Source organism: Nocardiopsis trehalosi NBRC 14201, from assembly GCF_001552555.1.
Lineage (GTDB): Bacteria > Actinomycetota > Actinomycetes > Streptosporangiales > Streptosporangiaceae > Nocardiopsis_B > Nocardiopsis_B trehalosi.
In genome coordinates this window covers 1-56,858 of record NZ_BCRK01000015.1, presented here as the reverse complement: position 1 = coordinate 56,858, position 56,858 = coordinate 1, and the positions used below count along the sequence as shown (strand labels likewise).

Genomic DNA, 56,858 nt, shown 5'->3' with positions numbered 1-56,858 from the left:
CCGCGCCACCGCCCGTCCCGCCGCGGCCTTGCCGAGGATTCACGTGAAACCGCCGGTCAGAGCGGCGCGGCCGGCCCGCCGGGGGTGCGGCGGGCCGGCCGGCTCACACCCGCGGCCCGGTCCGGAGGGCGGCCAGGACCTCGTCGGCGCACGCCATCCCCTGGGCGATGGCGACGTCCTGGTTGATGTAGTCGTAGTTGGCCAGGCGCCCGCAGAAGAACACCCGCATGCGCGTCGCCTCGCGGATCTCCCGCTGGAGGCGCGCGTTGCCGCGCTCGTTGCGCTCGTCGGGGGTGAGCACCGGGTAGTGCCGCGCGTCGGCGCCCGGGTACTCCTCGGCGACCACCGTCCCCGCGATCCGCTGGCCGGTGGCGTGCTTGGTCTCGACCGTGCGCGTGTAGGGCACCCGCAAGGAGGGCTGGTTGACGATGTAGCCCGCGGTCGCCGTCTCCTCCGGCCCGTCGACCGGCACGTAGCGGCTCACCGTGCGGATACCGCGCCACTCCAGCTCACCCGGGCGCCGCAGGAACGCGTCCAGGGGCGCCGTGATCACCACCGCGTCGTGGACCTCCTCCAGGTCCGGGAACCGGTCGGCGGTCACCTCCTCGCCGAAGGTGCCGGGGACGGGGCGCAGCACGCTCTCGATGACGCCCTGCGCCCCCTCGGCCGGGAAGAACTCCCAGGTGTCCCGGAACAGCCGCCGGACGCCGTCGGTGCGCAGACCGAGCCGGCCGGGGGCGAACCGCGCGGACAGCTCCTCGGGGCGGCGCCCCCACTGCTTGACGGTGTACCCCTCGATGAACAGCCGGTAGAGGGTGGGGCCCATGACCCCGACGCAGTAGGAGGCGAAGTCGCGCGTGGAGGGGTGCTCGGGCAGCGCGGCCAGCTCCCGCTCGATCGCGGGCCACAGCGGGAGCCCCCGGAGCTCGTCCACCTGCGGGGGCCACGACAGCGTGCGCCCGTGCTCGTCGTCGTCGTCCAGGAAGACGTGCGTCAGCCCGCAGTGCGCGTAGGGCCGCCCCATGCCGTGGCGGACGGCGAAGTCGCGCACCCGCTGGTCGGAGGTGTGGAAGATGTGCGGTCCCTCGGGCTCGTACACCACGCCGTTGAGGACCTCGCTGCGCGAGTGCCCGCCGGCGACGCGCGCGGCCTCGTACACGTGCACGCCGCAGCCCGCGTCGTGCAGGAGCCGGGCTGCGGTGGCGCCGGCCCAGCCGGCGCCGATCACCGCGACGCTCGGCGGGCCCGTCGGTGCTCCGGTCATGTCTCCTCCTGTCGGTGTCACGACGCGGCGGTGCTGTAGCGGCGCTCGCCGCGGGACGGGGCGAGCCCGGCGGTCAGGCCGCGGGAGAGGAAGGCCGCCAGCCGCGCGGTCGCCGCCGCGCGGTCCGCGCCGGCGCGCTTGTCCAGGACGGCGGCGGCCCACGCGTGCAGGGACCGCTCGACCAGGGGGCGCCGCGCCGCGTCCGCCGCGTCCCCCTCGGTGCCGGTCTCGACCCGGTGCACGGTGCCGAGCAGCGCGGCGGTGCACCACAGCGGGAAGACGATGTCCTCGACCGGACCGGCCGCCGCCCCCAGCCCGTCGAGGGCGTCGACGAATTCCGCCATGAGGGCGGGCAGCGGCACACCGGACTCCTGGAGGAGTTCGACCGCCGCACGGGAGGGGGGCTCCCCGTTGCGGGCGACCGTCGGCAGCAGGCCCACCGCGTGCCGGTGCGGCGGGTACATCAGGTAGGGCACGATCGAGGGCCGGGTGGGCTCCGCCGTCCAGTCGACGGGTCCGCCGTCGCCGGGGAAGCAGAACGACGGCCGGCCGTCGGCGAGGACGTTGCCCTCCAGCGTCGGCAGCGGGCGGTGGTCGACCAGGTTGGGGACGGTGACGAGGGCGGGCAGCCGGGTGCCGTCGAGGAACCGCTTCAGCAGCTCGTCGTGGTGGTCGGCCAGGACCGCCCGGTCGGCGATGTAGGCGGCGAAGGCGCGCGCCGCGCGCACCGGCAGGACCACCCCCACGGTCGGCACGTAGGGCCCCACGGGCACCGTCCACGGGCTGCCCCGCAGCAGGGCCAGCCGGCCGGCGAAGCCCGTCCGCGACGTCGCGGCGGCGTGCAGGCTGACGACCGCGTCGGGGCGGGCGCGCACCGCCGCCAGGACCTGGTCGCGGAAGTCCGCGCACAGGGCGACGTCGTCCTCCAGGACGAGGTGGTGGGTGGCGTCCGCGCCGGCCGCCTCCCAGACCAGGCGGGCCGAGCGGACCGAGCTGGGCGGCCCTTCGGGGTCGGGGTCGACGACGACGCGCAGGCCGAGTTCGGGGTGGGAGTCGCGCAGCGCCCGCGCGTGCTCCAGGCGCTTCGGGTGGGTCATGACGGCGGTGCTGATCCGGGTTCCGCCGTGCTCGATCATGGGCCTCACTCCTCGGTTCGTGCGCGGTCCGGCGGCCCGGAGGGGCCGCCGGCGTCCGACGCGGGGCTCCACGCCCGCCACAGGCGCGCGTAGGTGCCGCCGCGGGCCAGCAGTTCGCGGTGGGTGCCCAGTTCGGTGATGGCGCCGCCGTCGACCACCGCGATCCGGTCGGCGTCGTGCGCGGTGTGCAGCCGGTGGGCGATCGCGACGATGGTGCGGCCCTTCGCCACCGCGGTGAGCGACCTCTCCAGCGACCGGGCCACCCCCAGGTCGATCAGGGAGGTCGCCTCGTCCAGCACGAGGACGCGGGGGGCGGCGAGCAGCAGCCGCGCCATGGCGGTCTGCTGGGCCTGGGCCGGGGTGAGCGGGTGGCCGGAGGCGCCCACGGCCGTGTCGATCCCCTCGGGCAGGGCGTCGACCCACCGGTCCGCCGCCACGGCGCGCAGGGCCGCCCGCACCTCGGCGTCGGTGGCGTCGGGGCGCGGGAGCACGAGGTTGTCGCGGAGCGTCCCGGTGAAGACGTGGTGCTCTTGGGGGACGAGGGCGACGGCGCGCCGCAGGCGGTCGGGGGCGATGCGGTCGAGCGGCACCCCGCCGAGGGCGACGGTGCCGGCGGTGGGGGCGTTCACCCCGGCGACGACGCGCCCGAGCGTGGACTTCCCGGCCCCGCTCGGGCCGATCACCGCGATGCGCTCGCCGGGGGCGATGTCGAGGTCGATGCCGTCGAGCACGTCCCGGTCGGGGGTGTAGCCGAACCGCACGCCGCGCAGGCGGACGCTGGCGGTGTCCGGTGCCGCCGCCCGCCCCGTCGCGGGCCGCGGCCGCGGCACCCCCCGCAGCCGGGCCAGCGCGGCGTAGCCGACGAGCACGTCGTTGAGGTAGTGGGCGAGGCGGTTGACGGGTTCGGCGAGCTGCTGGGCGTAGAGGGCCGCCGCGGTGACCTCGGCCACCGACGCCCAGCCCCGCGAGTAGAGCAGGCCGCCGACGAGGAGCACCGCGGGCAGCGGCAGGAAGTAGCCCATGCCGACGCTCGGCAGCCAGACCGACCGCAGGTTCAGGGTGGCGATGCTCGCCCCGACCACGTCGGCGATGTCGGCGTCGGTGCGGGCGACCCGGTACCGGCCGCGGCGCAGCGCGTCGACCGTGCGGGCGCCGTCGGCGGTCTCGGCGATCCCGTCGTTGAGGCGCGAATGGGCCGCGCCCTCCTCCAGGTAGCGCCGCGGGGCGCGCCGCAGGTACCACCGGCTCGCGGCGAACAGGACCGGGACGGACACCAGGCACGGCGCGAACAGCAGCGGGTTCACCAGCAGCAGCGCGACCAGGGTGAGCGCCATGCTCAAGGTCGCGGTGACCATCTCCGGAAGCGCGAAGCGGATGTTGCGCGACAGGGCGTCGACGTCGCGCGACGTGCGGGTCAGCAGGTCGCCGGTGCCGGCCCGCTCGGCGTCCGCGAGGGGCAGGGCGAGGACGTCGCGGACGAAGTCCTCGCGGAGCCGGGCGAGGACCCGCTCGCCGAGGACGCGCGACGTCAGCCGGCCCCGCTGCACGCACCCGGCCTCGGCGAGGACGAGCACCGCGCACAGCACGGCGACGGCCTCCGCCGACACCCCCGGGGCGCCGCCGCCCTCGGCCGCCGCCTCGACCAGCCGGCCGAGCAGCGGGGGGACCGCGAGCGCCGCGGCGCACGCGGCGGTGTACCAGGCCAGGGCGCGCAGCAGCGGCCCGGGGTGGCGGGTGTAGACGTCGCGCAGGTAGCGGCCGACCTCGCGCGGGGGCGCCACGGGCAGCAGTCCGCCGGACATGGGCGGCTCCTAAGGGTTGGCCGGGGCGGCGGACGGGCGGGCGGGCGCCCGGCCGGGCGGCGCGGCCGCGCGGTCGCCCGCGAACCGCCGGTAGTCGAGGCAGGTGGCGGAGAGGCCGCGGTGGGTCCCGGTCGCGGCCACGGTGCCGTCGCGCAGCAGCGCGACGGTGTCGGCGGCGGCGAGCAGCAGGGGGCTGCTGTCGATGAGGACGGTGGTGCGTCCGCGCCGGTGGCGCACCAGGCGGGGGGCCAGCCGCGCCTGGGTGTGGACGTCCACGGCCGACGCGCACTCGACGAGGACCAGGACCGGCGGGTCGGCGAGCAGCGCCCGCGCCAGGACCAGGCGCTGCCGCTGGCCCCCGGACAGCTCCCAGCCGCGCGGGGCGACCGGGCTGTCCAACCCCTCGGGGAGGCGCTCCAGGACGTCCTCGGCGCAGGCGGCGTGCAGGGCCGCGAGCAGCGCCCGGTCACCGTGCCGGCCCTCGGGGTCGAGTTCGTCGCGCAGCCGCCCGCCGAACCACCAGGCGTCGCCGTCGGCCACGAGCACGTGGTCGCGCAGCTCGTCCAGTGCGATGTCGGCGGCGGGCACCCCGCGGACGCGGACGTCGCCGCCGGTGTGCCGGCCGATCCGGTCGGCCAGCCGGGCGGCTTCGGCGGTCGACGCGCACGCCACGGCGGTGCAGGCGCCGGGGGCGACGGCCAGGCCGGAGGCGGCGTCGTGGATCTCGACCGGCCCGGGGTCGGCCGGGATCGGGGCCGGCGGGCCGACCGGGTCGAGGCCGTGCCGGACGCCGAGGACGTCGACCACGCGCCGCGCCGCGACCATCCCCTTGGTGATCTTGTCGGCGGCCTCGGTGCCGGTGCGCAGGGGCAGGACGAGGAACGCCGCGAAGCCGTACAGGGTGACGAGGTCGCCGGGGGTGATCACACCCGCGAGGGCCAGCCGGGCGCCGGCCCAGATGCAGGCGACCACGAAGGCGCCGGGCAGCAGCACCTGGGCGGCGTCGAGGAGCGACTCCACACGCGCCACCCGGACGCCGGCGCGGCGGGCCCGCTGGGAGTGGGCGCGGTAGCGCTCGGCGAACCCGCGTTCGCCGCCGACCCCCCGGAGCACCCGCAACCCGTGGACGAGGTCGGCGGCGTGGACGCCCAGCCCGCCGATGAGCCGCCGGTGGCCGTCCTGGCGGCGGTGCAGCGGGCGCAGCAGCGGCCCCACGGCGAGCATCAGGACCGGCGCGCCCACCAGCGCCATGGCCCCCAGCGGGACCGATGTGGCGAACAGCAGGCCGACGACGGCGGTGAACGACACCACCGCCCCCGCGGCCCGGCCGACGATCTCGGTGACCCCGCCCACGGCGGCGATGTCGACCGCCCCCACGCCCACCACACCGCCGGCCTCGACCCTGCGGTTCACCGCAGCGCCGTGGCCGACGATGTGCCGGGTCACCACCTGGAGGGTGCGGTAGGAGGCGATGTTCGCGTTGGCCATGGAGAACCGGTGCCGGACCACCCCGGAGGCGTTCTGCACCACCCCCAGCCCGAGCAGCGCCGCGCAGCCCGTGAGGACCGCGTGCGGGTCGAACCCGGCGGGTCCGCCGCCGAACCCGGCGTCGATCGTCGCGCCCACCGCGTAGGGCACCAGCGCCTGGCTGAGCATCCACACGATGCCGAACGCCACGGCGCCCGCCAGGGTGGGCAGCTGCCCGCGCAGGATCCACCGCAGGAACGCTCCCGCCGATCGGATGTCGGGCGTGCCGGGGTCGGCCAGGGGCAGTCGGCGCATGGGGCTCCTCGTTGCCGGGTCACAGGGCCGCCGGGCGGCCGAGGGCGGTGTAGGCCCAGCCGGCGCGCCGCCACTCCTCGGGGTCGAGGGCGCCGCGGCCGTCCACGACGGAGCGGCGCGCGACCACGCCGCCCAGTTCCCGGGGGTCGATGTCGCGGAACTCCGGCCAGTCGGTGAGGACCGCGACGGCGTGGGCGCCCGCGCACGCCTGCCGGTGATCGGCAGCGTAGTGCAGGTCGGGGTGGCCGCGCCGGGCATTCGCCATGGCCTTGGGGTCGTAGACGGCGACCTCGGCGCCGTCCCGGCGCAGCGCGTCGGCGACGTGCAGCGCCGGCGAGTCCCGCACGTCGTCGGACTCGGCCTTGAAGGCGGCGCCGAGCACGGCGACCCGCCGCCCGGCGATCCCGTCGGGGACCTGGCGGCGCACCAGGTCGACGGCGCGCTCGCGGCGGCGCAGGTTGACGGCGTCGACCTCGGCGAGGAACGCCAGCGCGTGGCCGACCCCCAGTTCGCGCGCCCGCGCCTGGAGCGCGCGCAGGTCCTTGGGCAGGCACCCGCCGCCGAAGCCCACCCCGGGGCGCAGGGAGCGGGCGCCGATGCGCGGGTCGTGGGCGAGCGCGTCGGCGAGTCCGCCGACGTCGGCCCCCGCGGCCTCGCAGACCTCGGCGAGCGCGTTGATGAAGGAGATCTTGGTGGCGAGGAAGGCGTTCGCGGCGGACTTGGCGAGTTCGGCGGTGGCGGGGTCGGTGACGACGAAGGGGACGCCCGCGTCGGCCAGCCGCGCGTAGACGTCGCGGAGGACCTTCTCGTCGGACGCCGAGGTGACGCCGAGGACGATGCGGTCCGGCCGCAGGGTGTCGGCGACGGCGTGCCCCTCGCGCAGGAACTCCGGGTTCCAGGCCGTCCGGACGCCGGCGCCGGCCGGGGCGGTCCGCCGCAGCCGTTCGGCGATCCGGGCGGTGGTGCCCACGGGGACCGTGGACTTGCCCACGACCAGGGACTCGGTGGTCAGGCGCGGGCCCAGTTCCTCGACGACCGCGTCGACGCTGCGCAGGTCGGCGGCCCCGTCACCGCGCTGCGGGGTGCCCACGCAGATGAAGTGGACGTCGGCTTCGGCGGCGGCACGGGCGTAGGAGGTGGTGAAGCGGAGCCGCCCGTTCGCCAGGTGGCGGGTGACCAGTTCCTGCAGCCCCCGCTCGTAGAACGGCACGCGGCCGTCGGCGAGCGCGGCGACGCGCCGCGCGTCGATGTCGACCGCCGTGACGTCGTGCCCCAGTTCCGCGAGGCAGGCGGCGTGGGTGACACCGAGGTATCCGCATCCGAGGACGGAGATCGCGTGCAACTCGTGGCTCCTAACGCGAGGGGGCTCAGGGCTCGGCCCGGCTGAGGGAGGGGCGTTCGGCGGTCGCGGCGATGGTGCGGAGCAGGCCCTCGCGCAGGGGCACGCGCGGGCTCCAGCCGAGCAGCCGCCGCGCCCGGCCGATGTCGGGTCGGCGCTGGCGCGGGTCGTCCGGCGGGGCCGGGCGGAAGTCGAGCACCGACCGGCTGCCCGTGAGGTCGCGGATGAGCAGGGCGAGGTCGCGGACGGTGACCTCCTCCTGGGAGCCGATGTTGACGGGACCGGGGTGGTCGCTGCCGGCGAGCGCGAGGAGGCCGGCCACGGTGTCGTCGACGTAGCAGAGCGAGCGCGTCTGGTCGCCGCTCCCGTAGACCGTCAGCGGCAGGTCGGCGACGGCCTGGCGGATGAAGTTGGGGACCGCCCGGCCGTCGTCGGCGCGCAGCCGGGGGCCGTAGGTGTTGAAGATGCGGACGATGCCGGTGCTCAGCCCGTGGACCCGCCCGTAGGTGGTGGTCAGCGCCTCGGCGTATCGCTTGGCCTCGTCGTACATCGCGCGGGGGCCGACCGGGTTGACGTTGCCCCAGTAGTCCTCGCGCTGCGGGTGCTCCAGGGGGTCGCCGTAGACCTCCGAGGTGGAGGCGAGCACGAACCGGGCGCCGTCGCGCCGGGCGACGCGCAGCGCGGCGGCGGTGCCCGGCCCGCCGGCGGCGAGGGTCTCCAGCGGCAGCCGCGCGTAGTCGCTGGGTGAGGCCGGCGACGCCAGGTGCAGGACGAGGTCCACCCGCCCCGCGACCTCCGCTCCCTCGCTGACGTCCGCGGTGACCAGCGAGAACAGGGGGTGCCCCATGAGGTGGGCGACGTTGGCCGGGTCCCCCGTGCAGTGGTTGTCGAGGCACACCACCGCGGTCCCGGCGGCGACGAGGGCGTCGCACACGTGGCTGCCGAGGAAGCCGCTGCCCCCGGTGACCAGGGCCCGTTGGAATCGGCGGCCCGACCCGGGCCGCTCCTCGTTCGAGGTCACGTCTGGATGTCCCTTCCCGGCCGGTGGCGACCGGCCGCGGTGTGTCCGGTCAGCGCCCCACCAGGGCGCTGGTGTCGGACAGTTCGCTGAAGCGTCCGGGGCCGTCGACCATCCGGCGGCCGAAGGCGTGGTTGAGGGCCGTGCGGCGCGCCGCCGCCGCGCCGTTGTCGCGGCGGAGCAGGCGCGCCGCGGCGGCGAGCCGCGGGTTGTCCGCGAAGGCGACGCCGATGCGCCCGTCCAGGCAGAGCAGGTCGAGTTCGGCGGTGAGGAAGGCGGCGAGGGCGTCTTCCAGGGTCGACACCAGGGGTTCGTCGTGGAGGTTGAAGCTGGTGTTGATGAGGACGGGGACGCCGGTGCGGCGTTCGTACTCCTCCAGCAGGCGGTGCAGGAACGGGTCGTCGTCGGCGGTGACGACCTGGGGGCGCGCGGTGCCGTCGACGTGGACCACCGCCGGGGCCAGGCGGGCGGTCTCCGGGCGGACCGGCAGGCACATGGTCATGAAGGGGAGGCAGTCGGTGACGTCGGAGGCGATGCCGTCGAGGTCGAACACCTCCGCGACGCGTTCGGCGCGCAGGATCGGGGCGAAGGGCATGAACTCGGTGCGCCGCAGCCGGGCGTTGAGGCGGGCGTTGACCCGGGGGTCGCGGGCGGCGCTGAGGACCGAGCGGCGGCCCAGGGCGCGCGGCCCGAACTCCTGGCGGCCGCGGACCAGGGCGACCGTCAGGTCGTCGGCGAGCGCGTCGGCCAGCTCCTCCTCCGGGCGGGTGAGGGTGCGGTGGCGGACCCCCAGTGCGGCCAGGAGGGGTTCGGCCGCGCCCGGCTCCGCCGGGAGGGGCCCCAGCGCCATGGCCGATGACCGGGCGGGCGGCCGGGCCGGCGCGCCGGGGCGGCGGGCCCCCGCCTGGTGGCCGGCCGCCGCGGCGGCGCCGATGCACAGGCCGTCGTCGCCCATGGGCGGGGCGACGAAGACCTTCCGGAAGCCCACCCGCGCCAGCGCCAGGTTGGCGCGCACGTTGGCGAACACCCCGCCGGCGAGGACCAGGGGCAGGTCGCGGCCGCAGGTGTCGGCCAGCCACTCCGCGACGACGGTGAGCCGCTCCTCCAGCAGGTCCTGGGCGGCGCGCGCGAGGTCGGCGTCGCTGTAGGGGAACCGCTCCCGGTACCGCTGGACGAGGTGCCGGTTGGGCTCGTAGAACGGCGGGGTGTCGCCGTCGAGGAAGCCCACCCAGTCGTAGAGCAGGTGGTCGGCGTCGCGGATGCTCCGGTGGACCTCCCACAGCGCGCGCCGGCGGTCGGCCCCGGGGCGGCCGTGCGCGGCCAGCCCGGTGACCTTGCCCTCGTGCTTGCAGGGGGTGAAGCCGAGCAGCGCGGTGGCGTCGGTGTACAGCGAGGCCAGGGCGTGGTACTCGTTCATGGCCGCGCCGGCCAGGCGGGTGGCGGTGCCCGCCCGCAGGTGGAAGGCGCCCGCGGTCAGGGCGCAGTTGTAGGCCCCGTAGTCGAAGGTCAGGGCGAGCGCCTCCGGGTAGCCGGAGAGTACGAACCCGGTGTAGGCGTGCATCTCGTGGTGGTCGAAGAACAGCAGCGGACGGCCGAGGGCCTCCAGCCGCTCGCGCCACTCCGGCGGGAACGGCAGGACGGGGCGGTCGGGCACGGGGTGCATCAGCGGCCGGAACACGGGGTCGGTCTCGGCCGGTCCGGGGCTCGATTCGAGGTAGGGGACGCCGATGGCGGCGACCTCGCCGAGTTCGACCGTCGCCAGCGCCCGGTGCGGGAAGCGGCCGTCCTGCTTGACGCGGGAGAACCGCTCCTCGCCGACCGCGTAGACCGGGCGCCCGTAGGCGTCGGCCAGGCACACCGTGCTGTCGTGCATGCCGCTGTAGTTGATGCCGAGGAAGGCGCCGGCGCCGGCGCTCCACCGCCCGCTCACGCCGCCTCCCCGGTCCCGGCGGCGGCCGCGCGCGGCACGAACGTGCGGTCGTCCATGAACCCGAAGCGGGAGAACAGGTAGTGCGGCCGGCCGACCTGCCAGGCGCCGACGAACTCCCCGGCGTCGAACGCCCAGTCGAGGACGGTACTGGCCACCAGGCCGGGTACGGCGGTGGCGCCGTCCCCGGGGACGCGCCGGCGGTGGGCGTGCTGGGCCAGCAGCGCGGCCGCCGCGGCGGGCACCGCCCACAGGGACCTGCCGCGGGTCGCCGGCGCGGCCGCGGCGGCGACCGCCCCGACGGCGGCCAGCGCGCTGACCGGGTTCAGCCGCGGTTCGCGCCGTTCGGGGTGGCGGACGTTGAGCCAGTGCGCGGCCCGCCCGTAGGTGAACAGCCGCCGGGCGATGGACAGCAGGCTGTCGCCGGTCTGCCGCGAGTGGTACACCACGGCCCCCGGGGCGCACGCGGTGGCGTGGCCCGCCTTGGTCATGCGGACGCCCAGGTCGACGTCCTCGCCGCCGACGATGGTGAGGGTGTCCTCGGCGAACCCGCCGACGGCCTCGAACGCCTCGGCGCGCACCGTCAGGTTCGCGGTGGCCGCCCAGGTGATGCGGTCGTAGGCGCGCGGCCAGGCGAACGGCTGGTGCATCTCCTGGGTGCGGCGGAACAGGCGCAGGGTGGCCGTCTCGGTGCCGATCATGTCCACCGGTCCGGCGACGGCGCCCACGTCGCGCGGGGCCTCGCGCAGGGCCTTGGCGGCGTGCTGGAGGAAGTCCGGGTCGGCCTCGCAGTCGGAGTCGACGAAGGCGATCAGGTCGAAGCGCGCGGCGCGGGCCCCGAGGTTGCGCTTGGCCCCCACCCGCCGCGGTCCCCGCAGGTAGGCGGCGTCGTGCCGGCGGCAGGCGGCGCGGTGGCGGTCGGCGTCGGCCGGGTCGGAGTCGTCGACCACGATGACCTCGGTCGGTTCGGGGCAGCGGGCGCGGGCCTCCGCGAGCCCGGTGAGCAGCGCGGCGAGCAGCCGGACCCGGCCGCGGACCGGGATGACGACGGACACGCCTGCACGGCGGTGGGCGGCCATGCTGTACCTCCAGATCACCGGGTGACGATGGGCAGGACGCGGCGGCTCGCGGGGGTCTCGGCCTGGTCGGCGCCGAGGAAGGACGAGCCGCACGCCGGGGCGTCCTGCCCGGTCCACAGGCGGGCGCGGGTCTCGGTGTTCACCAGGTGGTCGCCGTAGCTGGGGTGGACGAGGTGCTCGAAGTCGACGTAGCGCCGCTTGTAGCACCAGCGGCAGGGGCTGAACTCGTCGCGCAGGTCCTGCTCCGCGTGCTGGCGGCGCAGCCGCTGGAACCGCTCCGAGTTCCAGATGTCCATGAACGGCTCCTCGGTGAGGGAGCCGAAGGTGTACTTGGCCAGGCCGATGAGGTGGTCGCAGAAGCCGACGCGCCCCTCGTGGCTGATGTAGGCGTACGCCCACGGGTGCATGCACATCTTCTTGATGTCGTCGTCCAGGTTGAGCGACTCGTCGAGGGAGGAGGCGAGCTGGACGCGGACGCCCAGCTCGCGCCCGCGGTCGGTGGCCGCGTCCAGCGAGCGCGCCACGGTGGCCACGTCGTGGCCCAGGTGCCAGGGGTGGTCGGTGCCGATCTGGATGGGGGCGAGCGACACCTGGGCGATGCCCAGGTCGTCGGCGAGCGTGACGATGTCCGCCAGCTCGTGCAGGTTGGGGCGGCTCACCACGACGTACAGCGAGAGCAGGTCGCGGGGCGCGCCGTGGGCGTCGCGGTGGTGGACGAGCGTCGACGCGGTCTCGCGCAGGCGGGCCAGGGTGCCGCCCGCGCGCAGCGTCGCGAACAGGTCGTGGGACGCGGCGTCGCAGGACAGGACGACGACGGCGTGCTCGGCCATCATCCGGTCCCACAGCTCGGGCTTGTTCACCTGGCCGTTCGTCACCAGGCGGAGGCGGGCCCCGGAGTCCATGACCCGGTGCGCCGCCCGGGGGAAGTTCTTCAGGATGGTGCTCTCGCCGTAGCCGCGCAGGTCCACCAGCAGGGCGGAGTCGAACAGTTCGTCGGCGACGGTGCGGAACACCTCGTCGCTCATGTTCCACTCGGGCAGGAAGGGCCCGGCGCTGCGGCAGCTGGGGCACTTGAGGTTGCAGTTGCGGGTGAGTTCGACGAACAGGGCGAGCGGGCGGGAGGCCAGTTCGGTCCGGCGCTCCTGGAACTCGGCGATGTTGAGTTCCTGGTTGGCGCGCCGCGTCGCGGTCATCACGGGTCCGGTCATGTCGGTGACTCCTGCATCACATCGGCGACCGCGCGCTGGAACCGCCGGAGGACACCGGGGGCGTCGGTCGCGGGTTTCTCCTGCTCCAGGACGACCCAGCCGCCGGGCCCGGCCGCGGCGGCGGCGCGCAGGCACGCGCGCATGGGCACGGTGCCGCGGCCGAACTCCGTGCCGCCGGAGGCGTCACCGTCCTTGAGGTGGTAGTAGCCGCTGCGCGCGGCGTTGCGGGAGATGGCCTCGGCGGGGTCGAGCCCCGCCCGGGTGGCCCAGTAGGCGTCGACGATGAGCCTCAGGTCGGGCAGGTCACCGGTGAGGACGTCGGTCCCCCGGCGGCCGTCGTCCGCCACGACCGACATCTCGGCGTCGTGCGGGTGGAACATCAGGTCGGCCCCCGCGCGCCGCACGTCCTCGCGGACGGCGCCGAGGTCGTCGGCGAGGCGGTGGTAGCCGTCGGCGGACTGCTCCATGCCGAAGGCGGACAGGGCCAGGGCCGGGCAGTCGAGCCCGCCCAGCACGTCCGTCCACCGGCGCCGGTCCCCGGGGTCGGCCACGTCGGCGAGGAACAGGTGCAGGACGGGGACCCGCAGGCGGCTCCGGCGCAGCAGGGCGGCGGCGCCGGGGGCGCCCGCGACGTCCCCCATGGGTTCGACGCCGTCGAACCCGGCGTCGGCCGCGAGCCCGAGGACGCCGTCGAGGTCGGTGGTGGGCCGTCGCCCGAAGACCCCGTGGCCGTTGAACCCGAGTTGGACGGCGGTGCGCATGTGCGGCCTCCTGGTTCGCGGTGGTCCCGGCGGCTCACGCCGGTCCGGACGCGCCGCGGCTTTCGAACGAGGTGAGGAGTTCGGTGTTGCGGGCGGTGGTGGTGAGCAGGTGGGCCTCGGCGGCGGCGAAGTCCGACGACGCGCCCTTGCCGCGCCACCGGCCGAACTCCGCCACCATGGCGGCGTAGGCGTCGGCCCCGGCGAAGGGGCGGGTCTCCGGGGGTGCGCCCTGGCGCAGGACGCGCAGCTCCGTGGGGTGCGTGCCGGGGTTGAAGGCGTGGTCGAGGACCGCGGTGCCGCCGGGTGTCCGCAGTTCCAGCGGGGTGTCGACCCAGGCGTGCCGGAAGTCGCAGTCGAACGCGAGCACCCGGCCGTCCGGGAAGACCAGCCCGCCGGCCGAGACGAGGTCGATGTCGGCGTCCGTTCCGGCGCGGCCGTCGCGCACCTGGGCCAGCCAGCCCCGCTCCGCCGCGCCGAAGAGCGCCGAGGCGGCGTTGACGGCGTAGGTGCCGAGGTCGCGCAGCGCTCCCCCGCCGGACGACCGGCTGCGGCGGTGGTCGTCGGCGGGGGCGTCCAGGGTGTAGCCGATGTGCGCCCGCAGCAGCGCCGGCGTGCCGGGGGGTGCGTGCTGGTCCCGCCAGGCGCGCAGTGACGCCCACTGCTCGCGGAAGCGGTACATCGTCGCCTCCACGAGCAGCAGGTCGCGCCGGCGCGCCTCCGCCACCAGTTCGTCCGCCTCGGCGGCGGTGCCGACCGCCGGCTTCTCGACGAGGACCGACTTGCCGCTCCGCAGGGCCCGCAGCGCCCAGCGGTGGTGCAGGTGCGGCGGGAGCGGGAGGTAGACGGCGTCGATCCCGGGGTCGTCGAGGAGGTCGGCGTAGGAGGTGTGGTGGCGGGGGATGCCGAGCCGGTCGGCGGCCCGCGCCGTGCGTTCGGGGTCGCGCCCGGCGATGGCGGCCGGTACGGCGCCGTCGACCGCGGCCATCGCGGGGACGACGTGGCCGAGCGCGATGCGCGCGCAGCCGAGGATGCCCCATCGGGTGGTCATGTCGCGGCCTCCTCGGGGCGGCGGGCGCGGCACGCCGCCGCCAGGGTGTCGAGCACGTCGGCGGTCTCCACGGCGGTGGCCGCCTGGTCGTAGCGCGGGGGGCCGGCCGTCCGGCGCGCGGCGTCCGCGTAGAGCGCGCGGTAGGCCGGGCCGAAGCCGGCCGGGTGCCGCTCGCGGACCTCCCCGCCGGCAGCGGTGGCCACGCTGAGGCGGCCGGTGTCGTCGGCGGTGACGCGGCCCGCGGAGCAGTCGACCACGACCCGGAACGCGTCGCTGGACGCCGTCCACGCCACGTCGATGGCGGCGCCGGCACCGCCGATGTGGGTGGTCCGCACCGCCGCCCGCTCCAGGACGGGGCCCCGCCACACGGTCTCGACCGCTTCGGCTCCGGCCACGGGGGCCGCCAGGATCTCGCGGGCGAGGTAGACGCCGTGGTACCCGAGGTCGGCCAGGCACCCGCCCTCGGTGCCGGAGCGCCACATGGGCTCGGCCGCCCACGCCCCGGGGAACGGCGCCGTGGTGTGGTGCAGGTAGGTGACGGTGCGGGGGCGGCCGACCGTTCCGGAGGCGCACACCTCCAGCAGCCGGCGCAGCGCCGGTTCGTGCCGCCGGTTGTGGACGCACAGGAGGTGGCGGCGGGTGCGCCGGGCCAGGTCGAGCAGCCGCCGCGCGGCGGCCCCGGTGGCGGCCAGCGGCTTCTCGACCAGCACGCACGGTGCGGCGGCGAGCGCCTCGGCCGCCGTGTCGGCGTGCAGGGGGGTCGGGGTCGCCACGACCGCCATGGTGGCGGCGTCGAACGGGGCGTCGCCGATTCGGCGGTAGGTGGCGATCCGGCCGGGGCCGCCCAGGAGCCGCGCGATCCCGTCGGCGCGCTCGGGGTCGTCGTCCACGAGGCCGACGACGCGCGGGCCCGCGCCGTCCCGCAGCACGGGGGCGTGCGCGAATTCGGTTATTCTCCCGCATCCGATCAGGACGACTTTCGGGAACGGCGTCGGATGGATAATGGCGTCGGCGTCATTCGAGATCGAGGGTGTCTCAGGCGGGCGTGACACGGAGAACTCCCGGCTTCCGACTCATGCGCACCATTACTAGTCGCGCTCGCGTTTGCACGCAAGGTAGCTCCTTCATCCGCAGGACCGGTGGTCACACGATCCCGCTTCTCCGTGATCACCACTTGAGCTGCCGCAATACCGGAGGGTTGCGTTATGGACACACTCCCCTGTCCCGCGCCGGGCGCCGCCCGGCCGGGGACGGCACCCGCGGCGGACCCGCCGCCGACCGCGCCCGCGGCGACCGGGAAATTGACCTAGAATGGCCGACGGCTTCCCGTGGAGCCATTCCTTGATACGTGGAGGATGAGCCGGTGCGCGTTTCTTCGGCGGATGGCGGAGATATCTCTGGAGAACTTCGGGGAGGGCACACGAACGCGCCGCGGCGGGTCGGGGGGACGGTGGTCCGCGCTACCGGGCCGTGGTCGCCCGCCGTGCACGCGTTCCTGCGGTACCTGGAGACCGCGGCGCCCGGGGCGGCGCCGCGGGTGCTCGGCGCGGAGGGCGGGCGCGAGACGCTGTCCTTCGTTCCGGGCGACGTCCCCGACGACGGCCGCACCGCGGAGGTGCCGGAGGCGGCGGTGGCGAGCACGGGCCGGCTGCTGCGGCGGGTGCACGACGCCGCGCGCGGGTTCCGGCTGCCCGAGGGGGTGTCCTGGCACCACGCGCCGTCGCTGCCGTCGGCCGCCGCGGTGGTGTGCCACAACGACGTCGCGCCGCGCAACGTGGTCTTCTCCGGCCACGAGGCGGTCGCCCTCATCGACTGGGACTTCGCCGGGCCCGAGGACCCGTTGTGGGACCTCGCGCACGCCGCCTGGCAGTTCGCCCCGCTGATGCCCGACGACGCCTGCCGGGAGCGGGGCTGGCGCGACGGCCCGCCCGACCGGGGGCGCCGGCTCACCGCCCTCCTCGACGGCTACGGCGCGTCGGCCGCCGACCGGGCGGAGGTGCTCCGGCTGGTGCCGCGCCGGGTGGCCGCCACCCTCCACGGCATCGAGCGCGGCGCGGCGGCGGGCGACCCGGCCGCGTCCCGCCTGGTGGCCGGGGGCGTCACCGCCGAACTGCGCCGCACCCTCGACTGGTTGGCGGAGCACCCGCCGCCCGCCCCGTCCTGACCGGGCACCGCCGCCCGGCCGTCGGCCGCCGCGCCGTCGGCGGCGAGGCGCGTCCCGCAGCGGCCGGTCGCGGTGGTCCGCCGGCGCGGTGGCCGCCGCGCCGCCGTCAACCACCGCCACCACCACCGCCGTCGCCGCCTCCGCCGTCGCCCCCGTCACCGCCGTCGGAGGACCCGGGGCCGTACCCGGTCCCCTCGCCGCCGCCGTGGCGCGGGGGTCCCGGCCCGCTGCCGCCGTCCACCCAGATGAGGAAGGCGATGAATGCGGCGCCCAGCGCGACGACCCCGGCCACCACGAGGACGCCCTCCACGAACGCCCCGAGGGAGGCGACGAGCCGCCGGCCCTCCGGCGTCCCGAGGAAGCCGACCACGGAGACCGCGGCCAGGAGGCCGGCGGCGGCGCAGGCCAGGGCCCCCACCAGGAGGTTCAGCGGCTTGCCGTCCCCCAGGATCTCGGCCAGTTCGTCCTTGAAGGCGTAGGCGAGGTAGCCGACGCCGATGAGGATGAGGAGTACGGCGACGCCCGCCACACGGCACCTCCCGGACCGGGTGCCCCCTCCCCTACCCATCGGCGGCGGATCTCCCGGGAGGGGTGTCCGGATCCGGCCGCGCCCGGGGAGGGGGCGGCGGACGGCGAGGCTCCGGCCGCGCGGCCGGAGCCTCCCGGTGGTGCGCCCGGGGCTCGGGTCAGCCGGTGTCCAGGGCGCGCGCCAGGGCGGCCATGCGGTCGGCGTAGCCCTCAGGGGCGCCGAACCAGACCGCGACGTGGTCGGCGCCCGCGGCCGCGAACGCGCGGACCCGCTCGGCGGCCGCCGGGACGCCGTCGAGCGTGGCGGCCTCCGTGCGCGCGCCCGCCTCGACCGGCCGCCCGGCGCGGGCGCGCAGGTCGCGGGCCGCCGCACCGAACGCCTCCGGGTCCAGGCCGACCGCCTGCCAGCCGTCGGCGTAGCGGGCGGCGCGGCGCAGCGCCGCCGGGGAGGTCCCGCCGACCAGGAGCGGCACCGGGGTGGCGGGCAGTGGGGCGAACTCGCCGTCGGTGAACCCGAACCGGTCGCCCGCGAACGGCCCCCGGCCGACGGTGTGCAGGTGGCGGAGGAGGCGCAGCGCCTCGTCGGTGCGGGCGCCGCGGTCGGCGAAGTCGGCGCCCAGCGCGGCGAACTCGCGCGCCTCCCACCCGGCGCCCACCCCCAGGACCAGCCGGCCGGGCGCCAGCCGGTCCAGGGTCGCGGCCTGCTTGGCCAGCAGGAACGGGTCGCGCAGCGGCAGGATCAGCACCGAGGTCCCCAGCCGCACCGCGCGCGTGGCGGCGGCGACGGCGGTCAGCGTCACGACCGGCTCCAGCGCGCCCCCGTACCCGCCGCCGTAGCCCCGGGGCGGCAGCGGGTGGTCGGGCAGCCACACCCCGCGGTAGCCGAGGTCCTCGGCGCGGCGGGCGAGGCCGACGACCAGGTGCGGGTCGAGGTCGGCGTGCTCGCTGGGCAGCACGGCGTGCAGCTCGGTCGGCGGGGCGCTCACGGCCGGCCCGCCGGAACGGGGTCGGCGCCGGCGAGGAACCCGGTGATCAGTCCGGCCCAGGCGTCGGGGGCGTCCTCCCACACCAGGTGCCCGGCGTCGAGTCCGGCGCGGGCGGCGCCGGGGATGCCGGCGGCGAGTTCGGCGGAGTGGGCGGGGTCGACCAGGGTGTCGGCGGTGGTGGCGACCACCAGGGTCGGCACGGCGACGCGCGGCAGGTCGGCGCGGACGTCGGCGCGCAGCACCAGGTCGACCTGGTCGGCGGCGCCGGGGGCGTGGTCCGGGGCGCCCTCGGCGGCGATCTGCGCCCGCCAGTCGCGCAGCAGCGCGCGGAAGGCGGGCGACGGCGCGGCGAACGCCGCGGTGAGGACGAGCGCGGTGACGCGGTCGGGGTGGCGGACGGCGGCGCGCACGGCGACCGCCCCGCCCAGGGAGTAGCCGTGGACGGCGAACGCGGGCAGGCCCGCGCCGACCGCCGCGGCGACCACCGCGTCGGCGAGGCCGTCGAGGGTGAGCGGGTCGGCCGCGCGCGGGGTGGTGCCCGACCCGGGGTAGTCGGGGGCGACCACGGTGCGGTCGCGGGCGAGGGCGTCGATGACGCGCCCGTAGTTGGGCAGGGCGCCGCCGCCCGCGCCGTGGGCGAGGAGCAGGCCGGGCCCGCTGCCGCGGACGAGGGGGGACGGGGGGCCGCCGGGGGCGGCGGACGGGGTCGGTGTCGTCATGGCCGGGACCCTACGAGGTGACACCGGTGTGAAGGTCAACCCGGCGGCGGGGCGGCCCGGGTCAGGCCGGGTCGGCGTAGATCATGATGGGGCGGCCGTCGGGGTCGGCGACGTAGGCCGCGCGCTCTCCGCCGTCGGACTCGGGGGCGTGCAGGACGCGGACCCCGAGGCGGCGCAGCCGGGCGAGTTCGGCGTCGACGTCGTCGCAGGCCAGACAGAGTTCGAAGGTGGCGACGGCGCCGGCGGGCGCGGCGGGCAGCCCGTGCAGCGGGTCGCGCGGGGAGCCGAGGGCGAGCCCGCTGCCGTTGAGGCGGACCTGGGCGAACTCCGCGGGCGCGGCCGGGTCCTCGGGGTAGCGGTAGGCCACCTCGTACCCGAGCGCCTCGGTGTAGAAGCGGAGGAGCCGACCGACGTCCTCGGTGTAGAGCAGCGGAAACGGACTGCGGAACGCCACGCGGACTCCCATCATGTGATGGTCGCAGCCTATTCCACTTCCGTCGGCGGAGGGGGTGCGGTGCGCACTCGGGGCGCCTGCCGCGGCACCGGCCGGCGCCCGGTCCCTCCCGGCGGCGCCGGGTGGCGCCGGGTGGCGGGGCCCCGTGCGGCCGGGGCCCCGCCACCGGTCAGAACGGGGTGAGGGTGACGGTGACGGCGGTGGGGTTGTGGTCCTGCACGTAGGAGGCGTACTCGGCGACGTCGTCGAACGCGAACCCGTACGCCTTCCCGTCGACCATGTGCTCGTGCAGGATGCGCGAGTAGTGGTTGGAGACGGGCGTGCGGTAGAAGTCGGCGGCGTCGGTGGTGGGCTGCCGGGCGTGGGAGAGCAGGGTGGACCGGTTGAACCCGGCGCCGAGGACCGCGGCGACGGGGCCGGTGAGGCGGTCGTTGGGGGCGGCGAGGGCTCCGTCGCAGAACAGCACGTCGCGCGTCGTGGGCTTGCGGAACGGGGTGACGCCGCCGTCGAAGACGAGCTGCCCGCCGGTCACGCGGCCGGTGAACACGCCCTCGTTGGTGGTGACGGTGAGGTCGGTGGCGGCGTAGTGGGACCACACCTGGTCGATGTAGGGGGCGAAGTAGTCGGCGGGGAACCGGCCGCCGTCGAGGCCGTGGCCGGGGGCGATGATGCGGGTGCGGTCACCGACGATGAGCGGGGAAAGGTCGGGGTCCGCGGCGGCCGCGTCGAAGACGGCGGCGCGCCCGCCGTCGACCAGCAGCCCGGTGGTCTGGACGGCGTCGCCCTCCAGGGTGATGGCGATGGGCACGCTGAACTGGTCGACCATCGAGGAGTTGCAGTACATGCCGTCGGCCTGGTGGGTGAACTCGAAGGTGTCGTAGAGGACGCCGAAGCTGGGATCGCTCTCGACGTGCCCGGCGGGGTACTGGAGGGCGGGGCGCCCGGCGCCGTCGATGACGACCCGGAAGCGCAGCTTGTCGCCGAGGGCGAAGTAGATGCGGCCCGACATCGGCTGCGGGAGCGGCAGGACGGTGCCGCCCGGGGACAGCGGGATGCTGTAGTCGGTGTAGCCGCCGTCGGTGTTGTCGGACTCGGCGACGGGGACCATCCGCCCGTCGGCGGTGACGTGCACCTGGGCGCCGGTGGAGATGTCGGTGCCCACGATGTAGACGCGCACCTGGTCGTCGGCGAAGGCGCCGGTCTCGTTGACGATGGTGACGGGCAGGGTGGCGGCGCGCGCCCCGGCGGCCGTCTCGGCGGCGGCGACGCCCGCCGCGGGCGGCCGGGCGAACGCGTAGCCCGCGGCCCCGGCGGCGGCTGCGGCGCCGAGCCCGCCGAGGAACCTCCTGCGATCGATCATTAAGGACTCCTTCCTATTTTCGGGGCCCCAATGTGGCAGCGCGTTACGGTCCGCGTCAACGCCCTCACGGAAACGGGCCGCATCGCCGCAGCTCCAGCTCACGCCACGTGACCTAGATCACACGTACACTGAGAGAGCGCTCTCCCGACCCCCCTTCCCCGCCGCCGCGACCCCACCCGACCGACCCCGGGGGCACCCCCGGCGTTGATCTCGACGCCGTCGGGCCATGGGATCGCTCCCATGGCCCGACGGCGTCGAGATCAACGAGGGCCGACGGGCCGGCGGTCAGGGGTGGGTGGGGGCGATCCACAGGGCCTCGGCGGCACCGAGGCCCAGGGGCTGGTCGCGGGCGTCGCCGGGCGGGCCGACCCGGACCACCAGGGAGCCGCCGAACGGCTGGCGCTCCACCACCTCGACCCGCATGCCGATGCCGATGCGCTGTTCGGCGAGGTAGCGCAGCAGCTCGGGGTCGGAGTCGTTCACCCGGACGATGACGCCGCCGGTGCCGTCGGCGGCCTCGGACAGCAGCCGGGTGTCGCGCTCGACCACCTCGCCGTCGCGGGTGGGGATGGGGTCGCCGTGCGGGTCGACCACGGGGTCGCCGAGGTGGTCGGCGATGCGGTCGACGAACCGGTCGGAGACGACGTGCTCCAGGATCTCGGCCTCGTCGTGGACCTCGTCCCAGGAGTAGCCCAGCGCCTCCACCAGGTAGGTCTCCAGCAGCCGGTGGCGGCGCAGCACGGCCAGGGCGGCCTTGTCGCCGGTTTCGGTGAGCCGCACGTGGCCGTAGCGGCGGTGCTCGACCAGGCCCAGCTCACCGAGCTTGCGCAGCATTCCGGACACCGAGGAGTTGGACACGGACAGCCGGTCGGCCATGGCGGAGATGGTGACGGGTCCGGAACCGCGCTCCTGGAGGTCGTAGATGACCTTCACGTAGTCCTCGACCGAGGTGGACGGCCGCTGCGAAGTACTCCCCATGCCCGCTACGGTATCGCGGCCCGGCGTTTGCTCCGCGCGCCCGTCCGGCCGCGCCCACCCCCGGTGAACAGCGGGGACCCCCGCCCGGCGCACCGTCCGCACCCGCCCGGCGACCCTGGGTGATCTCCCGCACGGGAGTGCGCCCCCGGGAGATCGGGGAGGCGCCCGGCCGATCCGAAAGCCCTTCGCCGCAAGGGGTTCCCGCTCCCCCGCCCCCATGACCGAAACCCCGCGGTCGCTTAACCGCAGGTCAGAGGTTTAGGTCGGTCACCCCATGGGGTATTGTCCGTACACACGTTCGATTTCGGCCTGCCTTCCCCGGGCGTCTCGGCGGCGTCCGCCGCGCCCTGGCCGCGCTACAGCGGTGGGGGGAGACCATGGGGACGTCCGGAGCGGCACCGGTCCGGGGCGGGCACGGCTGATGGCCGACGCCTTCCCGCACCTCGACGTGCTCTCCTCCGCCTCGATGCGGTACGGCACCGCTCCCCCGGCGGCGCTGGTGGAGCGCGCCGCCGACCTGGGCATGGACATGCTCGCGCTGACCGACCGCGACGGCGTCTACGGCGCCGTCAAGCACGTGCGGGCCTGCCGTGACGCCGGGATCCGCCCGATCCTCGGCGCGGACCTGGCGGTGGCCGCCCCCGACGGGGGCCGGGTCACCGTCCTGGCCCGCGGCCGCCGGGGCTGGGCGTCGCTGTGCCGGCTGGTCTCCGCCGCCCACGCGGGCAGCCGCGGCGCCCCGGCCGCCACCCGCCGCGCCATCGCCGAGCACGCCGAGGGGCTGGTGGTGCTCCTGGGACCCGGCTCCGACGTGGCGCGGGCGGCGGCCGACCGGCGGCCGGGCCGGGCCCGCCTGCTCCTGGACCGGTGGCGGGCCACGGCGGAGGTCGCCGTCGAGGTGGTCGACCACCTCGGCCCCGGCCAGCACCGCGGGGCCGCCGCCCTGCTGGCGCTGGCCGCCGAGACCCGCACCCTGGCGGTGCTGGGCAACGCCGTGCGCTACCCGCGCCCGGGCGACGCCGAGGTCGCCCGCGTCCTGGACGAGGCCCGCCGCTGGCTGCCCGGGGGCGGCGGCCCGGCCGCCCCCTCCGGGGCGCAGGGCTACCTCAAGAGCACCGCGGAGATGACCGAGGTGGCCGAGCGCGTCTGCGGGGGCGACCGCACCGCCGCGCGCCGGCTGCTCGCCCACACCCGCGCGCTGGCCGCCTCCTGCGTCCTGGACCCCGGCGCCGACCTGGGCATGGACCGCCACCACCTGCCCGCGTTCCCCGACGCCCGCGACCGGCTGTGGCGGGACTGCGAGGAGGGCCTGGTCCGCATCGGCCGGGAGCGCGACGCCGCCACCCGCGCCCGCCTCGCCCACGAGCTGGCGATCATCGAGAACAAGGGGTTCTCCGCCTACTTCCTCACGGTCGCCGACATCGCCCGGCGCATCCGCGACCGCGGTATCCGCTGCTCCATCCGGGGGTCGGGGGCGGGCAGCCTGGTCAACCACCTGGTCGGGATCTCCGCGATCGATCCGATGGCGCACGGGCTGCTCATGGAGCGCTTCCTCACCGAGAGCCGCACCGGGCTGCCCGACATCGACCTGGACGTGGAGTCGGCCCGGCGGCTGGACGCCTACGACGCGATCCTCGACGCCTACCCCGACGCGGCGTGCGTGTCGATGATGGAGACCTACCGGGCGCGCAGCGCCATCCGCGAGGTCGGCGCGGTCATGGGCGTCCCGCCGCACGAGGTCGACGTGCTGGCCAAGGCGTTCCCGCACATCCGCGCCCGCCGCATCCGGGCGGCGTGCGCGGACCTGCCCGAGCTGCGCGCGGGCGGCCTGGCCGGGGGGACCGCGGAGACCCTGTTCCGGCTGGCCGAGCGGCTGGACGGGCTGCCCCGCCACGTCGCCCTGCACCCCTGCGGGATCGTGGTGTCCGACGGCTCCCTGCGCGACCGCGCCCCGCTGGAGCCCAGCCGGGCCGGCTACGACATGGTGCAGTTCGACAAGGAGGACGTCGAGCACATGGGGCTGATCAAGCTCGACGTGCTGGGGGTGCGCATGCAGTCGGCGATGACCCACGCCCTGGCCGAGATCGAGCGCACCGGCGGCGGGCGGGTCGACATCGACGGCGCGGCGGCCGGGGCGGACCCGGCGGACGCGTCCCCGGCCGGCGGCGCGGCGGCGCTGACCCCCGACGACCCCGCCACCTACGCGATGATCCGCTCCTCGCGCACGCTCGGCTGCTTCCAGATCGAGTCGCCGGGCCAGCGCGAGCTGGTCTCCCGGCTGCGCCCGGCCTGCCTGGAGGACCTGATCGTCGACATCTCCCTGTTCCGGCCGGGGCCGGTCAACAGCGACATGATCACCCCGTTCATCGCCGCGCGCGACGGCCGGGCCGTCCCGGAGTACCCCTCCCCCGCGCTCACGGGCACCCTCGCCGAGACGGGCGGGGTGGTGATCTTCCACGAGCAGGTGATCCGGGTGCTGCACGCGATGACGGGCTGCGGACTGGACGAGGCCGAGGCGATGCGCCGCCGGCTGGGCACCGAGGAGGGCCGCGAGGAGGTGCGGAAGGTGTTCACCCGGCTGGCGGAGGAGTGCGGGCACCCGCCCGATGTGGTGGAGCGGGTGTGGGACATCCTCGCGTCGTTCGGCTCGTTCGGGTTCTGCAAGGCCCACGCGGCGGCGTTCGCGCTGCCCACCTACCAGTCGGCGTGGCTCAAGCGGCACCACCCGGCGGCGTTCTACGCGGGCCTGCTCACCCACGACCCGGGCATGTACCCGCGCCGGGTGATCATCGACGACGCCCGCCGCTTCGGGGTGCCGGTCCTGGGGGTCGACGTCAACGCCTCCGACCGGGAGTGGCGGGTGGAGCGCACCCCCGAGGGGGTGTGGGGCATCCGGGCGGCGCTGGCCGACGTCAAGGGCATCACCGACGCCGAGGTCGACGCGGTGCTGGCGGGCCGCCCCTACACCTCGCTGCGCGACCTCGCCGACCGCGCCCGACCCTCGCGCGACGTGCTGGACCGGCTGGTGCTGGTGGGCGCGCTGGACCGGGTGCACCGCATCGGGGAGCCGGGGTCGCCGACGCGGCGCGACCTGCTGCTGCGGGCGGGCGCGCTGGAGCGGTCGGTGCGCCGGGTGCCGGTGGGCGGCCAGCTGCCCATCGGGCTGGACCCGGGGCCGGCGCGGCTGGACGGGCTGCCGGAGATGACGGAGGCCGACCGGGTGCAGGCGGAGCTGGAGGTGCTGGGCTACGACGCGTCCCGGCACCTGCTGGACTGCCACGCCGAGGTGCTGGCCGAGCTGTCCCGCGCGCACGGCGCGGTGCGCGCCCGCGACCTGCACCGGGTCGGGCACGGCGCCGAGGTGCTGGTGCTGGGGGTGAAGGTCGCCACGCAGACCCCGGCGGTCCGGTCGGGGCAGCGCATCGTCTTCACCACCCTGGACGACGCGACCGGCCTGGTCGACCTGACGTTCTTCGAGTCGGTGCAGGACCGCTGCGCGGCGACGGTGTTCGGGTCGTGGCTGCTGGTGGCGCGCGGCCGGGTGCGGCGGGTGGGGTCGGGGCTGCCGACGGTCAACGCCACGCACGCGTTCGACCTGGACGCGCTGGCCCGGGCCTACCACGAGGAGGGGCCGGAGGCGCTGCGGGCGCTGCTGCGCCGGGACCGGCCCGCGCCGGTGGCGGGGGTCGGCGGGCGGCGGATCCGCTACGCGAGCGGGTACGCGCTGTCGCCCTACGCCGACGTCTCCCCGGCGGGCGCGGGGGCCGCGCCGCGCAGGCTGTGGCACGCCAGCCCGGGCAGTTCGGGGCGGTGACGGCGCGCGGCCGCCCCGGCGGGGGCGGGGCGGCCGGGGGTCACACCGGGGCGGCGGTGGCGGCGGCGATCTCGGCGTTGACGGCCTCGGGGGACAGCACCCGGTCGAGCACCAGCTCGGCGGCGCCCAGCAGCCCGGCGTCGTCCCACGCGCGGCTGGGCACGACGGTGAGGCGGCGGGTGGCCAGGGCGGTGGAGCGGCGGAACACGACCTCGCGCACGCCCGCCACCAGGGGGTCGTAGGCGCGGGCCAGGTCGCCGCCGAGGACGATCACGGCGGGGTTGAGCAGGTTGACGGCGCCGGCGAGGACCTCGCCCACGCGGCGGCCGGCGTCGCGCACCAGGGTGACCGCGGCGGGGTCGCCGCCCTGGGCGAGCACGGCGAGTTCGGGGATGCCGGCCGCGGCGCCGCCGGCCGCGGCCAGGCGGGCGAGCAGGGCGGGGCCGCCGGCCAGGGCCTCCAGGCAGTCGGTGTTGCCGCACCGGCAGGGGGTGCCGCCGCCGTCGCGGACGGGGATGTGGCCGATCTCCCCGGCCGCGCCGAGGTCGCCGCGGAGCAGGGAGCCGCCGGAGACGATGCCGGCCCCGATGCCGGTGGAGACCTTGACGAAGACGAGGTCGTCGACGCCGGGGTGGTGGGCGCGGTGCTCGCCCAGGGCCATGACGTTGACGTCGTTGTCCAGCAGCACCGGGACGGGGAAGCGGGCGGCGACCAGGGGCCGGATCTCCACGCCGCTCCAGCTGGCCAGGACGGGCGGGGAGGCCGCGCGGCCGGTGGCGAACTCCACGGTGCCGGGGACGCCGACGCCGACGCCGCGCACGCCGGCGCCGCTGCGGCCGGCGGCGTCCAGCAGCGCGGTCCAGGTGTCGAGGAGCCAGGGCACGACGGCGTCGGGGCCGCGTTCGACGGCGGGGGTGCCGGCGGTGCGGGTGAGGACGCGGCCGGCCAGGTCGCAGACGGCGACCTCGCTGCGGGAGATGCCGAGGGCGGCGGCGAGCACGGTGCCGGCGTCGGCGTTGAACTCCAGGCGGGTGGGCGGGCGGCCGCCGCTGGAGGGGGCGGCGTCGCCCTCGGTGACCAGGCCGCGGGCGGCGAGTTCGGCGACGCGCAAGGCCACGGCGGGCCGGGACAGCCCGGTGCGGCGGCCGATCTCGGTGCGGGTGGCGGCCGCGCCGGTGCGGATGAGGCGCAGGACGTCGCCGCTGGTCACGGCGGGTGAGGAAGCGGCCTTACTGCGTGGCATGCCCCATTCAATCATGCTTTGGAGGTATTGACGCCTAAGCCGACTTACTTATGTCATGGAAGCGTCGCAAGTTCGACTTGTTCGGTTACCGAAGTTCCCGTTATGTTTCCCCCGGCGGTCGGAGCGTGCCCCGCGTCACCTCCCCCTGCCGCATCCGTGCTCGGCGTGGCAGAAAGAGGAGCCCTTCCCGATGACCGTGGACACCCGCGTCGCCGACGTCACCGAACGCATCGCCGCCCGCAGCCGCGCGTCGCGGGCGGCCTACCTCGACCGCGTCCGCGCGGCCGCCGCCGAGGGGCCGGCCCGCGCCGGCCTGGGCTGCGCCAACCTGGCCCACGGCTTCGCCGCCTGCTCGGCCGCCGACAAGCACGCCCTCGGCGCCACCGCCAAGCCCAACATCGCGATCGTCTCCGCCTACAACGACATGCTCTCCGCCCACCAGCCGCTGGAGACCTACCCCGCCCTGCTCAAGCGGGCCGTGGCCGAGGCGGGCGGCGTCGCCCAGTTCGCCGGGGGCGTGCCCGCGATGTGCGACGGCATCACCCAGGGCCGGGCGGGCATGGAGCTGTCGCTGTTCAGCCGCGACGTCATCGCCATGGCCACCGCCGTGGCGCTGTCCCACGACATGTTCGACGGGGCGCTGATGCTCGGCGTGTGCGACAAGATCGTGCCCGGCCTGCTCATCGGCTCCCTGACGTTCGGCCACCTGCCCGTGGCGTTCGTGCCCGCCGGGCCGATGCCCTCCGGCCTGCCCAACAACGACAAGGCCCGCGTCCGCCAGGCGTTCGCCGAGGGCCGCACCGGCCGCGCCGAACTCCTCCAGGCCGAGTCGGCGGCCTACCACGCCCCCGGCACCTGCACCTTCTACGGCACCGCCAACTCCAACCAGATGCTGATGGAGGTCATGGGGCTGCACCTGCCCGGGGCGAGCTTCGTCCCGCCGGGCACCCCGCTGCGCGAGGCCCTCACCGCCGAGGCCGGGCGCCGCGTCACCGGCCTGACCGCCCTGGGCGCCGACCACACCCCCATCGGGGAGCTGGTGGACGAGCGCACGATCACCAACGCCGTGGTGGCGCTGCTGGCCACCGGGGGCTCCACCAACCACACCCTGCACCTGGTGGCCGTGGCCGCCGCCGCGGGCATCGAGCTGACCTGGGACGACTTCGCGGACCTGTCCGGTGCGGTGCCGCTGCTCACCCGCATGTACCCCAACGGCAGCGCCGACGTGAACGCCTTCCACGCCGCCGGGGGCATGGCCTACCTCATCGGCCAGCTCCTGGACGGCGGGCTGCTGCACGAGGACGTCGCCACCGTCGCCGGGCCCGGCCTGGCCCGCTACCGGCAGCGCCCGCGTCTCGACGGCACCGACCTCACCTGGGGCGACGAGCCGAAGGAGAGCGGCGACACCACCGTGCTGCGCGCCGCCACCGACCCGTTCTCCCCCGACGGCGGGCTGCGCATGGTCTCCGGCAACCTCGGCCGCGGGGTGGTCAAGGTGTCGGCGGTCGCCCCGGAGCGCCACGTCATCGAGGCCCCCGCCCGGGTCTTCGACGACCAGGCCGCGCTCCAGGCCGCCTTCGACGCCGGCGAACTCGACGGCGACCTCGTCGCGGTCGTCCGCTTCCAGGGACCACGCGCCAACGGCATGCCCGAACTGCACAAGCTCACCCCGCCGCTGGGCGTGCTTCAGGACCGCGGCCACCGGGTCGCCCTGGTCACCGACGGCCGCATGTCCGGCGCCTCCGGCAAGGTGCCCGCCGCCATCCACCTCTCCCCCGAGGCCGCCGCGGGCGGGCCGCTGGCGCGGGTGCGCGACGGCGACCCGATCCGCCTGGACGCCGCCGCCGGCACCCTGGAGGTGCTCGTCCCCGACCTGATGGACCGCGCCCCCGCCGCCCCCACCGTCGACTCCTCGACGGGCACCGGCCGCGAGCTGTTCGCGGCGTTCCGCGGCGTGGTGGGCCCGGCCGAGCGCGGCGCGGCGGTGTTCGGGGCCGCCCGGTGACCCCCGCCCCCGCTCCCGCACCCACCCCCGGCCGGCCCTGGCTGGTGGCCGACATCGGCGGCACCAACGCCCGGTTCGCGCTCGTCGAGGGGCGCGCCGCCCGCCCCACCCGGGTGCACCTCATGGCCTGCGCCGACCACCCCGACCTCGCGTCGGCGGCCGCCGCCTACCTCGCCGGGGCGGGCGGCGGCGCCCGCCCCGGCGCCGCCTGCGTGGCGATCGCCGGCCCGGTCTCCGGCGACCGCATCCGCCTGACCAACGCCCGCTGGGACTGCTCGGCGGAGGCCACCCGGCGCGCGCTCGGCCTGGACCGGCTGGAGGTCGTCAACGACTTCGCGGCGCTGGCCCTGTCGCTGCCGCACCTGGACGGCGCCGACCTGGTGTCGCTGGGCGGTCCGCCGCCCGCGCCCGGCCGCCCCATGGCGGTGCTCGGCCCGGGCACCGGGCTGGGCGTCGCCGGCCTGCTGCCCGTGCCCGGCGGCGGGTGGGTGCCGGTCTCCGGCGAGGGCGGCCACGTCGACCTGCCGGCGGTCGAGGACCGCGAGATCGAGGCGCTGCGGGTGCTGCGCGCCGAGCAGGGCGCGGCCACCGCCGAGTGCGTGCTGTCGGGCCCCGGGCTGGGCCGGCTGCACGCCGCGCTGGCCCGCGTCGACGGGGTGGCGGTCGACCCCCGCGAGGCCGCCGACATCTGCGCCGCCTCCGACGACCCCCGCTGCGTGGAGACGCTGGAGGTGTTCTGCGCGCTGCTGGGCGGGTTCGCCGGGAACGCCGCCCTGACCCTCGGCGCCACCGGCGGGGTGTTCCTCGGCGGCGGCGTCCTGCCGCGCATCCTGCCCGTCCTGCGCGGCAGCGCCTTCCGCCGCCGGTTCGAGGCCAAGTTCCGCATGGCCCACTATGTGAAGGACATCGCCACGGTGCTCATCGTGGCCCCCACCCCGGCGCTGCTCGGCACGGCGGCCCGGCTCGACCAGTGCTTGGAGTCCGCTGCATGAAGCCCCGTACCGGCGCCGACCTGCTGTCCCTGGCCCCCGTGGTGCCCGTGGTGGTCCTCACCGACCCCGCCACCGCCGTCCCCATGGCGCGCGCCCTGGTGGCGGGCGGGCTGCCCGCCATCGAGGTCACCCTGCGCACCCCGGCCGGGCTGCCGGCCATCGAGCGCATCGCCGCCGAGGTGCCCGGCGCGGTCGTGGGGGCGGGCACCGTCACCACCCGCGAGCAGGCCCGCGCCGCCGCCGGGGCGGGGGCGGGGTTCCTGGTCAGCCCGGGGTGCACCGAGCGGCTGTACGGCGCCCTGCGGGAGACCGGGCTGCCGTTCCTGCCCGGGGTGGCCACCGCCTCGGAGGCCCTGGAGCTGCTGGAGTGGGGGGTGGACGCGCTGAAGTTCTTCCCCGCCGAGGCCGCGGGCGGCCGCGCCTACCTCAAGGCGCTGTCGGGCCCGCTGCCCCAGGTGCGGTTCTGCCCCACAGGCGGCATCACCCCCGCCTCCGCGCCCGACTACCTGGCGCTGCCCAACGTGGGCTGCGTCGGCGGCACCTGGCTCACCCCGGCCGACGCGCTGGCCGCGGGCGACTGGGCCCGCGTCGAGGCCCTGGCCGCCCAGGCCGCCGCCCTGCGCCCGGCCGCCTGACCCGCCCCGGCCGGGTTACGATCGGTTCCGCGAGCATGGCGGGGCGGGCCTTCGGGGCCGCCCGGGGCGGAAGGCGGGCGGTACCGGTGGACCTCGGACTCGACGGGCGGACCTACATCGTCACCGGCGGCAGCAAGGGGCTGGGCTACGCCACGGCCGCCGCCCTGGCCGCCGACGGCGCCCGCGTGGTGGTGTCCGCGCGCGACGCGGCCGGCGTCGCGGCCGCCGCCGACCGGCTCGGCCCCCGCGCCACCGGGGTCGCCGCAGACCTGGGCGACCCCGCGACCGCCGACCGCCTGGTGGCCGCCGCCCTGGAGCACCACGGCCGCCTCGACGGCGCCCTGGTCTCGGTGGGCGGCCCGCCGCCGGGCACCGCCGCCTCGGCCACCGACGACCAGTGGCGGGCGGCGTTCGAGAGCGTGTTCCTGGGGGCGGTGCGGCTGGTGCGCACCGTCGCCGCCCGGCTGGACGGCGGCGGTGCCGTCGGCCTGGTGCTGTCGTCGTCGGCGCGCTCGCCGATCAGCGGGCTGGGCATCTCCAACGGGCTGCGCCCCGGCCTGGCCATGGCCGCCAAGGACATGGCCGACGAGTTCGGGCCGCGCGGGGTCCGCGTGTTCGGGCTGGCGCCCGGCCGCATCGCCACCGACCGGCTCCGCGAACTCGACGGGGGCGACCCCGACACGCGCGCCCGCTCGGCCGCGACCATCCCGCTGCGCCGCTACGGCGACCCGGAGGAGTTCGGCCGCGTCGCCGCGTTCCTGCTCTCCCCCGCCGCCTCCTATGTCACCGGCACCGTGGTCCCGGTCGACGGCGGCGCCCTGCGCACCCCCTGACCCGCGCCGCGCCCGGCGCGGTGGCCGGACCGGAGCACAGGTCCCGGGCGCCGCGCGCACGCGCGGCAGGGGCCGCCGCAGGCGTGCCGGCGGCGCCGCTCCGTGGAGCCGCGCGCCGGTGCGGAACCCCGTAGGATGCGGGCGTCCGTTGACGTTCCGTGATGACGGGAACCCTGATGCACCATCCCCCCTCCCCCGGGCAGCCCCCGTCCGGCTGGTACCCGCCGCCGACCGGCCCCGGTCCGGCGCCCGGTGCCCCGGTCCCGGGGCCGCCCGTCGCGGGGCCGCACGCGCCTCCGGGCTGGGGCCCGCCCGCCCCCGCGTATCCGGCCCACCCGGGTGGCTACGGCCCCCACCCCCACCCGGGCGGCGGGTTCCCGCCCGCCGGGCCCTCCGGGTCCTACCCGGCGGGCATGGTCGAGCGCTTCGGCGGCACCTTCATCGACGGGTGGGCGCTGACGTTCGTGTTCTACGGCGCGCTGTTCCTCAGCGCCGGGCTCGCCGCGGTGCTGGGCCTGTCCGACACGGCCGGGACGGCGGTCTGGCTGCTGGGGACGTTCGCGGGCGCGGTCGTCTACACCGTCGTCCCCACCATGCGGTGGGGACGCACGCTCGGCAAGCTGATGATGAACACCCGGGTGGTGGACGTGCGCACCGGCCGCCCGCCGGGCCTGGGGCGGGCGCTGCTGCGCTCGCTGCTGTGGCTGGTGTGCACGCTGCTCTGGCCGATCCTCGTCATCTGCGCGCTGGTCGCCCTGGGCGACGACGAGCGGCGGACCCTCTGGGACCGCGCCGCGCGCACCCGGGTCGTCAAGGTGTTCAAGCACCGGCCGGTCGCGCCGCCGCCCGGTCACTGAGCGACGGGCCGCGTCACCCCGGGGCGAAGTAGTGGACGAGGATGCCGGGGGTGACGGGGCGGCGGATCAGGCCGTCGAGCGGGTGCAGCGCGGTGGTGAGGTGGCCCGGTCCGCCGGGTTCTCGCACCCGCGCCGGGCCCCGCACCGCCGCCCCCAGGAACACCGCCCCGCCCCGGTGGAACGCCAGGGCGCTGCCCGCCACCACCAGGGTGTCGGCGTGCACCGACAGGTCCAGCGGGTCGCGGTCGCCGGGCGGCGGCACCCACCCCTGCGGGTGGCGGCGGTACTCCTCGGGCATCCGGGTGCCGGTGTCGGCCGTGTGCGGCCGGCCCGGCCCCAGCCGGGCCCGCAGCCGCTTCCACCGCGACGCCGGGAAACCGAGCGAGTGGTGGCACAGCAGCAGGTCCAGCGGCGGCAGGGGCGGCGGCGCGCCGGCGGGTTCGGGCGGCGGCTCCGGCGCGGACCGCAGCGGCAGGTGCACCAGCGAGTGCCGGGAGCGGGCGGCCATCTGCCACAGGGCGGCGACGCGCATCAGCTCGGCGGCGTCGGTGCACCGCAGCAGGTACCAGCCGCCCGCGGGCCGCAGTGAGAGCCGGCGCAGCGGGGCGGCCGGGCGCAGCACCCGGTGGTCGCGCCCGGCCAGGCGGGCGCGGTGCACGGTCAGCCGCAGCCGCACGGCGGCCCCGCCGGTACCGTGCCCGCGCGGCGCCCGGACTCCGGGCGCGCGAACACCGGGCGCCCGGTCGCCGGGTGCGCGGGGGTCATCGGGCGGCGGCCACCCAGGACTCGGCGTCGCGGACGATCCGCTCCAGCCGGTCGTGGTGGGCGCCGGGCCAGTACACGCGCCCGCAGTCGGCGCAGCGGGCGAAGGAGTCGTAGCCGGCGCGGGTGCCGGGTTCGACGTCGGCGGCGACGTCGGCCGCCGAGGCGGGCGCCAGCGGCCCGTTGCACGCCGTGCAGCGGGTCCAGGGCGCCAGCGGGGGCGCGAACCGCTCCAGCACCTCGCGCAGCTGGGCGTCGGTGCGGTCGGCGCGGACGTACCCGCCGGCCGGGACCAGGCGCCGGCACAGCAGGCCGCGGTCGCGGGTGAGCAGCACCCGCTGCTCGTCGGCGGCCTGGCGCGCCAGCACGTCGTCGTCGCGGTCGTTGTCGTAGGCGGTGTCGACGCCGAGCAGCCGCAGCCGCCGCGCCAGGGTGCCCAGGTGCACGTCGAGCAGGAACCGCGGGTGCGGGAACGGCAGCCGCTGCGGGCGGTCGACCGCCGCGACCTCCACGGTCGCCCCGGGGGCGGGCCGGTGGGAGTCGGGCACCGTCCGGCCGTCGACCCGCAGCGCGCCGACCTCGGTCAGCGGGACGCCCAGCGACTGCACCACGTGGCCCAGCGACGCGGCGGGGTCGTGGGCGGCGCGGACGTCGGCGCCCCGGTTGCGCGGAGCGAGCAGGAAGTGCAGTTCGGGGGCGAAGCGCACGGTCATGTCGGTGTCCACGGGCCCAGGATGGCACGCCGGCCCGGCCGCCGCACGCGGGTTTCGCGGCCGCCCCGGCCGCGCGGCCCCGCTCAGTCCGCGGCGCCCGGGCCCCCTGCGGCGGGCAGGCCGGCGAGGGGGACGGCGGCCTTGAGCAGCATCTCGGCGAACTCCTCCTCGGGGTCGGAGTCGAGCACGACCGCGCCGCCCGCTCCCACGGTCAGCACCCCGCCCGCGCGCACCGCGGTGCGGATGACCACGGACAGGTCGGCGGCGCCGGTGTGCGACAGGAAGCCCAGCGCACCCGAGTACACGCCGCGCGCCGAGGTCTCCAACCGGTCGATCGCCTCCATGGTGCGCTCCTTGGGGGCGCCGGTCATCGACCCGGCGGGGAAGCAGGCGCGCACCGCGTCGACCGGGTGGACGCCGTCGCGCAGCCGCCCCCGCACGGCCGACACGAGCTGATGGACCGTCGTGTGCGACTCGACGTACATGAACGCGGGCACCGCCACGCTGCCCACCGCGCACACCCGGCCCAGGTCGTTGCGGAGCAGGTCGACGATCATCAGGTTCTCGGCGCGGGTCTTGGCGCCGGTGCGCAGCCCCTCGGCGCGGCGGGCGTCCTCGGCGGGGTCGGGGTGGCGCGGCGCGGTGCCCTTGATGGGCCGCGACTCGGCGGTGCCGTCGGCGCCGATACGCAGGAACCGCTCGGGCGAGGCGCTGAACACGGTGGTGCCGCCCAGCCGCAGCAGCGCCGCGTAGGGGGCGGGGCGGGCGCGGCGCAGCCGCCGGTAGAACGCGAGGTCGCCGCCGGCGGGCGCGGGCGCCCGCAGCCGGGTGGTCAGGCAGACCTCGTAGCTCTCGCCGGCGGTGAGCAGGCCCAGGCACTCCTTCACGTCGGCCAGGTACGCCTCGCGGGGGCGCTCCAGCAGCGGTTCGGGGTCGGGGGCGCCGACCGGGTCCGGCGGCGCGGGCAGGGGGCCGCGGGGCAGGGCGGCGAGGGCCGCCGCCGTCGCGTCGGCCCAGGCGGCGGCGTCGGCGCCGCCGTCGGCGGCCACCGCGTAGGTGCGGCCCTCGGCGTGGTCGACGGCGACGAAGCGGTCGCAGCGCAGCCAGACCGCGTCGGCCACCGGGGAGCGGTGCCGGGTGGGCGCGCCCGCGTCGGCCTTGAGCTCGTAGCCGAGGTAGCCGACGTAGCCGCCGGCGAAGTCGAACGGGAGGTCGGGGTGGCGGTGCGGGCGGGCGGGGGTGCGGCGGCGCAGCGCGTCGAACACGGTGCCGGGCTCGGTGTGCTCGCCGCCGGCGCCGCGGACCCGCACCCCGCCGGCGCCGACCCGGTAGGTCAGCACCTCGCCGCGCGGCCCGCCGGGGTCGCCGAGGTAGGAGAACCGGCCGGTGGGGCCGGTGCGTCCGCTGTCGAGCCAGAAGGCGTGCGCGGCCCCGGCGTAGAGGCGGGCGAACGCGCGTTCGGTGTCGACGGCGTAGGGCAGGACCCGCCGGACGAGGCGGGCGGGATCCGGACGCGGCGGGCCCGCCGGGGTTTCGGTCGCGGACCGGCGGCGGACGCCCAGGTGGGGGCGGTCGGTGTCGGGTCCGGGGTGCGCGGCCGGGGTTTCGGACACGGGCGCGGGGCCCACCGCCGGCCGGGTTTCGGTCCGGCGGGGGCGCGTCGGGGCGGCGAGGGCGAGGAAGTTGGCGATGAGGGCCGCGCCGTGCTCGGAGGCGACCGATTCGGGGTGGAACTGCACGCCCCAGCGCGGCAGGCGGCGGTGGCGCAGGCCCATGACGACACCGTCCTCCGCCCAGGCGGCCGCCTCCAGGTCGGCGGGCAGCGGGGCGGCGACGGCCAGGGAGTGGTAGCGGACGGCGGTGAAGCCCTGCGGCAGCCCGGCGAACACGCCGGTGCCGTCGTGGCGGATGCGGCTGAGGTGGCCGTGGCGGGGCACGGGGGCGGACGGCACGGCGGCGCCGGCCAGGTGGGCGATCGCCTGGTGGCCCAGGCAGACACCGAGCACGGGCAGGCGGGGGTCGGCGAGGACGCGCGGCACGGCGCCGAGGTCGCGGGGGTGCTGGGGTCGGCCCGGGCCGGGGGAGACGACGGCGGCGTCGAAGGCGGCGAGGTCGGCGCGGGCGAGGCGGGGGTCGTCGTTGGCGAGGACGACGGGGTCGGCGCCGGCGGCGGCCGCGAGGAGCTGGAACAGGTTGTAGGTGTAGGAGTCGTGGTTGTCCACCAGCAGTACGCGCACGCCCGCCCCTCCTCCGCACCCGGCACCCCAGGGTAGGGCGCGGGCCGGGCGGCGCGGACGCCGGGTCGGCGGCCCCGCGTGCCCCCCATATGCCCCCCAATGGGTCGGTCTCCGAAGGGCCCGCCGCCCGGCATGGGAACGGGGGAGGCGCCCGCCTCCCCCGCCACCGGCCCGGACGCTACCGCGCGGGCTCCTCGCGCCCCATCGACTCCAGGGTCCGCCCCTTGGTCTCGGAGATGAACCTCCAGACGAACACGAAGGACAGCACCGCGAAGAGCGTGTAGATGACGTAGGCCCCGCTGAGGTTCCAGTCCCGCAGCGTCGGGAACGTCACCGTGACCAGCCAGTTGGCGATCCACTGGGTCGCCGTGGCGACCGCCATGGCCGCCGCGCGGATGCGCAGCGGGAACATCTCGCCCAGCAGCACCCAGGTCACCACACCCCACGACAGGGCGAAGAACAGCACGAACGCGCTCGCCGCCACCAGGGCCACCGCCCCCCAGCCGAACGACAGGGTGGCCTGCTCGCCCTCGACGCGGGCGTGGCTGAACGCGAACGCCGCGGCGGCCAGGGCGACCGCCATCCCGGCCGACCCCACCAGCAGCAGCGGCTTGCGCCCGATCCGGTCGACCAGGCCGATCGCGATGAAGGTGCCGATGATGTTGACGACGGAGGTGAACAGGCTGAGCAGCAGCGAGTTGCTCTCGTCCACGCCCACCGACTGCCACAGCGACGCCGAGTAGTAGAAGATCACGTTGATGCCGACGAGCTGCTGGAACGCCGACAGCGCCATGCCGATCCACACGATCGGCAGCAGCCCGTACCGCCCCTTGAGGTCGCGCAGCCGGGGCCGGATCTCCGAGCCCAGCGCCTCACGGATCTCGGTGATGCGGCGGTCGACGTCGCCGCCCTCGACCTCGTGCAGGACCCGGCGGGCCTTGTCCTCGCGCCCCACCCGCACCAGGTAGCGGGGCGACTCCGGGATGGTGAAGCTCAGCATGATGTACAGCAGCGCGGGCACCACGGCCGCGCCGAGCATCCACTGCCAGGCCAGCAGCGGACCGAGGCGGTCCATGGCGCTGCCGCCGGCCGCCGCCGCGATCATGTAGTTCACCAGCTGCGACAGCGCGATGCCCAGCACGATGGCGAGCTGCTGCAGCGACGCCAGCCGCCCCCGGTAGGCGGGCGGCGACACCTCGGCGATGTAGGTCGGCGCGATCACCGACGCCATGCCGATCGCGATGCCGCCCACGACCCGCCACAGCGCCAGGTCCCACACCGCGAACGGCAGCGCCGACCCCACCGCGCTCACCGCGAACAGCACGCCCGCGATCTGCATGACGCGGATGCGGCCGAACCGGTCGGCCAGGCCGCCCGCGACGGCGGCACCCACGGCCGAACCCAGCAGGGCGGCGGCCACGGTGAACCCGGTGACGGCGGCGCTGACGGCGAAGTGGTCCTGGATGGCGTCGACCGCCCCGTTGATCACCGAGCTGTCATAGCCGAAGAGGAAGCCGCCCATCGCGGCGGCGGAGGCGACCAGCGTCACGTGGACGATGTTCAGCTCCCCCGCTGACTTCGCCCCCGCCGGATCTGATGTTGCCACGGTTACTCCTTGCCGGGCCCGGCGTCCGCTGGGGCGCCGGGCCGTCGAACGGTCGTCCCCCCATGATCGGCACGGCGGGTGCCCGATCGGTGACCGACACCGCGGGGGAGCCGATCATGCGGGACTTTTACGGTTGTCGGAAGATCACCCGGAGTTCTACCGCTTTATCATCCGATCATGTGACGAGCATTCGGGTTGTTCCGGCGACGCGGGGAACGGGGGCGGGGGCTCGGGTACTCGGCGCGACCATGGGGTAGGACTGCCCCGTCCACCGTTGTCCTACCGGGATGGAGCACGTTCGATGTCGGAGCTGCTGGACCTCCACGGCCGCGCCATGGCCGAGTTCGACGGCCGGGTGCGCGAGATCATGGTCACCCAGTGGACGGACCCCACGCCCTGCGCCGACTGGGACGTCCACGACCTCGTCAACCACCTCGTCGGCGAGCAGCTGTGGGTACCCCACCTCCTCGCCGGCAACACCGTCGAGGACGCCGGCGACCGCTACGACGGCGACCTGCTCGGCGAGCACCCCGTCACCACCTGGGAGGTCGCCTCCCGCGAGGCCCGCTCCGCCTGGCTCCAGCCCGGCAGCACCGACCGCACGGTCCACCTCTCCTTCGGCGACGCCCCCGGCGAGGTCTACCTCTGGCAGATGACGTTCGACCTCGCCGTCCACGCCTGGGACCTCGCCCGCGCCATCGGCGCCGACGACCGGCTCGACCCCGGCCTCTCCCACGCCCTGCTCGGCTGGTGGCACAACCAGGACCTCGACGGCTCCGCCATCTTCGACCCGCCCGTCCCGGTCGACGGCGACGCCGACGACCAGACCCGGCTCATCGCCGCCACCGGCCGCCGCCCCTGACCGCCCCGGCCCGGCGCCCGAGGGCGCCGGGTTAGGAACGGCGGCCCCCGGATAGCGCCCCGGAGACACCCGCAACCGTCCCCGGGAGGCCACCATGGCGCGCATCGGCTACTTCCTCTCCACCGAGGAGCACGGGCCGCGCGACCTCATCGACCAGGCGCGGCGGGCCGAGCAGGCCGGCTTCCAGGAGCTCTGGATCAGCGACCACTACCACCCCTGGCTCGACGTCCAGGGCGAGAGCCCCTTCGTCTGGTCGGTGATCGGCGCGATCGGCGAGGCGGTCGACCTGCCCATCACCACCGCCGTCACCTGCCCCACCGTGCGGGTCCACCCCGCCGTCGTCGCCCAGGCCGCCGCCACCTCCGCCGCGCTCGCCCGCGGCGGGTTCACCCTCGGCGTCGGCACCGGCGAGGCGCTCAACGAGCACATCCTCGGCGACCCCTGGCCCGCCACCGCGCGCCGCCGCGAGATGCTGGAGGAGGCCGTCGACATCATGCGCCGCCTGTGGAAGGGCGGTCTGGTCAGCCACGAGGGCGAGTACTACACCGTCGACACCGCCCGCCTCTACACCCTCCCCGACACCCCGCCCGAGGTCTACGTCTCCGCGTTCGGCGACGCCGCCGCCGAGATGGCCGCGCGCATCGGGGACGGCCTCATCACCATGGGCCCCTCCGCCGACACCGTCGAGGCGTTCCGCGCTGCCGGCGGCACCGGCAAACCGGTGCAGACCGGCATCAAGGCCTGCGTCGGCGACGACGCCGAGGAGGCCCGCCGCTACGCCTGCTCGGTCTGGCCCAACGACGCCCTGCCCGGTGAGGCCGCCCAACTGCTGCCGCTGCCGCGCCACTTCCAGCAGCTCACCGACGAGCTCATCACGCCCGAGCGCATCGGCGAGCAGATGCCGTGCGGTCCCGACCCCGACGTCCACCTGCGCCACCTCGCCCAGTGCGTCGAGGCCGGCGCCGACACCGTGTTCGTCAGCCAGGTCGGGCACCGCCAGGACGCCTTCTTCGACCTCTACGCCGAACACGTCCTGCCCGAGGCCAAGCGGCTGGGCTGAGCCCGGCGGCGCGGGTGCGGCGCGGGCCGCGCCCGCGCCGCCGGGGACCTCACTCGGCGATGCTGACGGTGTCCTCGGACACCGCGCCGTGCGGTTCGGCGGCGTCGGCGTACTCCGTCCACACCGCGTCGCCGCCGTGCTTCGCGCCGTCCCCGGCCACGGCGAAGACGTCGCGGGAGCCCGCGCCGTACACGCCGGCCGCGTCGAAGGCGTAGTCGTAGACGCTGTCGGCCGCGGCCATCTGCGCGCCCCCGACCAGCAGGGCCGGAGCGGCGACGGCGACGAAGGCGAGGCGGCGGAGAGACGTGCGGTTCATCAGCGGATCCCCTTCCCTGGACCGGCCGGACCCCCTGCCCGGCCGTCAGCGTGCGGCGCGCCGCACGCCACCCGTCCGACTGACCCCGACGAACCATGACAACCCTTCGGATTCGCGCGAACACGGACCGAAGCGGACTCGGGCGGCGACCACGGGCTGCGGGGTCAGAAGAACTCGTCCAGCAGCCGGTAGAACGCCATGCGGTCGGGGTCGACGTGCTGCTCGCCGTAGTGGTGCAGGAACGCCCGGACGAACGCCGGGCCGAAGTCGGGGTTCAGGCGGGTGTCGCCCAGGCTCCGGCAGGCCAGCCCCAGGTCGTGGTTGCGGTCGGCCACGCCGACCCGGGCGGTGTCGACCACGCCCGTCCACTCCAGGGTGTCGGGGTCGACCAGCACGTTGGGCAGGCACAGGTCGCCGTGGCAGACCACCCGGTCCTCGGTCGCGGGGACGGCGGCCTCCAGTTCGGCCAGCACGTCCTCGGGGGCGCGGCCGCGCCGCTCGGGCTCGAAGGCGCCGGAGTCGACCCGGCCGGCGGCGGTGGCGGCCCGCGCCCGAGGAACGGTCACCGCGAGCCCCCGGTCGAACGGGCAGTCCTCCACCGGCAGGTCGTGCAGCCGGCGGGCCAGCCGCGCGAACGCCGCCACAGCGGGCGCCCGCAGGTGGGCGGGCCACGCCTCGGCCAGGGTGCGGCCCGGCACGGCGGCCGTCACCAGCCACCCCGACCCGTCGCGCTCACCGCCCTCGACGGCCTCGGGGGCGCCGATGCCCGCTTTACGCAGCCACGCCGACCGCTCCGCCTCGGCCCGCAGCGCGGCGGGGTCGTCGGCGACCTTCACGTACAGGGTCCGGCCGCGCCCGGCGACCCGCCACACCCGCGCCCCGGACAGGCCCACGGTCACGGGCGTCCACTCGGCGAAGGGGTGGCGGCGCCGCAGCCGCCGCACGATCGCATCCGACATCCGCCCAGCGTAACCGCGCACGGGTCCGCCGCGGCGTGCGCGGCCGGGAAGGCCGCGCCGTGCCGGACATCCCCCTCCCGCACTGCCCGGCCCAGGGCGCCGACGCGCCGGGCGCACCGCCGTGGCGCGCGAGAGCGACCCTGTGGTCACAGACGGCACGCATGTGGCGTACCCTTGCATTTCGTGCGGATCGAGATCGCCGAGGTGGACTGGAACGACCCTGTCGGGGTGCGCCTGCGCCGCGCCCAGGAGCGCGAGGCCGCCGACAGCCCCGACCCCGGCCCGGCGTCCGAGGACGCCGACACGTCCGTCTTCCTCGTGGCCACCGATACCCGCAGCGGCCGCCCCATCGGCTGCGGAGGGGTGCGCGCCGTCGATCCCGCGACCTTCGAGCTCACCCGCCTCTACGTGGTGCCCGCCTGGCGCGGTCGGCCCGTCGACCGCCCGCTGCTGCGCGCCCTGGAGGGCGCCGCCCGCGAACGCGGCGCGACGGCCCTGCGGCTGGCGGCCGGGCCGGGGCGGTCGGTGCCCGCCGACGTCCGCGCGGCCGCCGGCTACCGGCCCGTCGCCCCGACCGGGCCCGCTGCGGAGACCGGGCCGGGCCACCGCTACGAGCGCGTCCTCGCCGCCGATTCCGCGCCCTCCGCCGCCGACCGGCCGTGACGGCCCCGGCGCACGGCACCCGCACCGGCCTCCTCTGGTACGCCTCCTACGGCGCCAACACCGATCCCACCCGGTTCGCCTGCTACGTCGCCGGCGGCGTCCCGCCCGGCGGGGCGCGCGCCAACCCCGGGTGCCGCGACCGGACCCCGCCGCGCGACCGGCGCGCCCTCTGGCTCCCGGGCGGCGTGTACTTCGCGCTCGCCTCCCGCATGTGGGGTGGCGGACTCGCCCTCTACGACCCCGACCTGCCGGGCGCCGCCCCCGCCCGCGCCTACCTGGTGACCGCCGGGCAGTTCGCCGACATCGCCGCCCAGGAGATGTACCGCGACCCGGGCGCCGACCTCGACCTCGCGGCGCTGCCCCGCGAGGGGCGCCGGGTGCTCGGCCCCGGGCGCTACGAGACGGTCGTGTACCGGGGCGACCTCGACGGCCACCCGATCCTCACGTTCACCGCCCACTGGGGCCTCGCGGACACGCGGCCCGAGCCGCCGTCGGCCGGCTACCTGCGCACCATCGGCGGCGGGCTCGCCGCCGCCCACCAGTGGAGCGCGGCGCGCACCGGCGCCTACCTGGCGGGGCGGCCGGGGGCGCGCGGCGCCTGGTCGGCCGACCGGGTGGCGGAGCTGCTGACCGGCGGCGCGACCGGCGGCTGACGGCGGCGCCCGCGCGGTCGGCGCGGGGCCGGGCGGCCCAGGGGCGCCCGCCCTCGTCCTCCGGCCGCTCGCGCGGCGGAGCGGCGGCGGGCGGGCACCGGGGGCTCAGTCCTCCGCGCCGAGGCCGCCCACCGACGCCATGCGGTGGCCGGAGAACCCGCCGGTCAGCATCGGCATCGCGGTGGCGATGGCGGCCCGGGTCTCGGGTGGTTCCAGGGACGCGCGGTGGTGCTCCTCGCTCTCCCACACCTCGCTGACCCAGATGGTGGTGTCGTCGTCGGCGTCGGCGCCCACGACGTAGAGGCGGCAGCCGGCCGCTTTCAGCCCTTCGGAACCGCCGGTGAGCAGGGCGATGACCTCGTCCCGGCGGCCGGGGCGGGCCGTCATGGTGCCGATGCAGCCGAATGCCATGGTCTCCCCCTGGGGCGGCGCCGGACCGTCCGCGCGCCGTGCGGCCGCCATCGGGGTCCGGACCCGGGTGTCCGGCCAGGTGGGGCGGCGCCATGGTAGCGCCATCGCCGCCCGGATAGGACGTGCGTTCGAAGTGGAATTTCCGAAACGGTCGCCTTTACGGCATAGATTCCCTCGCCCTCGGCCCGCTCCGGGTGGGGGGCGCGGGACCGGCGGCACGCGTCCGACACCGGCCACGCACTGGCCATCACGGTCCGTACGCGGCAGGGTGCGCGGAGGAGCAATCGGAAAAAGGGGAACCATGAAGCAGACCCGAACGCGGCGGAGGATCACGGCCGGCCTCGCGGCACTGGCCGTGGCCACCGCCCTCCCCGTCGTCACCGCGTCGCCCGCGCAGGCCGCCCCCTACTGCGCCGACGGGATTCAGGTCGGGGGCGACATCGAGCGGACCTACCTCCACATGGGCGGCCCCGGCGGGGCGCTCGGGTGCCCCCTCACGGTCGAGCTGGTCAACCCCGACCAGCACGGCCGCCGCCAGCAGTTCGAGCACGGAACGGTCTACTGGTCCGCGGGCACCGGCGCCTTCCCGGTCTGGGGGTACATAGGGGACTACTGGTGCGCGAGCCTCGGCTGCGAGCGGGGGACGGTGGGCTACCCCACGTCCTACGAGTACAGGGTGGGCGGCGAGATCCGGCAGAACTTCCAGTGCGGCGTGATCCACTTCCAGGACCTGGGCGGCGGGACGTCCCGGACCTGGCACACCTACATCTGCGACTGACCTCCGACGCGCGGCGCCCCGGGGGCGACCGCTCCCCCGACCCCCCGGGGCGGCGGGCCGGGCCCTCCCCCGCCGCAGCCGTCAATCGAGCGCGGACAGGGCGATGTCGGCGGCCTGGAGCACGACCTCACGCAGAGGGCGGACCGCCGCGGATGCTGGAGCGCGGGACCGAGGGCCACATCCTCACCACCGCGTCGGAGTTCGCCGTCATGGGCCTGACCGAGGCGCTGCGGCGGGGCCTGACCACGAAGGGCCGCCGATCGGCGCGGGCGTCCTCACCCCGGGCATGGTCGCGACCGGTGTCGGCGCCAACAGCATCAGATGGGCGCCCGACGGGTCCGCGACCCGGGACATGCGGGCGACCGCCGAGCGCGGTGACGCCACCCGGGCCCGGTACGGGCGCGACATCGACAGCGTCGGCGCCCTCGCCGTGGAGGGGACCCGGCGCAACCGGCTGTACCTGTCAGCCGACCGCCTGGCCGCCGAGGCCCTGGCCCGGCGTACAGAGGACATCGTGGCCGCCATGCCCGCCCCCCACCGACGTGCACGACCACGCGCCGGCCACCGCCATGCGGCGGTGCGCCGACGGGTCCTCCTGAACGTTCTGGCCGTCCCCGGCCGGTGGACGCGGGCGGGTCCGGTGCGGCGGCCGCCGCACCGGACCCCGGGGCCGGCACCCCGGTCCGACGCGCTACTGCGTCGCCAGGCCGTAGGCGTAGTCCGGCGAGAACGTCCCGGCCGGTCCCGCGCACCCGTCCACCTCGCCCGGGGGCTTCACCCACAGGTAGGCGTCGATCAGCGGGTCACCGGTCGCCGCGGTCGGGTCCTCCCCCACCGCGCGTCCGGCCGGGTCGCACCACTGCCCGCCCGGCGCGGGCCCGTTGCCGTTGCGGCTGGTGTCGACGACGGCCCGCAGGTCGGGGTCGCCGAGCCGGTTCAGCACCGCCGCCGCGAACGCCCGCTCGTCGCCGGTCGTCCGGTAGTTGGAGACGTTGGTGTAGATGCCGTCGGCCTGGGCAACACCGGCGGCACGCAGCCGCGCCGCCTGGACGTCGGCCGGGTTCCAGCCGGAGTGTCCGGCGTCCAGGTAGACCCGCGCCTGCGGGTTGGCGGCGTGGATCCGCCCGACCGCCCGCGCCAGGGCGGCGTTGCGGTCGGCGAGCGCGCCGGAGTCCAGGCAGGAGATGAGCGCGAGTGAATCGGGTTCGAGGATGACGATGACCGGTGCGTCGCCGAGCCCGGCCGCGAACCGGTCGACCCAGGTGTTGTAGCTCGCGATGTCGGGGGCGCCGCCCGCTGACGCCCCGCCGCAGTCGCGGTTGGGCAGCATGTAGGCCACCAGAGCGGGCACCTCGCCGGCGGCGTCCGCCGCGCCGGTCACCCGCCGCACGTCCTGGGTGACGGTGGCGGGCCGGTAGGCGGAGAACCAGACGCCCTGCGGCTGGGAGGCGATCCGGTCGGCGATCACCGGGCGGCGCCAGTCGTTCGGGTTGGCCGCCACCCAGTCCATGACCTGGGAGTCGGGGTCGGCGTAGAACTCGGTGCCGTCGGGCAGGTCGGCGGCGGGGGCGGCGCCCTGCGGCGCGGTGTCGGCCGCGGCGGGCGCGGCCGTGAAGGCGAGGGCGAGGGCGGCGACGGCGGCCGCCAGGCCCGGCAGCCGGCGGGCTCCGCCGCGCGCGGTGGAACGGGGGGTCGTGTCGCTGGGGTTCACGGCTCTCCTCGGGTGGACGTGGGGCGCCCGGCGATCCCGGTGAGCGGCGCGGCCGCGCGCCGCCGAAGCGGGCGGCGGAGCGGGTCCGGCGGGGCCGGCCGGCGCAGGGGCCGGACGGGGAGCCGGGGCCGGTCGAGGGACGGATGCCGGGCGGCGGACCGGTGGCCGGGCGGCGGTCGCCGCGCCGGCGCGGGGGCGACCGGGGGTGCCGGAACAGCGGGAGCGGGTCGGCGGCACGGTCGCCTGCGGTTCGAGCGGGCGGAACCGGCGGCGGACCGCGGCCCCGCCTTGGGAGCGCTCTCACATCCACCACGCACGGTACGCCGCCCTGCCCGCCGTGTAAACACCCCGCCGCGCCCCGCTCCCCGGAACGCCCCGCACACCGCTCCCCGGGAACGCGCCGCGGCGGCCGCGCGCCGCCGTGGCGGCGCACGGCCGACCGCTCAACGGGCCGACGCGCGGCGGCGCTCGGCCGGGCGCCCCGCGGATGGGCGCAGCGCCGCCGCCGTCGCGGCGAGCAGCGCCGCGAGCAGGACGAGCGCCAGGAACACCTGCCCGTGCAGGCCGAGGACGAAGACCGTGCGGTCGGCGAACTCGGGATCGTGGGTGGCGGTGCCGGGGAACAGCAGCGCGCCGAGCATGCCGAGCCACGGGGTGGCCAGGACGGCGGCGGCGCACAGCAGCGGCCCCCGGTCGCGGCGGAGCGCGAGCACCAGTCCGAGGACGCCGAGGAGCACGGTCATCACCATGTACTGGGCATCGTGGAACTTGGCGTGGGGCGGCCACGCCGGGTTGAAGGCGTGCTGCGCCGCCAGGTCGGGGATGACCAGGTCGGCCAGCACGGCGCCGGCGGCCGTGACGGCGGCGACGGCGGCGAGCAGGGATCGGGCGAGGATCATGGTCGGTCCAGGGGTCGGGGGGCGGGCGGCGGTCAGTGCAGGCCCCGCTTGCCGGGGGCCCAGAACGGCTTGGTCCTTATGGCGGTCCGCGGCCAGCCGTGCCCGCGCACCAGCACGTCGCGGACGAGCTGGCAGGTCCGGGCCTCGCCGGCCACGTAGGCGGCGCCGGCGCCGTCCGGCAGGTCGAGGCCCGCGACGGCCGCGGTCAGCACCCGGGAGGCGGCGGCGGGGGCGCCGTCGCGGTGGACGCGGAGCAGCGGCGGGTCGCCGGGCATGGGCAGGTCGTGCTCGGGGGACGCGCTCTCCAGCACGCCGAGCACCCGGGCGGCGGGGCCCAGTCCGCGGATCATCGGCCCGAAGGCGGCGGCGGCCGTCTCCTCGCCGACGAACAGGTGGAAGTCCGCCTCGCGGGTGTGGAAGTCGCCCTGGGGCCACCAGAAGACGACCCGGTCCCCGGCCTCCACCGCGCGCGCCCACCTCAGGCCGATGCCGTCGCCCGCGTAGAGGTGGACCCGCAGCTCGATCGCCGTCCGGTCGGCGTCGAGGTCCCAGATCGTGTAGGTGCGCAGCGTCTCGGCCGGGCGCAGGATGCCCGCCACCGACAGCGGGTCCAGCAACTGGATCCGGATGTGCTGACCGGGGATGTAGGGGAATGCGACGGGCCGGTCGGTCTCCAACCGGATGCGCCGCATGGCGGGGTTGACCTGCTCGGCGACGGTGACGACCGCGTCCATGGCGTACTTGCCGAACAGGCGGTCGCGCATGGGGCGGGCCATCAGGCGGTCCCGCGCCGGACGTGGGCGCGCCGGGACAGGCCCCACCACACGGCCGTCACCAGGGTGATCACCGCAGGGACGATCCACCACAGATGAGACATGCTTCTCCTTAGATGGTCTAGATTACTTAGAGGTCGTAAGGAAACATACACCCCGTAGAATGACGGACGCGACAGCGTACGAGACACGAGGAGGGGCGATGCCCGCACCCGCCGGCCGGCGGCAGAGGATCCGGCAGGCCACGCTGGAGGAGATCCACGCGGCGGCGCGCAAGCTGCTGGTCGAGCAGGGATCGGCGGCGGTGACCATCAGCGCGGTCGCCCGGGAGGTCGGCATGAGCGGCCCGGCGCTGTACCACTACTTCGCCGGCCACGACGAGCTCGTGGGCGCGGTGACGGCCGGCTTCCTCCGCGAGCTGACGACCGCCATGGAGCGCGCCCGCGACGACCTCGCCGACCGCCCGCTGGACGACCGCGTCCTGGCCGTCTGCCGCGCCATGCGCGGGTGGGCCACCGCCCACCCCGCCGAGTTCGGCTGGATCTTCGCCCGCCCGATCGCCGCGCCGAACCGGCGGCCCGAGTCGGCGCGCCACCAGGCCGCCCTCCGCTTCGAGGGGGTCCTGCTGGACCTCACCGTCGAGCTGTGGCGGACCCGACCCTTCCCGGCGCCCGACCCGGCCGACCTGCCCGCGTCCCTGCGCGAACAGGTGGCGGCCTACTCCGCCGGGATCGACGGCCGCCTGCCACCCGGGGCCGCCCACGTCTTCCTGTCCTGCTGGATCAGGCTGTACGGGCTGCTGTGCATGGAGGTCCTGCACCAACTGGACTTCGCCTACACCGACCTGGAGCCCGTGTACGAGGAGCACCTGCACGACCTTGCCGCGACCCTCGGCCTCACCTACCTCGCCGCGGACTGACACTTCCGCCCCGCCGCCGGGCGTCCCCACGGTCCACACACCGGTGCCCACACGGACGCCCCGCCCCGTCGGGGCGGGGCGGGTCCACCCCTCGAGCATCCGCACGAACCACCCGTCTTTCGGGGTCTTGACGGAGGAGCGTGACGCACCGCACACTGGCGCCCGGCGGTACCGATCGACACGACGGCGGCCGCCGGCCCCGGTCTTCCGTCGGCGCGGCGATGCGAGCACAATGGGAGCGCTCCCATGCCGCGCGGGGAGACCGGGGACCCACCGTCGCCCCCCCACCCCCTCCACCCATCCCCGCTCATCCCCGCACGTGGACCGCCGCCCCCTTCCCGGCGGTCCACCGGCGGCGGCGGAGCCCGGCGCGCGCACGCCACAGCGCCGCCCCTCCCCGCCACCCCCGACCGCCGGGGTGCCCCCCTGCCCGGCACCCCGGCGGTCCCACCCCACCACCCGCCGCCCTCGGCGGCGACCCTGCACCGGGCGGGCGGAAAACACGATGCCCCGGCCGTCGTCCCGTTGTAGCATCACCGACCGTGGTCGACTCGATGTCCGCGCTGCGCGCGCTGCTGCCCCCGGTGACCGGGGAGGACGGGTGGATGCCCGTCACCGATGGGGAGTCCGGGGCGGCCGTGTTCCGCTCCCCCGACGGCTCCCGCTACGCCAAGTGCGTCCCGGCCCGCGACACCGCCGCGCTGGAGGGCGAGCGCGACCGGGCCGCGTGGCTGCACGACCAGGGCGTCCCCGGCCCCCGCGTGCTCGACTGGCGCACCGGCGCCGACGGCGCCTGCCTGCTGACCTCGGCCGTCGCCGGGGTGCCCGCCGACCGCCTCGGGCCGGACGCCCTCGCGGCGGTGTGGGCGCCGATCGCCGACGCCGTACGCCTGCTGCACGCCCTCCCGGTCCAGGCGTGCCCGTTCTCCCGCGACCTCGCGTCGATGTTCGCCGCCGCACGCGACGTGGTCGCGCGCGGCGCGGTCACCGACGACTTCCTGCCGGTGGAGCAGCAGGGCACCCCGCCCGAGGAGCTGCTGGCCCGACTCGCCCCGGGGCTCGACCACCGCCTCGCGCAGGAGGCGGCGTCGGCGGTGGTGTGCCACGGCGACCTGTGCCTGCCCAACATCGTGGTCGACCCCGGCAGCGGGCGGTTCGCCGGGTTCATCGACCTCGGCCGCCTCGGTCGCGCCGACCCCCACGCCGACCTCTCCCTGCTGTTCGCGACCGCCCGCGAGACCTGGCCCGACGAGGACCGGGCGCGCGCCGCCGAGCAGGCGTTCGCCGACCGCTACGGCGCCCCCGTCGACCGCGCCAGGGAGCGGTTCTACCTGCACCTCGACCCCCTGACCTGGGGCTGAGGGGCGCGTCCCACGACCGGCGCACCGCACCCGCGAGGGGCCGGGCACTGCCACCGGACCGGCCGCCGCGCGGGCCGCCGACTGGCGCCCCTTCCCGGCGGTCGGCAGACTCTGCGCCATGTCCTTCTCCACCGGTGGCGTGGTCGGGTACGGCCACCTCGGCCCGCCCATCGACGCTCGCCCGCTGTTCACCCCCGAGCACACCGAACTCATCGCCACCCTGCGCGCCCTGGGGCCCGCCGACTGGGAGCGCGAGGCCGTCCCCGGCTGGACCGTCCGCGACGTCGCGGCCCATGTGCTGGGCGACTGCTACGGGCGCTTGGCGCGCGACCGCGACGGCCACGGCGGCGGCCCGGCACCGGCCCCCGGCGAACCGCTGGAGGGCTTCATCCACCGCGTCAACCAGGAGTGGGTCGACGCGTTCGCCCGGGTGAGCCCGGCGGCGCTGACCGACACGCTGGAGCTGATCGGCGCGCAGACCGCCCGCCACTTCGAGGGCACCGACCCCGGCGCGCCGTCGCTGGGGGTGTCGTGGGCGGGCGTCGACCCGGCCCCGAGGTGGCTCGACACCGCCCGCGAGTTCACCGAGCTGTGGACCCACCGCCAGCACATCCGGCACGCCGCCGGGCGCGGCACCGACCCGGATCCGGGTCCGTTCTCCACGGTGCTCGACACGTTCCTGCGGGCGCTGCCGCACACGCTCCGCGCCACTGCGGCCCCCGAGGGGACGCGGGTGCGGGTGGAGGTCGCCGGTCCGGCGGGCGGGGCGTGGACGGCGACGGCCACCGGCTGCGGCTGGTCGCTGGCCGGTCCGGCGGGTGAGCCGACCGCGCTGCTGCGGCTGGACGCGGAGACCGCCTGGCTGCTGTGCACGCGCGGCGTCGACCCGGCCGCCGCGCTCGCCCGCGCCGAGGTCGAGGGCGACCCCCGCCTGGCGGAGGCCGCCGCCCGCATCGTGTCCATCGTGTACTGACGGCGGCGCACGGGGGGTGCCGTCGGCCGCCGCCCTGGTCGTCCGCCGACGCGGATCAGTCGACCTTGAACGGGTCGTGTTCGGCGAGCAGCTTGTCGAGGCGGGCCTGGTCGACCCGGCTGGTCACGGCGGTCTCCTCCTGGCGGTCGCGGACCACCTTCGCCAGCGTGAAGGTGGAGGTGATCACGTAGAGGAGCCCGAGGCCGACGAACGCCCGCATCCAGGCGTCGACGGGCAGGTAGAGGATGCCCACACCCAGGCCCACAGAGGAGACCGCGAAGGAGAGCGCGGACTGCACGAAGAAGGCGGGGGTGGCGGTCGTGCGTACGGGTTTGGTGGTCATGCCGCCTATGGTCGGCCGCCGCCGGGGCGGCCGCCTGAGCACGGATACTCATTCCGGGACGGGTGTCCGCACCCGGACGCGGCGCCCTGCGGCCCTCACGGCCCCGCCGGCGCGGGCCCCGGCGATGAACCGGGCCCGCCGCCGGGCGGGCGGATGTCGTGCAGTTCGAACAGCCGGTGCTCGATGTGGGGATCGGGGTCGGACCGGCCGGCGGCCAGGAGTTCCGCGCGCCACCCGTGCCCGGCCGCGATGGCCTCCATGGCGGCGCGGTCGCCGATGTCGCCGAACCCCAGGAACAGCCGCCCGCCCGGCGCGAGGACCGAACGGGCCCCCGCCAGGTAGGCGCGGCAGCAGCGGTGGCCCACGTCGAACACCGAACGGGTGAGGTCGGACGGGTGCTCGTAGCCCTCCGGCATGCCGACATAGGGGATGTTCCAGAAGACGACGTCGTACCCGCGGTCGGGGACGGCGGCGAACACGTCGCTGACCAGCGCCCGCAGTGCGGTGGCGCCGTGGCGCCGGGCGTTGCGGGCCGTGTTCGCGACGGCCGGCGGGCCGATGTCGACCGCGGTCACCGCCGCGCAGCCGGAGAGCGCGGCGACGACGGAGGTCACGCCCGCGCCGCAGCCGATCTCCAGGAAGCGGCCGCCGCGCGGGAAGGGGAGGCGGCGGGTGTAGAACTCGGTGCCGGAGCTGAGGGCGGGCGAGAACACCTCGGGCAGCAGCTCCCAGGTGCGGCCCAGCAGGTGGAAGCTGCGCCGGTCCTCTGATCTCAGCCGCTCGGTGAGAAGGATGCTGTCGGCGACGGCGTGCGGGCCGGGGGCGGCGGGGTCGCGGGGATCGGCGCCCCCGCGCGGCGGGCCGGCCGCCGGGCCGCTCACCAGACCACCGGGATCGTGCCGGGGATGCGGACCTGGAGGCCGGGCCGCCAGTCGAGGGCGTCGGGGTCGGCGCCGAGGCGGGCGTCCGCGGGCAGGTGGCGGACCAGCGCCGTGACGGCTTCGGTCAGCTCCATGCGCGCCAGCCCGGTGGCGGGGCAGTGGTTGTGGCCGTGGCCGAAGGCGAGGTGGGTGGGGGTGCGCGGGCGGTCGATGTCGAAGCGGTCGGGGTCGGTGAAGGCTGCGGGGTCGCGGTTGGCGGTGTCGGGGCTGACGAGGACGAGTTCGCCGGTGCGGATGAGGGTGCCGGCGACCTCGATGTCGGCGGTGGCGATGCGCGGCAGGCCGTCGCGGATGAACAGGGCGTGGCGCAGCAGCTCCTCGACGGCGGCGGGGGTCAGCTCCGGTTCGTCGCGCAGCCGGGCCCGGGCCTCGGGGTGCTGGAGCAGGGTGATGGTCGCCAGGGGCAGGACACCGGCGCTGCTGGCGAAGGACGAGCCGAGGAAGGCCCCCGCGAGGTCGGCGAGTTGCTCCGGGGAGAGGCGCAGGGCGGGGTCTGCCGCGGCGTTGGCGGCGCGCAGCCGGTGCAGCAGCCCCGGCCGCACGCCCTCCGGCGGCGTGTCGGGCTGGGCCGCGAGGTAGGCGCGCAGCTCCGCCCAGTTCGCGTCGAGGACGTGGCGGGGGTGGACGGTGGTGGTGGAGGCGATGTGGGCCCAGGCCGTGAGGCGGTCGGCGTCGGCGGTCGGGAGCCCCACGAGCCACGTGGCCACGGCCATGGGGAGGGCGGACGCGAACCCGGGGAGCAGGTCGGCGGGCGGCCCCTGCCGGACGGTCTCGGCGACCATGGCGTCGGCGGTGGCGCGCACCCACGGGCGCATCTCCTCGACCCGGGGCGGCGCCATCGCACGCTGGATCTCGGTGCGCAGGCCCGCCTGCCGGGCGACCTCCCAGGAGTTGGCGACGGACGCGGGGATCGGCGGGGCGTCCTGGCGCGGGACGTCGGGATCGGTGGTGCGGGCGTGGCTGAAGCGCTCGTCGGCGAAGACCGCCCGCGCCGCCTCGTAGCCGGTGACGAGCCAGGCGGTGTCGCCGGTGTTGGTCCTGACGCGGACGACCGGCCGGTGCTCCCGGAGCAGCGCCCGGCATTGCGGGGGGAGGTCGTCCGCGCGTTCGGAGAAGGGGAAGCGCGGGAGTTCGGACGTCTCGGCCATCGGTCACCTCGCGAGCCGGAAGTGGGAGACGCGCACGACGCGGTTCCGCGCCGCCGCTCATGCTCGACACATTGCGTTTCCGGTGCATGACTTTACGTGATCAACGCTGTTCGGACAGGGTGTTCCGGAGAACACAGGGGCGGAGATCGCCGGTCCGCGTCGGCGAGGTGGCACCGGGCGCCGGCGTCTCGGTGCGCGCCGTGCGCTGCGACGAGCGGCAGGGGCCGCTCGCCATCGTCGGCCGACCCGGTCACCGGCTCCGCCGCCGCACACGCCGGGAGACCGGCGACCGCCTCGGCCGCACCCGGGTCGGCGGGAGGGGAGCGCGGGTTTCCGGTGCCGACCGCACGGGATGGGTCACCGGACCTGGCCACCAGGGGCCGTCCCGCAGTAGGCGGGTGGGGGCGGGTGGGATCAGTCCCCGATGGGGGCGGCGTCGGGAGCGTGGGTGGCGGCCCAGGTGGCGAGGGTGGCCAGGTCGGTGGGGCGCAGGCCGCGGCGGGCCGATACGCGGTGCAGGAGGAACGGGGTGTCGCGGCGGGCGGCGAGCCAGGCCCGGTCGGTGTCGGTGACCTCGTCGTCCACCCAGGCGAACGGGCGACCGGCCGTGTAGGCGGCCACAGTGGGGGTCTTGAAGCAGAGGCCGGGCGCGGTGTCGGCGCCGACCGGCCAGGTGATGACGGGCAGGGCGGGCAGGCCGACGCGCGGGGCGATCTCGGTGTTGGCGTCGTGCTCCCAGGTGGTGGCCCACACGAGGTCGAAGGGCAGCGCGGCGAGGGCGGGCCCGTGCGCCGGGTCGAGCAGCACCCGCAGGCCGTGGATGGTGTGCGGCAGGTACCCGCGCGGGAGCGGGGCCCGGCCGGCGCGGAACGGGTTCAGCGGGCCGTCGACGTCGAGCAGCAGCAAGGGGCGTTCCATGGGCGGCTCCAACGGCGTCGGGCAGGGGGTGCCGGGGCGGAAGACGGCCCCGCCGCCCCGTTCCGCCCCATTGTGGCAAGGGGCGGAACGGGCGGACGCGCGGACGCCCGGCGCCGGGGGCCGGGGGCCGGGGGCCGGGGACCGGACCGCACAACGGGCCCGGCCGGGCTCACTGGTCGTCGAGGACGTCCGCCGCCGCCTCCTCCAGGGCCGGGGCCAGCAGCCGCGAGTAGGTGGCGGTGAGGTGGTGGCTGTCGCGGTAGATCAGGACGTTGCCGACCACCGGCGGGCAGGAGTCGTCGGTGCAGAAGTCGTCGGTGAGGTCGACCAGGTCGGCGCCGGTGCCGCCCGACTCCACGGCGCGCACCTGCGGGTCGTCGCGCACGGCGTCCTCGCGGGGGCTGGCGCAGGCGTCGAGGGCGTCGGGGTGCCGGTCGACGCACTCGGGGATGCGGGGCCGCGTCACCGGGGTGTCGCGGATGGCGACGACGTCGGTGCCCGCCTCCTCCAGGACGCTCCACATGCGCGCCATGCCGTCGGCGATGGCGGCCCGGCCCTCTTCGTCGTCGGCCGCGCCGACGGCGTCGGTGCGCGAGTGCGAGCTGGTGAAGACCACGTCGGGGCGGACGGTCTGCACCAGTTCGTCGGTGACCGCCGCGTTCCACTCGGGGCACTCGGGGTACGGCGCGTCGGCGGTGACGGTGAGGGTGTCGGTGAAGGCGCACGAGGACTTGGTGTAGGAGTACAGCAGCCAGTTGCGCTCACCGGCGAGGCTGCGCAGCGCCGGCACCCAGTGGGCGGCGTGGGAGTCGCCGACGACGGCGATGACGGTCTCGGCGTCGTCGGGGCCGTAGACGCACGGATCGGGCGTCACCTCGGCGTTGGACGCCTGGCAGTCGTCGTCGTAGACGCTCGGCAGGTCCTCCTCGGCGCCGACCGGCGGCGGGTAGATGCGCTCGTCCGGGTCGCCCTCGGGGCGCTCGTCGCCGATGGCCTGCGGGCCGACGTGGACCGCCGGGTCGAACTCCACCCCGCGCAGCCACTGGTAGCGCAGGTACTGGGCGGCACCCACGGAGGTGACGACGAGGGTGGCCGACAGCGCGAAGGCGGTGGCGGCGCGGCCGGCGCGCAGCAGGCCGCCGTCGCGCACCGGGTCCTCCACGAGGACCTTGGTGCCCCAGGCGAGCGCCACCGACAGGGCGGCCGCGCCGACGGCGGCGGCGGGGGTGAGCGAGTCGCGGTCGGTGACGCTGAGGGCGAAGACGATGACGGGCCAGTGCCACAGGTACAGGGCGTAGGAGATGTCGCCGACGAACCGGGCGGGCGCCGACGCCAGCAGCCCGTACGCCGACCACCGGGTGTCGCTGTGCCCGGCGGCGATGACGGCGGCCGCGCCGAACACGGGCACCGCCGCCGCCCAGCCGGGGAAGGCGGTGGCGTCGTCGAAGCCGACGACCGCGGCGATGATCGCGGCCAGTCCGGCCCAGCCCAGGACCCGGCGCAGGCCGGCGGGGAGGGCGCGGCGGGCCAGGACGATGGCCAGCACCCCGCCCACGGCAAGCTCCCACATGCGGGTCTGCGGCAGGAAGTAGGAGGGCTGGGGGTCGGAGGCGGTCATCACGACCGAGCAGGTGAACGAGGCGACGAGGACCGCGGCGGCCGCGGCCAGCAGGGTGCGGGTGCGGCGGGCCCCGAGGGCGGCCCAGCCGACGAACAGCAGCGGCCACACCAGGTAGAACTGCTCCTCGACGGCCAGCGACCAGTAGTGCTGGACCGGGCTGGCGGCGGTCTCGGCGGCCAGGTAGTCGACCGACTCGGTCGCGAGGTAGAAGTTCTCGACGTAGGCGGCGCTCGCGATCAGCTGGCGGGCGGTGTCGAGCAGCCGCGGCGAGGGCAGCAGCAGGAACGCCGCGACGCCGGTGGCGAGCAGCACGAGGGTGGCCGCGGGCAGGATGCGCCGGACGCGCCGCACGTAGAAGCCGGCCAGGGAGACGCGGCCCCGGGTGTCGGCCTCGCGCAGCAGCAGCGTGGTGATGAGGAAGCCCGAGATCACGAAGAACACGTCGACGCCCGCGTACCCGCCGGGCAGCAGGTCCTTATCGAGGTGGTAGACGAGCACGAGCAGGACGGCGACCGCCCGGAGGCCCTGCACCTCGGGCAGGAACCGGCGGGCGGCGGGGCGGGGGCTCGCGGGGCGTTCGGGCGCGGGCGGTCCGGGCACGGAACGGAGGTCGGTGGTCACGGAGTGTATTACCCAACGGCGTCGGCGGATGGGGGCGGCACGGCAGCGGGGCGCGGGCCCGCGTCCGGACCCGGACATCCCATGTTGCCGTGACGCGCCCGTTATGGAAAGTCGCCCGGCCGGGTTTTCTGAGTGATCTCTCAGGAAGTCGTGTGACGTTGGGATGACGGCCGCGCCCCCTCCACCTCCCGGCAACCCGTCCCACGGACCCGGTTTACGGACACGCGCGGCCGCTTCCGGCCATTTCCGGGCGGTGGTGGCGATCTGCGGAAGTATGGCGGCACCGCGCGGTGGATCGGCCCGCCGCGCGGCGGGCCGGGGCCGTGGGGCGCGGGGCCTGCCTGCGGCGTGCGCGGGGTCTGCGGTGCGCGGCGGCGGCGCGCGCCCGAAGGGTGGCGCGCGGCGCTGGGCACGGCGGACGCGCGGCCACCACTCGGACGTGCGCGGGTGTACGACGTGCACGGGCGCGCGTGGATGACGCCGAGCAGGGCCGAGCGCGCGGCGCGGGCGGTCACGTGCGCGGGCGGGCGCGGGCGCGCGTGGACGACGCGCGCGGACGTGGGGCTGGGCAGGGCCGAGTGCGCGGCGCGGGCGGTCACGTGCGTGAACGTGACCGGCGGACCCGCGCACCGGGCGGCGGAGGTGGACGGCGCGACGGCGTCGACCGCAACAACCACGGCGGAGGTCCGGCGCCGGGCCCGGGCCGGGCCGGTCGCGCGCGAAGGCCCTCGGGAGAGGAAGGACCGGACGAGTCGGACGGAGCGGGAGGGCGTATGGCGGAGACGCCGACCGAGGGGCGGGTGCAGCGGCCGCGCGGCCTGCCGCGCCCGCTGAGGGTGGTGCTGGTCAGCGGGGCGGCCATGGCCCTGTGGTGGGCGGTCAACGAGCTATCGGCGGGCGGCTACGGCGGCCTGCCCCGGGTGGGGACGCACCTGGTGAACGCCGTCGTGCTCGGCGTTCTGGGGGTGGCGCTGGTGGCCGCGGCGGCCCGCTTCGCCGACCGGCGCCCGTGGGGCGAGCTGCGGGCCGCCGTCGGCGGCGACCGGGGGTGGGCGTTCACCGTCGGTGCGGTGTCGTGGCTGGTCCCGGCGGCCGGCGCGGCCGCGCTGTGCCTGGGGGCGGGGTGGGTGGCGCTGGACGTGCGGTCGGGCGCCGCCGAACTGCTGGGCGCCGCGGCGCTGCTGGTGGTGACCGTGCTGCTGCTGGAGGCGCTGCCCGAAGAGCTGATCTTCCGCGAGTACCTGTACCGCAACCTGGGCGAGGCGCTCCCCCGCTGGGCCGCCGTCGTCGGCCAGGCGGCGCTGTTCACGGTGTTCGGCACGGCGCTGTGGGTCGCCGCGGAGGGGTGGTCGGTGCTCGCGGAACGGGGCTTGCTGTTCCTGGGCATGGGCGTCGTCCTGGGGTGCGTGCGCGCGGTCACCGGCAGCGTGTGGGCGTGCGTCGGCTACCACCTCGTCTTCCAGGTGTCCGCCCAGCTCGTGATCGGCGGCGCTTACACCGACATCACCGTGCACGGCGCCGAGACCTTCCAGGCGCTCGTGTTCGGCGCCCCGTTCGTCCTCGGCCCGGCCATCGCCGCCGTCACCGCGCACCGCCGCCGCCCGTCCCCCGGATGAGCCGCCCACGCCCTCACCCCGCCTCGTCTCCCGCCTTCTCCCCTTCCAAGAAGAGGAGAAGG

Annotated in this window: 50 protein-coding genes; 16 read left to right on the top strand and 34 right to left on the bottom strand. The window is 76.6% G+C overall.

Going from position 1 to position 56,858, the window contains the following annotated elements:
• Positions 1-103: 103 nt before the first annotated feature.
• From NT8_RS04900 to NT8_RS04845, 12 genes are read right to left on the bottom strand one after another with little or no spacing between them, the layout of a single operon-like run.
• A complete protein-coding gene (locus NT8_RS04900; RefSeq protein WP_067964697.1) occupies positions 104-1,264 on the bottom strand; it encodes a UDP-galactopyranose mutase in 1,161 nt (386 codons plus the stop codon).
• Between the two features lie 17 nt (positions 1,265-1,281).
• A complete protein-coding gene (locus NT8_RS04895) occupies positions 1,282-2,400 on the bottom strand; it encodes a hypothetical protein (RefSeq protein WP_067964695.1) in 1,119 nt (372 codons plus the stop codon).
• Between the two features lie 5 nt (positions 2,401-2,405).
• A complete protein-coding gene (locus NT8_RS04890) occupies positions 2,406-4,202 on the bottom strand; it encodes an ABC transporter ATP-binding protein (protein ID WP_067964693.1) in 1,797 nt (598 codons plus the stop codon).
• A 9-nt stretch (positions 4,203-4,211) separates the two neighbouring features.
• Positions 4,212-5,984, bottom strand: a complete 1,773-nt coding sequence (locus tag NT8_RS04885; protein WP_084468645.1) for an ABC transporter transmembrane domain-containing protein — start codon at positions 5,982-5,984, stop codon at positions 4,212-4,214.
• 19 nt (positions 5,985-6,003) lie between these two features.
• Positions 6,004-7,326 (bottom strand): UDP-glucose dehydrogenase family protein, encoded by a 1,323-nt coding sequence (locus tag NT8_RS04880; protein ID WP_217999065.1) that lies wholly within the window; start codon positions 7,324-7,326, stop codon positions 6,004-6,006.
• Positions 7,327-7,351: 25 nt separating this feature from the next.
• Positions 7,352-8,344, bottom strand: a complete 993-nt coding sequence (locus tag NT8_RS04875; RefSeq protein WP_067964691.1) for an NAD-dependent epimerase/dehydratase family protein — start codon at positions 8,342-8,344, stop codon at positions 7,352-7,354.
• 49 nt (positions 8,345-8,393) lie between these two features.
• On the bottom strand, positions 8,394-10,271 hold the full coding sequence (locus NT8_RS04870) for a carbamoyltransferase C-terminal domain-containing protein (protein ID WP_067964690.1): 1,878 nt from the start codon (positions 10,269-10,271) through the stop codon (positions 8,394-8,396).
• A complete protein-coding gene (locus tag NT8_RS04865) occupies positions 10,268-11,365 on the bottom strand; it encodes a glycosyltransferase family 2 protein (RefSeq protein ID WP_157515522.1) in 1,098 nt (365 codons plus the stop codon). The genes NT8_RS04870 and NT8_RS04865 overlap by 4 nt, the downstream gene beginning before the upstream one ends.
• Positions 11,362-12,555, bottom strand: a complete 1,194-nt coding sequence (locus NT8_RS04860) for a radical SAM protein (RefSeq protein WP_067964686.1) — start codon at positions 12,553-12,555, stop codon at positions 11,362-11,364. Before NT8_RS04860 ends, NT8_RS04865 begins: the two co-directional genes overlap by 4 nt.
• Positions 12,552-13,316, bottom strand: coding sequence for a sugar phosphate isomerase/epimerase family protein (locus NT8_RS04855; RefSeq protein ID WP_067964685.1), 765 nt, complete (start codon positions 13,314-13,316; stop codon positions 12,552-12,554). Before NT8_RS04855 ends, NT8_RS04860 begins: the two co-directional genes overlap by 4 nt.
• A 34-nt stretch (positions 13,317-13,350) precedes the next feature.
• Positions 13,351-14,364, bottom strand: a complete 1,014-nt coding sequence (locus NT8_RS04850; protein WP_067964683.1) for a Gfo/Idh/MocA family protein — start codon at positions 14,362-14,364, stop codon at positions 13,351-13,353.
• Complete coding sequence (locus NT8_RS04845; RefSeq protein WP_084468643.1) at positions 14,361-15,416, bottom strand: Gfo/Idh/MocA family protein; 1,056 nt, start codon at positions 15,414-15,416, stop codon at positions 14,361-14,363. The genes NT8_RS04850 and NT8_RS04845 overlap by 4 nt, the downstream gene beginning before the upstream one ends.
• A 431-nt stretch (positions 15,417-15,847) precedes the next feature.
• Here NT8_RS04845 and NT8_RS04840 point away from each other — a divergent pair, with 431 nt between their 5' ends.
• Entirely contained in the window at positions 15,848-16,528 is a 681-nt protein-coding gene (locus NT8_RS04840; protein ID WP_217999063.1) for a phosphotransferase, read from the top strand.
• A 106-nt stretch (positions 16,529-16,634) separates the two neighbouring features.
• On the opposite strand, the gene NT8_RS04835 is transcribed toward NT8_RS04840, so the two are convergent.
• From NT8_RS04835 to NT8_RS04810, 6 genes are all read right to left on the bottom strand, one after another.
• Positions 16,635-17,057, bottom strand: a complete 423-nt coding sequence (locus NT8_RS04835; protein ID WP_067964677.1) for a hypothetical protein — start codon at positions 17,055-17,057, stop codon at positions 16,635-16,637.
• 157 nt (positions 17,058-17,214) lie between these two features.
• Positions 17,215-18,042, bottom strand: a complete 828-nt coding sequence (locus tag NT8_RS04830) for a TIGR03619 family F420-dependent LLM class oxidoreductase (RefSeq protein WP_067964676.1) — start codon at positions 18,040-18,042, stop codon at positions 17,215-17,217.
• Positions 18,039-18,761 (bottom strand): alpha/beta fold hydrolase, encoded by a 723-nt coding sequence (locus NT8_RS04825; protein ID WP_067964674.1) that lies wholly within the window; start codon positions 18,759-18,761, stop codon positions 18,039-18,041. The genes NT8_RS04830 and NT8_RS04825 overlap by 4 nt, the downstream gene beginning before the upstream one ends.
• A gap of 61 nt (positions 18,762-18,822) precedes the next feature.
• Positions 18,823-19,215: a VOC family protein gene (locus NT8_RS04820; RefSeq protein WP_067964672.1), complete on the bottom strand. Its 393-nt coding sequence runs from the start codon at positions 19,213-19,215 to the stop codon at positions 18,823-18,825.
• 169 nt (positions 19,216-19,384) lie between these two features.
• Positions 19,385-20,575, bottom strand: coding sequence for a beta-1,3-glucanase family protein (locus tag NT8_RS04815; protein ID WP_067964669.1), 1,191 nt, complete (start codon positions 20,573-20,575; stop codon positions 19,385-19,387).
• 285 nt (positions 20,576-20,860) lie between these two features.
• Complete coding sequence (locus tag NT8_RS04810) at positions 20,861-21,553, bottom strand: metal-dependent transcriptional regulator (RefSeq protein WP_067964667.1); 693 nt, start codon at positions 21,551-21,553, stop codon at positions 20,861-20,863.
• Between the two features lie 421 nt (positions 21,554-21,974).
• Between NT8_RS04810 and NT8_RS04805 the strand changes: the two genes are divergently transcribed.
• Entirely contained in the window at positions 21,975-25,367 is a 3,393-nt protein-coding gene (locus NT8_RS04805; protein WP_157515519.1) for a DNA polymerase III subunit alpha, read from the top strand.
• Positions 25,368-25,407: 40 nt separating this feature from the next.
• Here the strand turns inward: NT8_RS04805 and NT8_RS04800 are convergent, their stop codons facing one another.
• Entirely contained in the window at positions 25,408-26,610 is a 1,203-nt protein-coding gene (locus NT8_RS04800) for an ROK family transcriptional regulator (RefSeq protein ID WP_067964665.1), read from the bottom strand.
• Between the two features lie 190 nt (positions 26,611-26,800).
• On the opposite strand from NT8_RS04800, the gene edd reads away from it, so the two are divergent.
• From edd to NT8_RS29145, 5 genes are all read left to right on the top strand, one after another.
• On the top strand, positions 26,801-28,615 hold the full coding sequence (gene edd / locus NT8_RS04795) for a phosphogluconate dehydratase (RefSeq protein WP_067964663.1): 1,815 nt from the start codon (positions 26,801-26,803) through the stop codon (positions 28,613-28,615).
• Positions 28,612-29,607 (top strand): glucokinase, encoded by a 996-nt coding sequence (gene glk / locus NT8_RS04790; protein WP_067964661.1) that lies wholly within the window; start codon positions 28,612-28,614, stop codon positions 29,605-29,607. Before edd ends, glk begins: the two co-directional genes overlap by 4 nt.
• Positions 29,604-30,242, top strand: a complete 639-nt coding sequence (gene eda / locus NT8_RS04785; RefSeq protein WP_067964659.1) for a bifunctional 4-hydroxy-2-oxoglutarate aldolase/2-dehydro-3-deoxy-phosphogluconate aldolase — start codon at positions 29,604-29,606, stop codon at positions 30,240-30,242. Before glk ends, eda begins: the two co-directional genes overlap by 4 nt.
• Positions 30,243-30,328: 86 nt before the next feature.
• On the top strand, positions 30,329-31,075 hold the full coding sequence (locus tag NT8_RS04780; protein WP_067964657.1) for an SDR family oxidoreductase: 747 nt from the start codon (positions 30,329-30,331) through the stop codon (positions 31,073-31,075).
• 413 nt (positions 31,076-31,488) lie between these two features.
• Entirely contained in the window at positions 31,489-31,932 is a 444-nt protein-coding gene (locus tag NT8_RS29145; protein ID WP_157515517.1) for an RDD family protein, read from the top strand.
• Positions 31,933-31,945: 13 nt separating this feature from the next.
• Here the strand turns inward: NT8_RS29145 and NT8_RS04770 are convergent, their stop codons facing one another.
• The 4 genes from NT8_RS04770 to NT8_RS04755 form a co-directional block, all read right to left on the bottom strand.
• The gene (locus tag NT8_RS04770) at positions 31,946-32,608 is read right to left on the bottom strand and encodes a hypothetical protein (RefSeq protein ID WP_067964653.1); all 663 of its coding nucleotides are present in this window, start codon (positions 32,606-32,608) and stop codon (positions 31,946-31,948) included.
• A gap of 85 nt (positions 32,609-32,693) precedes the next feature.
• Positions 32,694-33,407 (bottom strand): Mut7-C RNAse domain-containing protein, encoded by a 714-nt coding sequence (locus NT8_RS04765; RefSeq protein WP_067964651.1) that lies wholly within the window; start codon positions 33,405-33,407, stop codon positions 32,694-32,696.
• An 83-nt stretch (positions 33,408-33,490) separates the two neighbouring features.
• Positions 33,491-35,644, bottom strand: coding sequence for a chorismate-binding protein (locus tag NT8_RS04760; protein WP_067964649.1), 2,154 nt, complete (start codon positions 35,642-35,644; stop codon positions 33,491-33,493).
• Between the two features lie 178 nt (positions 35,645-35,822).
• Positions 35,823-37,166, bottom strand: a complete 1,344-nt coding sequence (locus NT8_RS04755) for a sugar porter family MFS transporter (RefSeq protein ID WP_394326565.1) — start codon at positions 37,164-37,166, stop codon at positions 35,823-35,825.
• 385 nt (positions 37,167-37,551) lie between these two features.
• Here NT8_RS04755 and NT8_RS04750 point away from each other — a divergent pair, with 385 nt between their 5' ends.
• Entirely contained in the window at positions 37,552-38,112 is a 561-nt protein-coding gene (locus NT8_RS04750; protein WP_067964645.1) for a TIGR03086 family metal-binding protein, read from the top strand.
• Between the two features lie 94 nt (positions 38,113-38,206).
• The gene (locus tag NT8_RS04745; RefSeq protein ID WP_067964643.1) at positions 38,207-39,172 is read left to right on the top strand and encodes a TIGR03557 family F420-dependent LLM class oxidoreductase; all 966 of its coding nucleotides are present in this window, start codon (positions 38,207-38,209) and stop codon (positions 39,170-39,172) included.
• 49 nt (positions 39,173-39,221) lie between these two features.
• Here NT8_RS04745 and NT8_RS04740 read toward each other — a convergent pair whose 3' ends face one another.
• Positions 39,222-39,488, bottom strand: a complete 267-nt coding sequence (locus tag NT8_RS04740; protein WP_067964641.1) for a hypothetical protein — start codon at positions 39,486-39,488, stop codon at positions 39,222-39,224.
• A 164-nt stretch (positions 39,489-39,652) separates the two neighbouring features.
• On the bottom strand, positions 39,653-40,447 hold the full coding sequence (locus NT8_RS04735; RefSeq protein ID WP_067964639.1) for an APH(3') family aminoglycoside O-phosphotransferase: 795 nt from the start codon (positions 40,445-40,447) through the stop codon (positions 39,653-39,655).
• Between the two features lie 183 nt (positions 40,448-40,630).
• Between NT8_RS04735 and NT8_RS04730 the strand changes: the two genes are divergently transcribed.
• A complete protein-coding gene (locus NT8_RS04730) occupies positions 40,631-41,110 on the top strand; it encodes a GNAT family N-acetyltransferase (protein ID WP_067964637.1) in 480 nt (159 codons plus the stop codon).
• Complete coding sequence (locus NT8_RS04725) at positions 41,107-41,763, top strand: histone deacetylase (protein ID WP_067964635.1); 657 nt, start codon at positions 41,107-41,109, stop codon at positions 41,761-41,763. The genes NT8_RS04730 and NT8_RS04725 overlap by 4 nt, the downstream gene beginning before the upstream one ends.
• Positions 41,764-41,868: 105 nt before the next feature.
• On the opposite strand, the gene NT8_RS04720 is transcribed toward NT8_RS04725, so the two are convergent.
• Entirely contained in the window at positions 41,869-42,174 is a 306-nt protein-coding gene (locus NT8_RS04720; RefSeq protein ID WP_067964706.1) for a putative quinol monooxygenase, read from the bottom strand.
• Positions 42,175-42,475: 301 nt separating this feature from the next.
• Here NT8_RS04720 and NT8_RS29760 point away from each other — a divergent pair, with 301 nt between their 5' ends.
• Positions 42,476-42,952, top strand: coding sequence for an LGFP repeat-containing protein (locus NT8_RS29760; RefSeq protein WP_067964632.1), 477 nt, complete (start codon positions 42,476-42,478; stop codon positions 42,950-42,952).
• Between the two features lie 691 nt (positions 42,953-43,643).
• On the opposite strand, the gene NT8_RS04710 is transcribed toward NT8_RS29760, so the two are convergent.
• The 3 genes from NT8_RS04710 to NT8_RS04700 all read right to left on the bottom strand — a co-directional run bounded on the left by NT8_RS04710 (position 43,644) and on the right by NT8_RS04700 (position 46,338).
• Positions 43,644-44,663: a glycoside hydrolase family 6 protein gene (locus tag NT8_RS04710; protein ID WP_217999061.1), complete on the bottom strand. Its 1,020-nt coding sequence runs from the start codon at positions 44,661-44,663 to the stop codon at positions 43,644-43,646.
• Between the two features lie 443 nt (positions 44,664-45,106).
• Entirely contained in the window at positions 45,107-45,562 is a 456-nt protein-coding gene (locus NT8_RS04705; protein ID WP_067964630.1) for a DUF6640 family protein, read from the bottom strand.
• A gap of 32 nt (positions 45,563-45,594) precedes the next feature.
• Positions 45,595-46,338 carry a siderophore-interacting protein gene (locus NT8_RS04700; protein WP_067964628.1) on the bottom strand — a complete coding sequence of 248 codons (744 nt, stop codon included), beginning with the start codon at positions 46,336-46,338 and terminating at the stop codon, positions 45,595-45,597.
• 199 nt (positions 46,339-46,537) lie between these two features.
• On the opposite strand from NT8_RS04700, the gene NT8_RS04695 reads away from it, so the two are divergent.
• The 3 genes from NT8_RS04695 (at position 46,538) to NT8_RS04685 (ending at position 49,588) form a co-directional block, all read left to right on the top strand.
• Complete coding sequence (locus NT8_RS04695; RefSeq protein ID WP_067964626.1) at positions 46,538-47,254, top strand: TetR/AcrR family transcriptional regulator; 717 nt, start codon at positions 46,538-46,540, stop codon at positions 47,252-47,254.
• Positions 47,255-47,808: 554 nt separating this feature from the next.
• Positions 47,809-48,615, top strand: coding sequence for an APH(3'') family aminoglycoside O-phosphotransferase (locus NT8_RS04690; RefSeq protein WP_067964703.1), 807 nt, complete (start codon positions 47,809-47,811; stop codon positions 48,613-48,615).
• Positions 48,616-48,733: 118 nt separating this feature from the next.
• Positions 48,734-49,588 (top strand): maleylpyruvate isomerase family mycothiol-dependent enzyme, encoded by an 855-nt coding sequence (locus NT8_RS04685; RefSeq protein ID WP_067964624.1) that lies wholly within the window; start codon positions 48,734-48,736, stop codon positions 49,586-49,588.
• A 55-nt stretch (positions 49,589-49,643) separates the two neighbouring features.
• On the opposite strand, the gene NT8_RS04680 is transcribed toward NT8_RS04685, so the two are convergent.
• From NT8_RS04680 to NT8_RS04660, 5 genes are all read right to left on the bottom strand, one after another.
• Positions 49,644-49,931 carry a YiaA/YiaB family inner membrane protein gene (locus NT8_RS04680; RefSeq protein ID WP_067964621.1) on the bottom strand — a complete coding sequence of 96 codons (288 nt, stop codon included), beginning with the start codon at positions 49,929-49,931 and terminating at the stop codon, positions 49,644-49,646.
• A gap of 95 nt (positions 49,932-50,026) precedes the next feature.
• On the bottom strand, positions 50,027-50,812 hold the full coding sequence (locus tag NT8_RS04675; RefSeq protein ID WP_067964619.1) for a methyltransferase: 786 nt from the start codon (positions 50,810-50,812) through the stop codon (positions 50,027-50,029).
• Entirely contained in the window at positions 50,809-52,020 is a 1,212-nt protein-coding gene (locus NT8_RS04670) for a cytochrome P450 (RefSeq protein WP_067964617.1), read from the bottom strand. The genes NT8_RS04675 and NT8_RS04670 overlap by 4 nt, the downstream gene beginning before the upstream one ends.
• Positions 52,021-52,434: 414 nt before the next feature.
• Positions 52,435-52,938 (bottom strand): HAD domain-containing protein, encoded by a 504-nt coding sequence (locus NT8_RS04665; RefSeq protein ID WP_067964615.1) that lies wholly within the window; start codon positions 52,936-52,938, stop codon positions 52,435-52,437.
• A gap of 169 nt (positions 52,939-53,107) precedes the next feature.
• Positions 53,108-55,180, bottom strand: coding sequence for an acyltransferase family protein (locus NT8_RS04660; protein ID WP_281203383.1), 2,073 nt, complete (start codon positions 55,178-55,180; stop codon positions 53,108-53,110).
• 773 nt (positions 55,181-55,953) lie between these two features.
• Here NT8_RS04660 and NT8_RS31200 point away from each other — a divergent pair.
• Positions 55,954-56,796: a CPBP family intramembrane glutamic endopeptidase gene (locus NT8_RS31200; RefSeq protein ID WP_067964612.1), complete on the top strand. Its 843-nt coding sequence runs from the start codon at positions 55,954-55,956 to the stop codon at positions 56,794-56,796.
• Positions 56,797-56,858: the final 62 nt, after the last annotated feature.

Coding starts and splice junctions, on each gene's coding strand:
- NT8_RS04900 (WP_067964697.1), bottom strand. CDS start 1,264: ATGACCGGAGCACCGACGGGCCCGCCGAGCGTCGCGGTGATCGGCGCC.
- NT8_RS04895 (WP_067964695.1), bottom strand. CDS start 2,400: ATGATCGAGCACGGCGGAACCCGGATCAGCACCGCCGTCATGACCCAC.
- NT8_RS04890 (WP_067964693.1), bottom strand. CDS start 4,202: ATGTCCGGCGGACTGCTGCCCGTGGCGCCCCCGCGCGAGGTCGGCCGC.
- NT8_RS04885 (WP_084468645.1), bottom strand. CDS start 5,984: ATGCGCCGACTGCCCCTGGCCGACCCCGGCACGCCCGACATCCGATCG.
- NT8_RS04860 (WP_067964686.1), bottom strand. CDS start 12,555: ATGACCGGACCCGTGATGACCGCGACGCGGCGCGCCAACCAGGAACTC.
- NT8_RS04855 (WP_067964685.1), bottom strand. CDS start 13,316: ATGCGCACCGCCGTCCAACTCGGGTTCAACGGCCACGGGGTCTTCGGG.
- NT8_RS04850 (WP_067964683.1), bottom strand. CDS start 14,364: ATGACCACCCGATGGGGCATCCTCGGCTGCGCGCGCATCGCGCTCGGC.
- NT8_RS04825 (WP_067964674.1), bottom strand. CDS start 18,761: ATGACGACACCGACCCCGTCCGCCGCCCCCGGCGGCCCCCCGTCCCCC.
- NT8_RS04815 (WP_067964669.1), bottom strand. CDS start 20,575: ATGATCGATCGCAGGAGGTTCCTCGGCGGGCTCGGCGCCGCAGCCGCC.
- NT8_RS04810 (WP_067964667.1), bottom strand. CDS start 21,553: ATGGGGAGTACTTCGCAGCGGCCGTCCACCTCGGTCGAGGACTACGTG.
- NT8_RS04805 (WP_157515519.1), top strand. CDS start 21,975: ATGGCCGACGCCTTCCCGCACCTCGACGTGCTCTCCTCCGCCTCGATG.
- NT8_RS04800 (WP_067964665.1), bottom strand. CDS start 26,610: ATGCCACGCAGTAAGGCCGCTTCCTCACCCGCCGTGACCAGCGGCGAC.
- edd (WP_067964663.1), top strand. CDS start 26,801: ATGACCGTGGACACCCGCGTCGCCGACGTCACCGAACGCATCGCCGCC.
- eda (WP_067964659.1), top strand. CDS start 29,604: ATGAAGCCCCGTACCGGCGCCGACCTGCTGTCCCTGGCCCCCGTGGTG.
- NT8_RS29145 (WP_157515517.1), top strand. CDS start 31,489: ATGGTCGAGCGCTTCGGCGGCACCTTCATCGACGGGTGGGCGCTGACG.
- NT8_RS04765 (WP_067964651.1), bottom strand. CDS start 33,407: ATGACCGTGCGCTTCGCCCCCGAACTGCACTTCCTGCTCGCTCCGCGC.
- NT8_RS04755 (WP_394326565.1), bottom strand. CDS start 37,166: ATGGGCGGCTTCCTCTTCGGCTATGACAGCTCGGTGATCAACGGGGCG.
- NT8_RS04750 (WP_067964645.1), top strand. CDS start 37,552: ATGTCGGAGCTGCTGGACCTCCACGGCCGCGCCATGGCCGAGTTCGAC.
- NT8_RS04745 (WP_067964643.1), top strand. CDS start 38,207: ATGGCGCGCATCGGCTACTTCCTCTCCACCGAGGAGCACGGGCCGCGC.
- NT8_RS04740 (WP_067964641.1), bottom strand. CDS start 39,488: ATGAACCGCACGTCTCTCCGCCGCCTCGCCTTCGTCGCCGTCGCCGCT.
- NT8_RS04735 (WP_067964639.1), bottom strand. CDS start 40,447: ATGTCGGATGCGATCGTGCGGCGGCTGCGGCGCCGCCACCCCTTCGCC.
- NT8_RS04720 (WP_067964706.1), bottom strand. CDS start 42,174: ATGGCATTCGGCTGCATCGGCACCATGACGGCCCGCCCCGGCCGCCGG.
- NT8_RS29760 (WP_067964632.1), top strand. CDS start 42,476: ATGAAGCAGACCCGAACGCGGCGGAGGATCACGGCCGGCCTCGCGGCA.
- NT8_RS04705 (WP_067964630.1), bottom strand. CDS start 45,562: ATGATCCTCGCCCGATCCCTGCTCGCCGCCGTCGCCGCCGTCACGGCC.
- NT8_RS04700 (WP_067964628.1), bottom strand. CDS start 46,338: ATGGCCCGCCCCATGCGCGACCGCCTGTTCGGCAAGTACGCCATGGAC.
- NT8_RS04695 (WP_067964626.1), top strand. CDS start 46,538: ATGCCCGCACCCGCCGGCCGGCGGCAGAGGATCCGGCAGGCCACGCTG.
- NT8_RS04690 (WP_067964703.1), top strand. CDS start 47,809: ATGTCCGCGCTGCGCGCGCTGCTGCCCCCGGTGACCGGGGAGGACGGG.
- NT8_RS04685 (WP_067964624.1), top strand. CDS start 48,734: ATGTCCTTCTCCACCGGTGGCGTGGTCGGGTACGGCCACCTCGGCCCG.
- NT8_RS04680 (WP_067964621.1), bottom strand. CDS start 49,931: ATGACCACCAAACCCGTACGCACGACCGCCACCCCCGCCTTCTTCGTG.
- NT8_RS04670 (WP_067964617.1), bottom strand. CDS start 52,020: ATGGCCGAGACGTCCGAACTCCCGCGCTTCCCCTTCTCCGAACGCGCG.
- NT8_RS04665 (WP_067964615.1), bottom strand. CDS start 52,938: ATGGAACGCCCCTTGCTGCTGCTCGACGTCGACGGCCCGCTGAACCCG.
- NT8_RS31200 (WP_067964612.1), top strand. CDS start 55,954: ATGGCGGAGACGCCGACCGAGGGGCGGGTGCAGCGGCCGCGCGGCCTG.